This window comes from Streptomyces sp. BK239 (genome assembly GCF_004217285.1).
GTDB lineage: Bacteria > Actinomycetota > Actinomycetes > Streptomycetales > Streptomycetaceae > Streptomyces.
Genome location: NZ_SHKS01000010.1, coordinates 57,672 through 113,223, shown reverse-complemented (window position 1 = coordinate 113,223; position 55,552 = coordinate 57,672). Strand labels below are relative to the sequence as shown.

General features: G+C 72.9%; 54 protein-coding genes and 1 pseudogene (2 of these 55 only partly in view). 27 read left to right on the top strand and 28 right to left on the bottom strand.

Annotated elements, in window-relative coordinates; all coding sequences use genetic code 11:
• Positions 1–163, top strand: partial view of a DUF202 domain-containing protein gene (locus tag EV567_RS25715; protein ID WP_347400508.1) — the 3' portion only. Its footprint begins 248 nt before the window's first position; only the last 163 of its 411 coding nucleotides appear in the window; its start codon lies off the left edge, out of view; the stop codon is at positions 161–163.
• Positions 164–217: 54 nt separating this feature from the next.
• On the opposite strand, the gene EV567_RS25710 is transcribed toward EV567_RS25715, so the two are convergent.
• The gene (locus tag EV567_RS25710) at positions 218–1,153 is read right to left on the bottom strand and encodes an NADP-dependent oxidoreductase (RefSeq protein ID WP_130444135.1); all 936 of its coding nucleotides are present in this window, start codon (positions 1,151–1,153) and stop codon (positions 218–220) included.
• Between the two features lie 268 nt (positions 1,154–1,421).
• On the opposite strand from EV567_RS25710, the gene EV567_RS25705 reads away from it, so the two are divergent.
• Both EV567_RS25705 and EV567_RS25700 read left to right on the top strand, forming a co-directional pair.
• Positions 1,422–2,444 (top strand): phosphotransferase family protein, encoded by a 1,023-nt coding sequence (locus tag EV567_RS25705; protein WP_130444133.1) that lies wholly within the window; start codon positions 1,422–1,424, stop codon positions 2,442–2,444.
• Positions 2,445–2,449: 5 nt separating this feature from the next.
• Complete coding sequence (locus EV567_RS25700; protein WP_130444131.1) at positions 2,450–3,664, top strand: acyl-CoA dehydrogenase; 1,215 nt, start codon at positions 2,450–2,452, stop codon at positions 3,662–3,664.
• 63 nt (positions 3,665–3,727) lie between these two features.
• Here the strand turns inward: EV567_RS25700 and EV567_RS25695 are convergent, their stop codons facing one another.
• The 3 genes and pseudogenes from EV567_RS25695 to EV567_RS25690 all read right to left on the bottom strand — a co-directional run bounded on the left by EV567_RS25695 (position 3,728) and on the right by EV567_RS25690 (position 5,317).
• Positions 3,728–4,321 carry a TetR/AcrR family transcriptional regulator gene (locus EV567_RS25695; RefSeq protein ID WP_130444129.1) on the bottom strand — a complete coding sequence of 198 codons (594 nt, stop codon included), beginning with the start codon at positions 4,319–4,321 and terminating at the stop codon, positions 3,728–3,730.
• A 25-nt stretch (positions 4,322–4,346) separates the two neighbouring features.
• A pseudogene (locus EV567_RS28645) lies at positions 4,347–4,550 on the bottom strand (long-chain fatty acid--CoA ligase); the annotation flags it as partial.
• A gap of 2 nt (positions 4,551–4,552) precedes the next feature.
• Positions 4,553–5,317 (bottom strand): SDR family oxidoreductase, encoded by a 765-nt coding sequence (locus EV567_RS25690; RefSeq protein WP_130444319.1) that lies wholly within the window; start codon positions 5,315–5,317, stop codon positions 4,553–4,555.
• 172 nt (positions 5,318–5,489) lie between these two features.
• Here EV567_RS25690 and EV567_RS25685 point away from each other — a divergent pair, with 172 nt between their 5' ends.
• Complete coding sequence (locus tag EV567_RS25685) at positions 5,490–6,929, top strand: serine-threonine protein kinase (protein ID WP_242621001.1); 1,440 nt, start codon at positions 5,490–5,492, stop codon at positions 6,927–6,929.
• A 22-nt stretch (positions 6,930–6,951) separates the two neighbouring features.
• On the opposite strand, the gene EV567_RS25680 is transcribed toward EV567_RS25685, so the two are convergent.
• The gene (locus tag EV567_RS25680; RefSeq protein ID WP_130444127.1) at positions 6,952–9,750 is read right to left on the bottom strand and encodes a penicillin acylase family protein; all 2,799 of its coding nucleotides are present in this window, start codon (positions 9,748–9,750) and stop codon (positions 6,952–6,954) included.
• A 266-nt stretch (positions 9,751–10,016) separates the two neighbouring features.
• On the opposite strand from EV567_RS25680, the gene EV567_RS25675 reads away from it, so the two are divergent.
• Together EV567_RS25675 and EV567_RS25670 are read left to right on the top strand one after the other, a co-directional pair.
• Entirely contained in the window at positions 10,017–10,619 is a 603-nt protein-coding gene (locus tag EV567_RS25675; RefSeq protein ID WP_130444125.1) for a hypothetical protein, read from the top strand.
• Positions 10,620–10,839: 220 nt separating this feature from the next.
• Positions 10,840–11,916, top strand: coding sequence for an RNA ligase (ATP) (locus EV567_RS25670; RefSeq protein WP_130444123.1), 1,077 nt, complete (start codon positions 10,840–10,842; stop codon positions 11,914–11,916).
• Between the two features lie 215 nt (positions 11,917–12,131).
• Here EV567_RS25670 and soxR read toward each other — a convergent pair whose 3' ends face one another.
• Entirely contained in the window at positions 12,132–12,608 is a 477-nt protein-coding gene (gene soxR, locus EV567_RS25665; protein WP_130444121.1) for a redox-sensitive transcriptional activator SoxR, read from the bottom strand.
• Positions 12,609–12,724: 116 nt separating this feature from the next.
• On the opposite strand from soxR, the gene EV567_RS25660 reads away from it, so the two are divergent.
• On the top strand, positions 12,725–13,186 hold the full coding sequence (locus EV567_RS25660; RefSeq protein WP_130444119.1) for a MaoC family dehydratase: 462 nt from the start codon (positions 12,725–12,727) through the stop codon (positions 13,184–13,186).
• A gap of 24 nt (positions 13,187–13,210) precedes the next feature.
• Here EV567_RS25660 and EV567_RS25655 read toward each other — a convergent pair whose 3' ends face one another.
• From EV567_RS25655 to EV567_RS25645, 3 genes are all read right to left on the bottom strand, one after another.
• The gene (locus tag EV567_RS25655; RefSeq protein WP_130444117.1) at positions 13,211–13,837 is read right to left on the bottom strand and encodes a TetR/AcrR family transcriptional regulator; all 627 of its coding nucleotides are present in this window, start codon (positions 13,835–13,837) and stop codon (positions 13,211–13,213) included.
• A 121-nt stretch (positions 13,838–13,958) separates the two neighbouring features.
• A complete protein-coding gene (locus EV567_RS25650) occupies positions 13,959–14,246 on the bottom strand; it encodes a YiaA/YiaB family inner membrane protein (RefSeq protein WP_130444115.1) in 288 nt (95 codons plus the stop codon).
• A 59-nt stretch (positions 14,247–14,305) separates the two neighbouring features.
• Positions 14,306–15,457: an acyl-CoA dehydrogenase family protein gene (locus EV567_RS25645; protein ID WP_130444113.1), complete on the bottom strand. Its 1,152-nt coding sequence runs from the start codon at positions 15,455–15,457 to the stop codon at positions 14,306–14,308.
• 63 nt (positions 15,458–15,520) lie between these two features.
• On the opposite strand from EV567_RS25645, the gene EV567_RS25640 reads away from it, so the two are divergent.
• The 3 genes from EV567_RS25640 (at position 15,521) to EV567_RS25630 (ending at position 17,934) form a co-directional block, all read left to right on the top strand.
• Positions 15,521–16,162 carry a TetR/AcrR family transcriptional regulator gene (locus EV567_RS25640; RefSeq protein ID WP_130444111.1) on the top strand — a complete coding sequence of 214 codons (642 nt, stop codon included), beginning with the start codon at positions 15,521–15,523 and terminating at the stop codon, positions 16,160–16,162.
• Between the two features lie 59 nt (positions 16,163–16,221).
• Entirely contained in the window at positions 16,222–16,932 is a 711-nt protein-coding gene (locus tag EV567_RS25635; protein WP_130444109.1) for a helix-turn-helix transcriptional regulator, read from the top strand.
• Positions 16,933–16,998: 66 nt separating this feature from the next.
• Positions 16,999–17,934, top strand: a complete 936-nt coding sequence (locus EV567_RS25630) for a DMT family transporter (RefSeq protein WP_130444315.1) — start codon at positions 16,999–17,001, stop codon at positions 17,932–17,934.
• Here EV567_RS25630 and EV567_RS25625 read toward each other — a convergent pair.
• The 10 genes from EV567_RS25625 to EV567_RS25580 form a co-directional block, all read right to left on the bottom strand.
• On the bottom strand, positions 17,926–19,248 hold the full coding sequence (locus tag EV567_RS25625) for an MFS transporter (RefSeq protein ID WP_130444107.1): 1,323 nt from the start codon (positions 19,246–19,248) through the stop codon (positions 17,926–17,928). The two genes, EV567_RS25630 and EV567_RS25625, sit on opposite strands and share 9 nt — an antisense overlap.
• A gap of 125 nt (positions 19,249–19,373) precedes the next feature.
• Positions 19,374–20,453 (bottom strand): Zn-dependent alcohol dehydrogenase, encoded by a 1,080-nt coding sequence (locus EV567_RS25620; RefSeq protein WP_130444105.1) that lies wholly within the window; start codon positions 20,451–20,453, stop codon positions 19,374–19,376.
• Positions 20,454–20,464: 11 nt separating this feature from the next.
• Entirely contained in the window at positions 20,465–21,853 is a 1,389-nt protein-coding gene (locus EV567_RS25615) for an aldehyde dehydrogenase family protein (RefSeq protein ID WP_130444103.1), read from the bottom strand.
• Positions 21,854–22,074: 221 nt separating this feature from the next.
• Positions 22,075–22,740 (bottom strand): class F sortase, encoded by a 666-nt coding sequence (locus EV567_RS25610; protein WP_130444101.1) that lies wholly within the window; start codon positions 22,738–22,740, stop codon positions 22,075–22,077.
• Positions 22,727–23,470, bottom strand: coding sequence for a hypothetical protein (locus tag EV567_RS25605; RefSeq protein ID WP_130444099.1), 744 nt, complete (start codon positions 23,468–23,470; stop codon positions 22,727–22,729). The genes EV567_RS25610 and EV567_RS25605 overlap by 14 nt, the downstream gene beginning before the upstream one ends.
• 142 nt (positions 23,471–23,612) lie before the next feature.
• On the bottom strand, positions 23,613–24,854 hold the full coding sequence (locus EV567_RS25600; protein WP_130444097.1) for an MFS transporter: 1,242 nt from the start codon (positions 24,852–24,854) through the stop codon (positions 23,613–23,615).
• Between the two features lie 30 nt (positions 24,855–24,884).
• The gene (locus tag EV567_RS25595) at positions 24,885–26,345 is read right to left on the bottom strand and encodes a CitMHS family transporter (protein WP_130444095.1); all 1,461 of its coding nucleotides are present in this window, start codon (positions 26,343–26,345) and stop codon (positions 24,885–24,887) included.
• A 136-nt stretch (positions 26,346–26,481) separates the two neighbouring features.
• Entirely contained in the window at positions 26,482–28,734 is a 2,253-nt protein-coding gene (locus EV567_RS25590; protein WP_130444093.1) for a molybdopterin oxidoreductase family protein, read from the bottom strand.
• Between the two features lie 130 nt (positions 28,735–28,864).
• Positions 28,865–29,515, bottom strand: coding sequence for a TetR/AcrR family transcriptional regulator (locus tag EV567_RS25585; protein WP_130444091.1), 651 nt, complete (start codon positions 29,513–29,515; stop codon positions 28,865–28,867).
• 64 nt (positions 29,516–29,579) lie between these two features.
• Entirely contained in the window at positions 29,580–30,152 is a 573-nt protein-coding gene (locus EV567_RS25580) for a hypothetical protein (RefSeq protein ID WP_242621000.1), read from the bottom strand.
• A gap of 166 nt (positions 30,153–30,318) precedes the next feature.
• On the opposite strand from EV567_RS25580, the gene hmgA reads away from it, so the two are divergent.
• The 4 genes from hmgA to EV567_RS25560 all read left to right on the top strand — a co-directional run bounded on the left by hmgA (position 30,319) and on the right by EV567_RS25560 (position 34,881).
• Entirely contained in the window at positions 30,319–31,671 is a 1,353-nt protein-coding gene (hmgA, locus tag EV567_RS25575) for a homogentisate 1,2-dioxygenase (RefSeq protein WP_130444089.1), read from the top strand.
• A gap of 28 nt (positions 31,672–31,699) precedes the next feature.
• Positions 31,700–32,449, top strand: coding sequence for a GntR family transcriptional regulator (locus EV567_RS25570; protein WP_130444087.1), 750 nt, complete (start codon positions 31,700–31,702; stop codon positions 32,447–32,449).
• Between the two features lie 25 nt (positions 32,450–32,474).
• Entirely contained in the window at positions 32,475–33,614 is a 1,140-nt protein-coding gene (locus EV567_RS25565) for a type ISP restriction/modification enzyme (RefSeq protein WP_130444085.1), read from the top strand.
• 70 nt (positions 33,615–33,684) lie between these two features.
• A complete protein-coding gene (locus tag EV567_RS25560; RefSeq protein WP_130444083.1) occupies positions 33,685–34,881 on the top strand; it encodes a CaiB/BaiF CoA-transferase family protein in 1,197 nt (398 codons plus the stop codon).
• Between the two features lie 9 nt (positions 34,882–34,890).
• Here EV567_RS25560 and EV567_RS25555 read toward each other — a convergent pair whose 3' ends face one another.
• From EV567_RS25555 to EV567_RS25545, 3 genes are all read right to left on the bottom strand, one after another.
• On the bottom strand, positions 34,891–35,163 hold the full coding sequence (locus EV567_RS25555) for a hypothetical protein (RefSeq protein WP_130444081.1): 273 nt from the start codon (positions 35,161–35,163) through the stop codon (positions 34,891–34,893).
• A gap of 126 nt (positions 35,164–35,289) precedes the next feature.
• Complete coding sequence (locus tag EV567_RS25550) at positions 35,290–36,114, bottom strand: anti-sigma factor domain-containing protein (RefSeq protein ID WP_130444079.1); 825 nt, start codon at positions 36,112–36,114, stop codon at positions 35,290–35,292.
• A complete protein-coding gene (locus EV567_RS25545; protein WP_130444077.1) occupies positions 36,111–36,653 on the bottom strand; it encodes a sigma-70 family RNA polymerase sigma factor in 543 nt (180 codons plus the stop codon). The genes EV567_RS25550 and EV567_RS25545 overlap by 4 nt, the downstream gene beginning before the upstream one ends.
• A gap of 205 nt (positions 36,654–36,858) precedes the next feature.
• On the opposite strand from EV567_RS25545, the gene EV567_RS25540 reads away from it, so the two are divergent.
• The 4 genes from EV567_RS25540 (at position 36,859) to EV567_RS25525 (ending at position 43,505) form a co-directional block, all read left to right on the top strand.
• Positions 36,859–38,379 carry a DUF4331 domain-containing protein gene (locus tag EV567_RS25540; protein WP_130444075.1) on the top strand — a complete coding sequence of 507 codons (1,521 nt, stop codon included), beginning with the start codon at positions 36,859–36,861 and terminating at the stop codon, positions 38,377–38,379.
• Between the two features lie 156 nt (positions 38,380–38,535).
• Positions 38,536–40,104, top strand: a complete 1,569-nt coding sequence (locus EV567_RS25535) for a tetratricopeptide repeat protein (RefSeq protein WP_130444073.1) — start codon at positions 38,536–38,538, stop codon at positions 40,102–40,104.
• On the top strand, positions 40,101–41,816 hold the full coding sequence (locus tag EV567_RS25530) for a nickel transporter (RefSeq protein ID WP_130444071.1): 1,716 nt from the start codon (positions 40,101–40,103) through the stop codon (positions 41,814–41,816). Before EV567_RS25535 ends, EV567_RS25530 begins: the two co-directional genes overlap by 4 nt.
• Before the next feature lie 51 nt (positions 41,817–41,867).
• A complete protein-coding gene (locus EV567_RS25525; RefSeq protein ID WP_130444069.1) occupies positions 41,868–43,505 on the top strand; it encodes a serine/threonine-protein kinase in 1,638 nt (545 codons plus the stop codon).
• Between the two features lie 21 nt (positions 43,506–43,526).
• Here EV567_RS25525 and EV567_RS25520 read toward each other — a convergent pair whose 3' ends face one another.
• Positions 43,527–44,333 carry an SGNH/GDSL hydrolase family protein gene (locus tag EV567_RS25520; RefSeq protein ID WP_130444067.1) on the bottom strand — a complete coding sequence of 269 codons (807 nt, stop codon included), beginning with the start codon at positions 44,331–44,333 and terminating at the stop codon, positions 43,527–43,529.
• Positions 44,334–44,872: 539 nt separating this feature from the next.
• On the opposite strand from EV567_RS25520, the gene EV567_RS25515 reads away from it, so the two are divergent.
• From EV567_RS25515 to EV567_RS25495, 5 genes are all read left to right on the top strand, one after another.
• Positions 44,873–45,730 (top strand): glycosyltransferase family 2 protein, encoded by an 858-nt coding sequence (locus EV567_RS25515; protein WP_130444065.1) that lies wholly within the window; start codon positions 44,873–44,875, stop codon positions 45,728–45,730.
• Positions 45,727–46,839 (top strand): glycosyltransferase family 2 protein, encoded by a 1,113-nt coding sequence (locus EV567_RS25510; RefSeq protein WP_130444063.1) that lies wholly within the window; start codon positions 45,727–45,729, stop codon positions 46,837–46,839. Before EV567_RS25515 ends, EV567_RS25510 begins: the two co-directional genes overlap by 4 nt.
• Positions 46,836–47,636: a polysaccharide deacetylase family protein gene (locus EV567_RS25505; RefSeq protein WP_130444061.1), complete on the top strand. Its 801-nt coding sequence runs from the start codon at positions 46,836–46,838 to the stop codon at positions 47,634–47,636. The genes EV567_RS25510 and EV567_RS25505 overlap by 4 nt, the downstream gene beginning before the upstream one ends.
• Before the next feature lie 81 nt (positions 47,637–47,717).
• Positions 47,718–48,812 (top strand): DUF5925 domain-containing protein, encoded by a 1,095-nt coding sequence (locus EV567_RS25500; protein WP_130444059.1) that lies wholly within the window; start codon positions 47,718–47,720, stop codon positions 48,810–48,812.
• A gap of 36 nt (positions 48,813–48,848) precedes the next feature.
• Complete coding sequence (locus tag EV567_RS25495) at positions 48,849–49,625, top strand: DUF72 domain-containing protein (protein WP_130444057.1); 777 nt, start codon at positions 48,849–48,851, stop codon at positions 49,623–49,625.
• A gap of 41 nt (positions 49,626–49,666) precedes the next feature.
• Here EV567_RS25495 and EV567_RS25490 read toward each other — a convergent pair whose 3' ends face one another.
• Positions 49,667–50,035, bottom strand: a complete 369-nt coding sequence (locus EV567_RS25490; RefSeq protein ID WP_130444055.1) for a GntR family transcriptional regulator — start codon at positions 50,033–50,035, stop codon at positions 49,667–49,669.
• Positions 50,036–50,106: 71 nt separating this feature from the next.
• Between EV567_RS25490 and EV567_RS25485 the strand changes: the two genes are divergently transcribed.
• Together EV567_RS25485 and EV567_RS25480 are read left to right on the top strand one after the other, a co-directional pair.
• Positions 50,107–51,036 carry a GNAT family N-acetyltransferase gene (locus EV567_RS25485; RefSeq protein ID WP_130444053.1) on the top strand — a complete coding sequence of 310 codons (930 nt, stop codon included), beginning with the start codon at positions 50,107–50,109 and terminating at the stop codon, positions 51,034–51,036.
• Positions 51,017–51,541: a DUF402 domain-containing protein gene (locus tag EV567_RS25480; RefSeq protein WP_130444051.1), complete on the top strand. Its 525-nt coding sequence runs from the start codon at positions 51,017–51,019 to the stop codon at positions 51,539–51,541. Before EV567_RS25485 ends, EV567_RS25480 begins: the two co-directional genes overlap by 20 nt.
• 31 nt (positions 51,542–51,572) lie before the next feature.
• Here the strand turns inward: EV567_RS25480 and EV567_RS25475 are convergent, their stop codons facing one another.
• Complete coding sequence (locus EV567_RS25475; protein WP_130444049.1) at positions 51,573–52,190, bottom strand: class I SAM-dependent methyltransferase; 618 nt, start codon at positions 52,188–52,190, stop codon at positions 51,573–51,575.
• A 143-nt stretch (positions 52,191–52,333) separates the two neighbouring features.
• Here EV567_RS25475 and EV567_RS28435 point away from each other — a divergent pair, with 143 nt between their 5' ends.
• Positions 52,334–52,468 (top strand): hypothetical protein, encoded by a 135-nt coding sequence (locus EV567_RS28435; RefSeq protein WP_130444047.1) that lies wholly within the window; start codon positions 52,334–52,336, stop codon positions 52,466–52,468.
• A gap of 218 nt (positions 52,469–52,686) precedes the next feature.
• Here EV567_RS28435 and EV567_RS25465 read toward each other — a convergent pair whose 3' ends face one another.
• Both EV567_RS25465 and EV567_RS25460 read right to left on the bottom strand, forming a co-directional pair.
• Entirely contained in the window at positions 52,687–53,571 is an 885-nt protein-coding gene (locus EV567_RS25465) for a triacylglycerol lipase (protein ID WP_130444045.1), read from the bottom strand.
• 170 nt (positions 53,572–53,741) lie between these two features.
• Positions 53,742–54,188 carry a MarR family winged helix-turn-helix transcriptional regulator gene (locus EV567_RS25460; protein ID WP_130444043.1) on the bottom strand — a complete coding sequence of 149 codons (447 nt, stop codon included), beginning with the start codon at positions 54,186–54,188 and terminating at the stop codon, positions 53,742–53,744.
• 104 nt (positions 54,189–54,292) lie between these two features.
• On the opposite strand from EV567_RS25460, the gene EV567_RS25455 reads away from it, so the two are divergent.
• Positions 54,293–54,667, top strand: coding sequence for a cupin domain-containing protein (locus EV567_RS25455; protein ID WP_130444041.1), 375 nt, complete (start codon positions 54,293–54,295; stop codon positions 54,665–54,667).
• Between the two features lie 24 nt (positions 54,668–54,691).
• Here the strand turns inward: EV567_RS25455 and EV567_RS25450 are convergent, their stop codons facing one another.
• Positions 54,692–55,552, bottom strand: the 3' portion of a protein-coding gene (locus EV567_RS25450) for a DNA polymerase thumb domain-containing protein (RefSeq protein ID WP_130444039.1). It continues 108 nt past the right edge of the window; only the last 861 of its 969 coding nucleotides appear in the window; its start codon lies off the right edge, out of view; its stop codon occupies positions 54,692–54,694.

The following is a 55,552-nucleotide window of genomic DNA, read 5'->3' as shown; positions in this document are numbered from 1 at the left end:
ACCGGCCGCCGGGGGTGTCCGGGCCGGCCGGCCCCCGGAGGCCGACGGGCCCAGACAGACCACGACGGTCGCCGAGCCGCCGGCCCTGAGCCCCCGCCACGCCGCCCTGGCGGCGCTGTGCACGGTCGCGGTGGCCGTGTGCGGGGCGGTGCTGGTCCTCTGACGGCGGCCGCGCGTCGTGGCAGCCGTCGGGGCAGCCGTGTTGAGGACCCGCCCGCTACGACTCCCAGTCGACCGTGACGACGATCTTGCCCCGGGTGCGGCCCTCCTGGTTGCGCCGGTGGGCCTCCTCCGCGCGCTCCAGGGGGAACGTCTCCGACACGTGCACCGAGACCACGCCCTGCTCGGCCAGTTCCGCCAGGCGGGTGAGGTCCTCGGTGTCGGGGCGGACGAAGCAGTAGTGGCCGCCGTACTCGGCGACGTCGCCGTCGGCGATCGAGGCGAGGCGCCCGTCGGGGGCCAGCAGGTTGGCTGAGGTCTTCAGGGTGTCGCCGCCGATCGTGTCGAAGGCGGCGTCCACGCCCTCGGGCGCCAGCCCGCGCACCCGTTCGGCCATGCCCTCGCCGTAGCTCACGGGTTCGCCGCCCAGCGAGCGCACGAAGTCGTGGTTGGTCTCGCTCGCCGTGCCGATCACCCGCGCGCCGAGATGGCGCGCGATCTGCACGGCGACCGAGCCGACGCCGCCGGCCGCCGCGTGGACCAGCACGGTGTCGCCGCGCTTGACCTCCAGCGCCTTGGTCAGCACCTGGTAGGCCGTGAGCCCCACCAGCGGCAGGCCCGCCGCCTCCTCCCAGGTGAGGTTGCGCGGCTTGCGCGCGAGGGTGCGCACCGGAGCGGCCACGTACTCGGCGAAGGTCCCCCGGGAGAGGAAGTCCTCGCGGACGTAGCCGATGACCTCGTCGCCGACCGCGAACTCGGTGACGGCGGCGCCGGGCTGGACGACGACCCCGGCGACGTCCCAGCCGGGGACCACCGGGAAGACGGCGTCGAGGATGCCGTCGAGATAGCCCTCGCGGCACTTCCAGTCGACGGGGTTGACGGCCGCCGCCCGCACCTTGACCAGGACCGAGTCGGGGCCGACCTTGGGGTCGCGCACCTCCCCGTACTCCAGGACCTCGGGCCCGCCGTACCGGTTGTATGTGATGCCCTTCATGCCACCGACCCTCCGGGGTGCTCGATCGCCACGCAAGCCCGGATGCCCCGAGATGTGCCGTTCGCGTGGCGGCCTGTCCGTCGTCACCCCCGTACCCCGGAAGAGGTACGCCATGGCCGGCCTTCACCCGGAGCACACGGGTCACGCCCGCGCGCGGGCGGGGGCACTAGGGTGGCCCCGATCACGTTGGGCGTCGCCCCTGGACTACATACCGACCGGTCGGCATCATAGGGCGAGAGTCCTCGTTCGTCTGCCGTAGGAGTCCCGCATGAGCCCCGACCACCCGCCCGGCCTCGACCTGGACCGGCTGCGCACCCTGCTCGACCGTGAGCGGCCCGGTCTGGTCCACGGCCCGCTGACCGGCCGGCTGATCGAGGGCGGGCGCTCGAACCTCACCTACGCGGTCGCCGACGGCGAGTCGAAGTGGGTCGTCAGGCGGCCGCCGCTCGGTCATGTGCTGGCCACCGCCCACGACATGCGGCGCGAGCACAGGGTGATCAGCGCGCTGCACCCGACGGACGTGCCGGTGCCGCGCCCGGTGCTGCTGTGCGAGGACGAGGGCGTGCTCGGCGCTCCCTTCTACGTCATGGAGTTCGTCACGGGCACGCCGTACCGCACGGCGGAGCAGCTCGCGCCGCTCGGCCCCGAGCGCACCCGCAACGCGATGCTCTCGCTCGTGGACACGCTGGTCGACCTGCACGCGGTGGACCCCGCCGAGGTCGGGCTCGCCGACTTCGGCCGCCCGGAGGGCTTCCTGGACCGGCAGTTGCGCCGCTGGGGCAAGCAGCTGGACGCCTCCCGCAGCCGCGAGCTGGCGGGCGTCGACGAGCTGCACGCGGCCCTCGGGCGCAGTCTGCCCACGTCGCCCGCCCCGGCCGTCGTGCACGGCGACTACCGGCTCGACAACGTCCTGATCGGTGAGAACGACACGATCAGAGCGATCCTCGACTGGGAGATGTCGACCCTCGGCGACCCGTTGACCGACCTCGGCCTGCTGGTGATGTACAGCGTGCCGCTGGAGGTGGCGAACTCGCCGGTGTCCACCACCGCCACCGCCGCCGGGCACCCCTCGCCCGCCGAACTCGTCGAGCGGTACGCCGCCCGCTCGGGGCGGGACGTGTCGGCGGTCGCCTGGTACACGGCCTTCGCCTGGTTCAAGCTCGCCGTGATCCTCGAGGGCATCCACTACCGCTACACCCTGGGCCAGACGGTGGGCGGCGGCTTCGACCGCATCGGCGAGCTCGTCCCCGTCTTCATCGACCACGGACTGACCACTCTGCAGGAAGGCTGACGGCCATGGACTTCGCGTTCGACGCGCGCACCGAGGAACTGCGCGGCAAGCTGCTCGCCTTCATGGACGAGCACGTGTACCCGGCGGAGGCGGTCGCCGAGGAGCAGCGCGCGCTGCTGGCCTCGCCGTGGGACACGCCGGCGGTGGTCGAGGAGCTGAAGGCCGAGGCGCGCCGGCAGGGCCTGTGGAACCTGTTCCTGCCCGACTCCGAGTACGGCGCGGGTCTCACCAACCTCCAGTACGCGCCGCTGGCCGAGATCACCGGGCGCTCCCCGCAGCTGGCGCCGACCGCGCTGAACTGCGCCGCGCCGGACACCGGCAACATGGAGGTGCTCTCCCAGTTCGGCGACGAGCAGCAGAAGAAGCAGTGGCTGGAGCCGCTGCTCGCCGGTGAGATCCGCTCCGCGTTCGCGATGACCGAGCCGGAGGTGGCCTCCTCGGACGCCACGAACATCACCACGTACATCGAGCGGGACGGCGACGAGTACGTCGTCACCGGCCGCAAGTGGTACATCTCCGGGGCGATGAACCCGGACTGCAGGATCCTCATCGTGATGGGCAAGACCGACCCGGACGGCGACGACATCCGCCGCCAGCAGTCGATGGTGCTGGTTCCGGTCGACACCCCGGGTGTCACCGTGAAGCGGGCCATGCAGGTCTTCGGGTACGAGGACCACTACCACGGCGGCCACGCCGAGGTGATCTTCGATCACGCGCGCGTGCCGGTGTCCAACCTGATCGGCGAGGAGGGCGGCGGCTTCGCCATCGCGCAGGCCCGGCTCGGTCCGGGCCGTATCCACCACTGCATGCGGCTGATCGGCATGGCGGAGCGCGCGATCGAGCTGATGTGCCGCAGGGCCGTCTCCCGTACGGCCTTCGGCAAGGCGCTGGCGCAGCAGGGCGTGGTCCACAACTGGATCGCGGACGCGCGCGTGACGGTCGAGCAGCTGCGGCTGCTGGTGCTGAAGACGGCCTGGCTGATGGACACGGTCGGCAACCGGGGCGCGCACACCGAGATCCAGGCCATCAAGATCGCCACGCCCCGCGCGGTCGTCGACATCATCGACCGGGCGATCCAGCTGCACGGCGCGGGCGGGGTGAGCCAGGACTTCCCGCTGGCCGAGCTGTACGCGGGTGCGCGGACGCTGATGATCGCCGACGGCCCGGACGAGGTGCACCAGCGGTCGCTGGCGCGCCGGGAGCTGAAGAAGTACCTGTGAGGTGACGGGTGAGGGGCGGTCGCCATGGCGACCGCCCCTCACGCATGCCCTGTGAACGACGGCTCAGGGGCGCAGGGCCCGCAGCAGGAGGTCGGCGAGGTGGTCGGCGACCTCCTGGGAGGTCATCGGCCCGTCGGGGCGGTACCAGGTCGACAGGTGGTGGACCGAGCCGAAGTGGTAGTCGACGACCAGGTCCGCCGGGGTGGCGCTGGAGAAGACGCCGGTCCGCTGGCCCTCCTCCACGAGGGCGCGGAACCGCTCGTGGTAGCGCCGCCGCTCCGCCCGCACCTGCTTGTTCTTCTCCGGGCTCAGATGGTGCATCGACCGGAAGAAGATCATCGCGTCGTCGAGGTTCTCGATCGTCGTGACGACGACGTCCGCCGCCGCTCCCCGCAGCCGCTTCTCGATCGGCTCGTCGGCGTCCGCGAACGCGTCGAGGCGCTCCTGCTGGACGCGCAGCACACGCGCGTACACCTCGTGGAGCAGGTCGTCCTTGGAACCGAAGTAGTGATAGAGCGCCCCCTTGGTGACGCCGGCCGCCTCGACGATCTCCTGCACCGAGGTGCGGTCGTAGCCGCGCTCGGCGAAGAGCCGGGTGGCGGCGGCGAGGAGCCGCTGCGGCACGGGCGTCCCGGCGCCCTCCGTCGTTCTGGGCACTGCCGCCACCTGCCTTTCGTCTTCCTTACTGGCTGTCATGCGCGCGGGAACGCGGTTCCCGACGAAGGATCTTCCCACTCGCCGTCCTGGGCGAGCCGGGCAGGACCTCCACCTACCGCGGGTACGTGCAGGCGGCCAGTCTCTCCTTGCGGTGGACCGCCGGTTCATCCGGGTCCGTGTCGGCGCCGGGCGCAGGCGGCCGGCCCGTCCTTCCGCGGTGGCCTGACGGGGTCATCCGGCGGCCTCCCACTTCTGCTGGAGGTGGTTCATGTTGGCCAGCCAGCGGTCGGGGTCGGCGGCGCGCGCCTCGTAGTACCCGGAGACCTCAGGGTGGGGCAGGATGAGGAAGCGGTCCTCCTCGATGCCCTTGAACAGGGCGTCCGCGACGTCCTTCGGTTCGATCGCGGTCGGTTTGAGCACCAGGTCGCCGGCGGTGCCGGTGGACTCCAGCATGTCGGTGCGGACGCCCTGGGGGCAGATCGCGTGGACCTTGACGCCGCGGTGGCGGTAGGTCAGCGACAGCCATTCGGCGAAGGCGTACGCGCCGTGCTTGGTGACGCTGTAGGGGGCCGCGCCGATCATCGTGAGCAGGCCTGCTGCGGAGACCGTGGAGACGAACCGGCCCCGGCCGCGCTCCAGCCAGTGCGGGAGCAGGGCGTGCGCCGCGCGGACGTGCGCCATGACGTTGACGTCCCAGGCGAGGGCCCAGACGGCCTCCGCGGCGGCCTCGGACCCGCCCGAGGCTACGCCCGCGTTGGCGCAGTAGACGTCGACCGTGCCGCCGAGGGCGTCGCGTGCCTCGGCGACGATTTCGGAAGCGTCGCCCGGCACGGCGATGCCGCCGATCTCGTCGGCGACCGTCTTCGCCCGGTCCGCGTCGAGGTCGTTGACGACGACCCGGGCGCCCTCGGCAGCGAACCTCCGGGCGAGGGCGGCGCCTATGCCGCCTCCCGCGCCGGTGACGACGACTCCAGCACCCTGCACGGCTTCCACGATCGGTCTCCTTCGACACGGCTCCGGCTCCCCAGCGACTGCCAGACTAACCGGTCGGTATGTCGGGGAGAAGGGTGTTACGCCGTACGGGTGCCGCCGTGACATCTGGCCAACCGCCGCCGTTGGCAGGACGATGCGCTCACCTGGCGCACGCTGCGGGGCAAGGGGGCCTGTGATGGCGGATGCGGCGACCGGCGCGACGAGTTCGATGAGCGTGGCTCCCTACTGGGAGGTGACCTTCGACGCCGACGGGGACGTCGACGGCGGGCAGCGTGACCGGCTGCTGGCCGGGGTGGTCCGGCAGGGTGTGCGGGACCTGGTGGTCTTCGCGCACGGCTGGAACAACGACCGCTCGGGCGCGACCGCGCTCTACAGCCGCTTCTTCGCGCCGTTCCCCCGGCTCGCGCCGGCGGCGAGGCTCGGGTACGTGGGCGTGGTGTGGCCGTCGATGCGGTTCTCCGACGAGCCGATCCCCGATCTGCCGCGCTCCTCCGTCGCCGCCGGACCGGCGCGGCGGCCGGCGCTGGAGCAGGACACGCGGGACGCGCTGCTGGTGGCGTTCCCGGGCCGGGCGGCCGTGGTCGAGCGGATCGCGGGGCTGCTGGAGCTGCGGCCGCCGGGGGACGCCGGGCTGGAGGAGTACGGGCGTCTGGTGCGGCTGCTGGTGGCGGCCGCGCCGTCGGGGCCGCAGGAGTCGTGCGCGGCGGACGTCCTGAGCGGGGGCGCGCCACAGGACGCGCCGTTGATGCTGCACGCTCCGACGGCGGAGGTCTGCGAGGACTTCGCGCGGGCGCTGGCCCTGATGGAAAGCGGCTCGGGGGCGGCCGGGTTCTCGATGCCGAACCCGTGGGACGGCGCGCACGAACTGCTGCGGCAGGCCACCTACTACGCGATGAAGCGGCGGGCGGGCACCGTCGGCGAGCGGGGGCTCGGACCGCTCGTCGGACGGCTGGCCGGTGCGGCGCCGCAGTTGCGGGTGCACCTCGTGGGGCACAGCTTCGGCGGGCGGCTGGTGTCGTTCGCGCTGCGGGGGCTGCCCGAAGGGGTACGCGCGGTGAAGTCGGTGACGCTGCTCCAGGCGGCGTTCTCGCACTACGCGTTCGCCGCGCGGCTGCCGCACGACGCACGTGCGGGCGGTGCGCTGAACGGCCGGCAGAGCCGGGTGGACGGGCCGCTGGTGTGCTGTCACTCCCGCTACGACTCGGCGCTCGGCACGATCTACCCGCTGGCCTCCCGGATGGCGGGCGACGAACGCGGGGCGGCCGAGGAGTTCGGGGCGGCCGGCGAGCCGGGAGCGGCCGGTGAACCCGGAGCGGCCGGGACCGTCGCCGGAGTCGGGGCGGCCGGCGAGCTGGAGTTCGGCGGGGAGTTCGGGTTCGGCGGGGTGTCCGGGGCCAAGTGGGGCGCCATGGGATACGGGGGTGTGCGGGCGGTGCCGGGTACGCGCGCGTGCACGCTCGCGGAGGCGCTGGCCGGTCCGCTGCCGGCGTCGGGCTGCGTGAACGTGGACGTGGCGGAGGTGGTCCGCCGGGGCGGGCCGCCGTCCGGGGCGCACAGCGACATCGTGCATCCCGAACTGGCGCGACTGGTGCTGTCGGCGGGCCGCGTGCGTTGAGACACGGCCCGCCCCGGGTGGGTCAGCGGTGTGAGGTGAACTCCACCACCTGCTGGTAGGTGGGACGGTTCTGCCAGCTGATGTTGCCGTGCTTGATGCCGCCGAGGGTGCGCTGCACGATCGAGTCGGCGCACCACTGGTTTCCCGCCGCGCACAGGGCGTCGCCGGGGTAGACCTGGGCCGCCGTACGGCCCGCCGCTTCCTTCAGGGAGGTGAGGAGGATGTCGCGGCAGGCGCTCAGGCTGCCGCCGCCGCAGTACTTCTGCGCCAGCGGGCCCTTCACCGGCTCGCCGAGCACGGCCCGCAGGTCCTTGTCGACGTAGCTCCACCAGCCGTACTGGAAGGAGCTGCCGGCGTGGGCGCCGGTCGGCCCGTGTGCCGCCGAAGGGGGCTCGTCCACGGGCAGGTTGGCGGTGAACGCCGCGTACAGGCCGGCGCCGAGGCCGGGTTCGAACTGGGCCTTCACCAGCAGCGGCCACCAGGCGTCCAGGATGCGGACCGCGTCCGCGTTCGCGTACGTCTTCGAACCGGCCGTCGTCTCGGTGCGTTTGCCGCCGGCCGTCAGCCAGGCCTGGAGCTTGCCCACCGCCGCGGCGGCCGCCGTGTCGGTGACCGGCGAGCTGTTGATCACCTTCAGCAGGTCGGGCAGGACGTCCTCAGCGCGCAGGTCGGCCAGAGCCGCGTCCGCCATCGCCTTGACCAGTGAGGCGCGGGTGACGCCGCCGGCCTGGACGAGCTTCTTCACCCGGGTCTCCAGCAGGTTCCCGCGGTGCACGGAGCCGTCGCCCCAGGGCGCGGTCGTGTAGTCCTGGGCCTGCTTGTTGTTCCAGGAGACGTAGTAGTCCTGGTCGACGGAGTTGGGGTGCTGCGAGGGCGGGGTGTAGGAGGCGGTGTTGGTCGCCGGGTTCCAGCCGCGCCACTCGTACGCGGGCTGCGCCCACGCCGGGAACTCCGCGTCGACGCCGGCGGCGCGCACCGGGTTGTCACCGCTGTTGTAGTACGCGGTGTGCTCGGAGTCGGCGTAGAACCAGTTGAAGGTGTAGTTGATGTGCTGCGCCGCGCTCTGGAAGGACTCGGGTCCCGTCACGTAGTCGGGGTCGTTGAGCATCTGGAAGCCGATGATGGAGTCGGCCTCGTGGAAGTAGGACGAGCGCAGGGTGGTGTAGGCGACCTTCTTGCCGCCCACGGTCGCGCGGTGGGTGACGGGGCCGTACTTCGTGCGCCAGACGCGCATCGTGTACGAGCCGGCCGGGGAGTTGTCGGCCGTGGTGGGCTTCCAGGCGTTCTTCTGCTCGATCTTCTCCATCGCGGTGCAGGCGCCGCGGTAGAGGTAGTGGACATCGTCCTGGCACAGCTCGACGGCGTAGGTGTCGATGATGTCCTGGCCGGAGGTGGTGGCGCTCCAGGAGTAGTCCTGGCCGCGGCCGAGTTCGACGTACATGCTCAGGCCGGCGAAGGAGGCGCCGCGGGCGCTGATGCCGGGGCCCTGGAGCTCTTGCAGGAGCAGGAGCTGGGGGGCGAAGTAGCCGGTCTGGGGGCCGAAGACGGCGACGGGGTGGCCGCTGGCGGTGTGGTCGCCGCTGACGACGAGGGCGTTGGACATGCCGCGCCGGGCGGAGCTGAAGGCGGTGGCGGCGGCCGTGGCGGAGGCGGTCGCCGCGGTGGGCGCGGCGGCGGCGCCGGTGCGGTCGTACACGAGGGGTTCCTCGACGACGGAGCCGGCGTCGGGGAGGGCCAGGCCCTGGGGGTTCTCCGGCTTGGCCGCGTAGGGGAAGCTCTTGCCGTCGTGGACGGTCAGGACGGCTTCGGGGTCGTTGCGCTCGCGGAACGACTCCCAGACCCTGGTGCCCTGTTCGACGCCGTACTTCTGCTGCGCGGCGAGCAGGGAGATCGCGTTGTTGACCTCTCCGCCGCCGCCGGAGCCGAAGAGGGCGCCGATGACCGAGCCGAGGGCCACCAGGTCGGTGATCTTGAAGTGGGCGATGGAGCCCGCGTTGGTGATTGAGTCCTTGTGCCCGGTCAACACGTATTCACCGGGGAAGTAGCGGCCGCTGTCGGAGGCGTCGATATAGGCGTTGACGCCGTCGAGATAGGCGTTCGCGTCGGCGAGCGCCAGCTGTCCGCGGGCGCCGTTCACGGCGACCGCGTTGTCGATCTGGGCCTGGAGATCGGCCTCGGTGTACGGGGCGTTGCGCCAGAACTGCTGTTCAAGGCCCTGATTGTCGGCGGCGCCGCCGGCGAAGGAGGTGAGTTGACCGCGACCGACGTGCCGGAACACGTCCATGAGCCACAGCCGGTCCTCGGCGGCGGCATATCCGGCGCCGAACTCGGTGCCGTATCTGGTGGTGCCGGTGATGTGCGGTACGCCCGTCTTCTTGTCGCGGACGATGGTGACATCGCCGCGGCCGGCGGGTTTCACGCTGGAGGCGACCTGGTCGGCGGGGACCCCGAACGACGCGTCGTTGAAGAACGTGTTGATCGTCTGGTTGGTCAGCGCCGGATAACCCTTGGCCAGGTTGGCGTAGGGCCCGAGCTGGTCCTCGGCGTGCGCGGGCTGGGTGCCGAAGGCCTGGTTGAGCAGGATCTGGGCGAGGGTGGCGTTGCCGTTCTGCCCGGGCGGAAGGATGTCGGAGCACTGCGCGCCGCAGTGGTCGTTCACGGCCGTGAGCTCGGCCGCGGACGCCGTGCGCGCGGTTCCGACAGAAAATGGCGTCAAAAGACCGGCAATCAGGGCGCATACCGATGCGGTCTTCAGGAACCCGGGGAATCTGCCGGGAGTTCTCAGTCTGACGGGAGCGGTGCATGGGATTCGCCGTGGCATCGGCAACTCCTAGCGAGGGGATGGCCGGAAGGTTACCGCCGGTATCCCCGGTATTGAAGATGAACATGCGTCATGTTTCGAAGTCGCCTCATCAAGCGCATGGGCGGCATCGCGGATCGGATGGAACCGAAGGGAGCCGAATCGCTTGTCGATACGTCTATTCGGCGATGCCGCGCGAAGTCCTCGCGGACGGTGCGCGAAGTCCGAGCGCGACGAACGCCGAAGTGACCGAAGTGCAGGTGCAGATGTGACGGAGGTGCAAGGCGATGGCCGGTTTTCGGAGTCTGGCGAGACAGGTGCGTGACGCGCGGTGCGATCTGGCGCTGCGGCGTTACTCACTGCGTAAGTGCCTGGAGCGGTTCGCTCCTTACGGGCACAGGGCGACCTGGGACCATCTCTGCTCGCGGGCCGGGTTCGGCCCCGAGGACCGCTCCCCCGATCCTGCGCGGCTCGTGGCCGCGTTGGACGAGCTGGAGGAGGCGCGGGCGGTGTGGTTGGCCTACGAGGTCGAGTTCGCCGAGCGCCGCAGGAAGGAGAAGTACGACGGGCTGCGCCGCCCGGGCACCGTGGACGACTGGCACCGGCTGACCTGGGGCGGTTTCGGTGTGGCGTGGTGCGACGACCCGCGGGTGCATCCCCGTGAGCCGCTGGCCGAGGTGCTGCGCCGGCTGATCAACGCCCTGGAGCGCGAGCCGGGCTCGGCCTGTCCGGTGTGCGGCGGGACGCGGCTCCAGTGGAAGTACGACCTGGACCACGAACCGTCCTCCGGCCCGGTCTGCGCGGACTGCGGCATACTCGTCCCCCGCCCGGTCCTCACCGCCGAGGCGCTGGCGTACGCGAGGCGGGGACGGCTGCTGATGTCGGCGTGAGACCGGCCGCCGGCGTGAGCCGGGGGCCGTGCGGGAGCACGGCGCGTGTACGGCACGGGGTGCGCACCGAGAGCGTGGCGCACCCCTGTTCCGCCGTGGGCGGCGCGGGGCGATGCGACGGCGGGTGACGGTACCAGCCGCTAATCCGGTCGCTCCAGCGCTTTGTCATGAGGACAGTCGGGAGGGATGAGACCCGTCTGAGGCCCTGAAGGAGCCCCTCATGTCGACGCTGCGCGTCACCGCCGAAGTGCTGACCGTCCACGAACACCCCAACGCCGACGCCCTCGAACTGGCCCAGGTGGGCCTGTACCGCGCGGTCGTCGCCAAGGGGGCGTACCGCACCGGGGACGCCGCGCTCTACATCCCCGAGCAGGCGGTGCTGCCGGCCTCCCTGATCGAGGAGCTGGGGCTGACCGGGCGGCTGGCCGGGAGCAAGGCGGACCGGGTCAAGGCGGTCCGCCTGCGGGGCGAGCTGTCGCAGGGGATCGTGTGCCGGCCCGCGGCGCTGGCCGGCGTCGACCTGGTGCGGGCGGCCGGGGCGGGGACCGACTTCGCGGAGCGGCTGGGCATCACCAAGTGGGTGCCGCCGATCCCGCCGACGATGAGCGGCGAGGTCGAGGCCGCGTCCGAGCTGCTGCCCTGGGTCGACATCGAGAACATCCAGCGCTATCCGGACATCTTCGCTCCGGGTGAGCCGGTGGTCCTGACGGAGAAGCTGCACGGTTCGGCGTGCCTGCTGACGTATGTCGCGGACGAGGGGCGGGTGTACGTCTCCTCCAAGGGCTTCGGCGGGAAGTCGCTGGCGCTGAAGGAGGATCCGCGGAACCTGTACTGGCGTGCCGTACGGGGACACGGCGTGGTGGAGGCGGCGGCCCGGATCGCCGAGCGGCTCGGCGCGCGGCGGGTCGGGATCTTCGGCGAGGTGTACGGGGCGGGCGTGCAGGATCTGGCGTACGGCGCGGACGGGCGGCGGGAGAGTCTCGGGTACGCCGCGTTCGACGTCTCCGTGGAGGTCGGGGGCGCGGTGCGGTGGCTGGACCCGGGGGAGGTGGTGGAGCTGCTCGACGGTGAACTGCCTGTGGTGCCACGGCTGTTCGAGGGGCCGTACAACAGTGAGCGGGTGCTGGAGCTGGCGAGCGGGCGCGAGACGGTGTCCGGGCGGGAGCTGCACCTGCGGGAGGGTGTGGTGATCCGTCCCGCTGTCGAGCGGTACAGCACGGTGACCGGCGGCCGGGCGATCGCGAAGGCGGTGAGCGCGGCGTATCTGACGCGGAAGGGCGGGACGGAGTACGAGTAGGGGTGCCGGGGGTAGGTGACCGTGGGTCCGGGCCTGCGGGGGTGGGCCGCGGAGCGCGGCACTGCCGGGTGCCGCCGCGCCCACCCGTGCCGCCCCAGCGGCACGACTGCCCGCAGCTGGGGGACTGAAGGATCTGCGCGAGCGGCCCCACCCAGGGGCGCGGGGAACTGCGCGAACCGCCACAGACGAGCCGCACCCACCCCGCCGCTCGGTGGCTACCGCGCCCCTCCCGCCCCGGGTTTCTCCGCCAACAGCCGCGATCCAGCGGCTCGTTCGCCGAAGGCATCGTTCGGATTGGAGAGGACGCAGCTGTGGAGGGAGAGGCAGCCGCAGCCGATGCAGTCGGTGAGGTGGTCGCGCAGACGGTTCAGCTGCCGTATGCGTTCGTCGAGTTCGGCCCGCCAGGTCTGTGACAGGCGCGCCCAGTCCTCGCGGGTCGGCGTGCGCTCCTCGGGGAGTTCGGCGAGCGCCTCGCGGATCGTGGCCAGCGGGATGCCCACCCGCTGTGCGGCCCGCACGAAGGCCACACGCCGGAGCGTGTCGCGGTGGTAGCGGCGTTGGTTGCCCGGTGTGCGGCGACTGCTGATCAGCCCCTTGGCCTCGTAGAAGTGCAGCGCGGAGACGGCGGCGCCGCTGCGGGCGGCGAGCTGGCCGACCGTGAGCTCGTGGATCTTCTCGGGTATCTGGGGCACCCCTCAGAGACTACCGATCAGGCAGGCCGGTCGACCCGCCTCCTCGATCCGTTGACACCGACCTCGCCGCCGACCATGCTAAGCAGTCGCTTAGACGTCACACGAGAGGCCGGGACATGGCTGAGCCGAGGATCTTCACGTCCGTCGACGAGCTGAAGGCTGCGGTGGGCGAGCAGTTGGGGTACACGGACTGGGTGGAGGTCGACCAGAAGCGGATCGACCTTTTCGCCGAGGCCACCGGCGACCACCAGTGGATCCACGTGGACCCGGAGAAGGCCGCAGCCGGGCCGTTCGGGACCACGATCGCGCACGGTTACCTGACGCTGTCGCTGCTGCCGCTGTTCGGACCGCAGCTGATCTCCGTCGAGAACGTGAAGATGGGCGTCAACTACGGGACGAACAAGGTCCGTTTCCCCTCCCCCGTGCCGGTCGGCTCCCGGCTGCGCGCCACCGCGACGATCACCGCGGTGGACGAGGTGCCCGGCGGCGTCCAGCTCACCGTCGCCTTCTCCGTGGAGCGCGAGGGCGGGGACAAGCCGGCGTGCGTCGCGGAGTCGGTGTCCCGGTACTACCTCTAGAGCGGAACGGGCCGCAGCCCTCGGCTACTTGGCCGCGCCCACCATCCGCAGCACGAGGTCGGCGTACAGCGCGCCGACCTCGTCGGGCGTGCGCGGGCCGTCCACGTTGAACCAGCGGGCCACGTCGATGCACAGCGACAGCACGGCGAGGGTCGTGCCGTGCACGTCCAGCACGTCGAACTCGCCGGCCGCCACGCCGTCCTCGATGATCCCGCGCACCTGCGCGTCGACCTGCCGGCGCAGGTCGAGGATCTCGGCGCGGGCGTCGGGGCCGAGGGCGTCCAGTTCGTACTGCACGACCCGCGCGGTGGTGCGCCGCCCGGCGTGCCAGCGGACGAAGGAGCTCACGGCGTCCGCGAGCCGCCGCGTCGCGTCGCCGTCGCCGTTCGCGGCCGTGCGCAGGATGTCCAGCGCGCGGTCGTGACCGATGCGGCTGATGCGGTGCAGCAGCTCTTCCTTGGTCTTGTAGTGGATGTAGAGGGCGGCCGGGCTCATGCCCGCGCGGCCCGCGATGTCGCGGGTGGTGGTCGCGTGGTAGCCGCGCTCGGCGAAGGCCTCCACGGCGGCGACGAGCAGTCGCCGGGCCGCGTCAGGGGTGACCTCTTCCCACGGCTCGACGTCGCCGCCGGCCGTCTCCTCCGCCGTACTCATCGCTGGTTCGCCCCTCTCGCTACCGGAGCTACACCATACCGCTGAAGCTGAGCGGCCGCTTAGCGTCGCCGCTCAGAAGCCCTCAGGCGTAGGGGAATCCCTCGCGGGCCGAACGAGCCCCTCAGAGCTTCTCGAAGGGGTCGTGCTCCGCGAGCAGCTTCTCCAGTCGCGCCTGGTCGACCCGGCTCACGATCGCCCCCGCCTCCTGGCGGTCCCTGATCACCTTGGCCAGGGTGAAGGCGGAGGTGACCAGGTACAGCACGGCGATGGCCAGGAAGCCGCGCACCCAGGCGTCGGCGTTCAGCCGGAAGATGCCGATGGCCGTGGCCGCCATGGCGACGGCGAAGGACGCGACCGCCTGGCCGTAGAACGCGGCGGTGCTCTGCTGCTTGACCGGTGTGTCACTCATGGCCACAGCATCGGCCGGGCGTGGCGCGCGCCACATCCGCGCACGTACTCAGAACGTACTCAGAACGCCGAGACGCCGGTCAGCGCCCGCCCGATCAGGAGCTTCTGGATCTGGCTGGTGCCCTCGTAGAGGGTCATCACCCGCGCGTCGCGCAGCAGTTTGCCCGCCGGGTACTCGTCGACGTAGCCGTAGCCGCCGAAGACCTGGAGGGCGTTGTTGGCGGCGCGGACGGCGGCCTCCGAGGCGAACAGCTTGGCCTTGGAGGACTCCACGGCGAAGGGCCGCCCGCGGTCGATCAGGTCCGCGACCCGCCAGGTGAGGAGCCGGGCGGCGTCCACGTCGACCGCGATGTCACTGATCAGCTCCTGGACGAGCTGGTGGTGGGCGATGCTCTTTCCGAACTGCTCGCGCTCCCCCGCGTACCGCACGGCCGCGTCCAGCGCGGCCTGGGCGATGCCGACGCAGCCCGCCGCGACCGACATCCGCCCCTTGGCGAGGGCCGACATGGCGACGGAGAAGCCCTTGCCCTCCTCGCCGAGCAGCGCGGACGCCGGCACCCGGACGCCGTCCAGGACCAGTTCGGCGGTGGCCTGGCCGCGCAGGCCGAGCTTGCCGTGCAGGGTGCGGCGGGTCAGGCCGGGGGTGTCGGCGGGGACGAGGAACGCGGAGACGCCCTTGTGGCCTGGGGCGTCGGTGGAGCGCGCGAAGAGCAGCACGACGTCGGCCCAGGTGCCGTTGGTGATGAACATCTTCGTGCCGTCGATGACGTAGTGGTCGCCGTCGCGGACCGCGCGGGTGGTGAGGTTCCCGGCGTCCGAGCCGGTGCCGGGCTCGGTCAGGCCGAAGCAGCCGACGTACGCGCCCGAGGTCAGCCCCGGCAGCCAGCGCCGCTTGTGCTCCTCGCTCCCCCAGGCCGCGATCGTCTTGGCGACCAGGCCGAGGGAGACGGACACGATCCCGCGCACCGAGGAGTCACCGCGGCCGAGCTCCTCCGTGACCAGGCAGTACGCGAGGTGGTCGCCGCCCGAGCCGCCGTACTCCTCGTCGATCGTCAGCCCCAGGAAGCCGACCTCGCCGAGCTTCTTCACGATGCCCCGGTCGACCTCCTCGGCACGGTCCCAGGCTGCGGCGTGCGGGGCGATCTCGCGCTCCACGAAGTCCCGGGCGAGCCGACGGACGGCCTCCTGCTCCTCGCTGAGCCCCAGACGCATGACGCGACACCCACCCTTTAATTAGCACTGCTAGTTTCCTGTGTCCGCCCTACTATGTGCGCCATGGCCCGACCGCGCAAGCCCTTGCTGAGCACCGACCGCATCATCGTGACGGCCCGCGCGCTCGTGGACGCCGAGGGCCTGGCGGCCGTCTCCACCCGGCGGCTCGCCGCCGAGCTGGGCGTGAGCGGGCCCTCGCTCTACAACCACTTCCGCACCAAGGACGAGATCCTGGAGGCCGTCGCCGACTCGGTCAGCGCCCAGGTGGACCTGACGATGTTCGAGGACGGCCGGGAGTGGCGGACCGCCCTGCACGACTGGGCCGTCTCCTACCGGGCCGCCCTGCGCGACCACCCCAACATCGTCCCGGTCCTGGCCCGCGGCCCCGGCCGCCGTCCGGCCGCGCTGCGGCTCGCGGACGCGGTGTACGGCGCGATGGTCGACGCCGGCTGGCCGCCCGCGCAGGCCACCTCGATCGGCGCGCTGATGCGGTACTTCATCATGGGCTCCGCGCTCGGCTCCTTCGCGGGCGGCTTCGTCGGCGACGCCGGCGCGTACGACCCGGCCGACTACCCGCACCTCGGTCAGGCCCATCTGCTGGCCGACCAGCAGGAGAAGATCGACGAACGCGCCTTCGAGACGGGTCTCACCGCGCTGCTGGACGGGCTGGCCCAGCAGTACGAGCAGGTGCGGCGCGGCGCGTAGCCCCGGCCGCGCGCACACTTCGGCCGGCGCCGAAGCGTCCGTGTCGCATGCTGGAGGGCATGACCACCAGGGATGCGCGGGCTCCGTTGCTGGCCCGGCTGGCGGGGCTGCTCGCCGACGAGACACGGGCCGCGTGTCTGCTGGCGCTGCTCGACGGGCGGGCGTGGACCGCCGGTGAGCTGGCGCGGCACGCGGGGGTCGCCGCGTCGACGTTGAGCGAGCACCTGGGCAAGCTCGTCGCGGGCGGGTTGCTCGCCGAGGAGCGGCAAGGGCGGCACCGGTACGTGCGGCTGGCCGACGCCCGGGTCGCCCAGCTGGTGGAGGACCTGGCCGCGCAGGTCGCCCCCGACGCCGTCGCCGCACCCCGCAGTCTGCGGGAGTCGAGCGCGGGCTCGGCGCTGGCGCGCGGCCGCACCTGTTACGACCACCTCGCCGGGCGGCTCGGCATCGCGGTCACCGACGCGCTCACCGCGCGCGGGCTGCTGCTCCAGGAGACGGGGTTCGCGCTGACCCGGGCGGGGCTGCGGTGGTTCGACGGCGCGGGCATCGCCCTCGACCGCACGGGCCGGCGGCCGCTGGCGCGCGCCTGCCTCGACTGGACGGAGCGCCGGCCCCATCTCGCCGGGGTCGCGGGGGCCGCCCTGTGCCGGCACGCCTTCGACTCGGGGTGGTGCGAACGCATCGGCTCCGAGCGCGCGGTGCGGGTGACGGCGTCGGGAGAACGCGCGCTGAACGAACTGCTGGGCGTCGACCGGGCCGCGCTGAGGTAGCCGCCGTCGCCCGGTCCGAAATCCGCGAGACCTCTCCCCCTTCTCTTGCCTAGCCTCTGGAGCATGATGCACTCCCCACGTCGTACGGAACTGCTCGCGGCCGGTGCGGCCGCCGTCACCGTGGTGCTGTGGGCCTCGGCGTTCGTGTCGATCCGCAGCGCGGGCGACGCCTACTCGCCGGGCGCACTGGCCCTCGGCCGACTGCTGGCCGGGGCCCTGACACTGGGGGTGATCTGCCTCGTACGGCGGGAGGGGTGGCCGCCGCGATCGGCGTGGCGCGGGATCGGGACAGCGGGGGTGCTCTGGTTCGGCTTCTACATGGTGGTCCTGAACTGGGGCGAGCAGCAGGTCGACGCGGGAACGGCGGCCCTGGTGGTGAACATCGGGCCGATCCTGATCGCCCTGCTCGGCGCGCGCTTCCTGGGTGACGTGATGCCGCCGCGGCTGCTGGCCGGGATGGCGGTGTCGTTCGCCGGTGCGGTGACGGTGGGGTTGTCGATGTCGGGGGACGGCGGTTCCTCGGTGCTGGGGGTGGTGCTGTGTCTGCTGGCGGCGATCGCGTACGCCGCCGGAGTGGTGGCGCAGAAGCCGGCGCTGGGGCGGGCGAGCGCGCTGCAGGTCACGACCTTCGGATGTCTGGTCGGGGCGGTGCTCTGCCTGCCGTTCGCCGGGCAGCTGGTGAGCGAGGCGGCGAAGGCCCCGGTGTCGGCCACCCTGAACATGGTCTACCTGGGCGTCTTCCCGACCGCGCTCGCCTTCACCACCTGGGCGTACGCCCTCGCCCGTACGACCGCCAGCCGCATGGGCGCGACGACGTACGCGGTGCCCGCGCTGGTCGTCCTGATGTCATGGCTGGCCCTGGGTGAGGTGCCGGGGCCGCTCACGCTGACGGGCGGGGCGTTGTGCCTGGCCGGGGTCGCGGTGTCGCGGTCGCGGGCCCGGCGGGCGCCCGAGGCCGCGGCGGTGGAGCCGCGGCCGGAGCGACTGGAGGAGTCAGCGTGAACGGGCCCTGTCGGACAGGACCTTGATCGAGACGAGCGCGATCACCGAGAGGCCGACGATGTAGGCGGCGACCGACATCGACGTGCCCGTCGCCTCCAGGAGCAGGACCATGACGAACGGCGCGAGTCCGCCGCCGCCGACGGCGGCGATCTGGTAGCCGAGGGAGGCGCCGGTGTAGCGCATCTCGGGCGTGAACAGTTCGGCGAACAGGGCGGCCTGGGGGCCGTACATGATGCTCAGGAAGCAGCTCGCGACGAACGTGCCGACCGCGAGCCACAGCAGTGACCCGGTGTCGATCAGCAGGAACAGCGGTACGGCCCACACCGCGATGCCGACCGCGCCGAACGCGTAGATCTTGATGCGGCCGACGCGGTCGGACAGCGCGGCGGAGGCCGGGATCAGCACCAGCTGGGTGAGGCTGACGCAGAGCGAGACGGTGAGGACGGCGCCGCGGTTCATGCCCAGTTCGCGGGTGGTGTAGTCGAGGACGCCGGTGATGAGGATGTAGAAGGTCGCGGTGTTCACGGCGAAGGATCCGCCGGCCAGGAGGACCGTGCCGAGGTGGTCGCGCAGGACCGTGCGCAGGGGCGAGCCGCGCTCCGACTTCTCCTTCTCGGCGAGCGCCCGCTCCGCCTCCCGGAAGGCGGGCGTCTCCTCGACGCGGGTGTGGATGTAGTAGGCGAGCACGAGGACGAACAGGCCGACGAGGAAGGGCATCCGCCAGCCCCAGGCGGCGAAGGCGCTGTCGGTGGTGAAGGCGCCGGCCAGCAGGAACACGCTGTTGGCGGTCACCACGCCGATGGGGACGCCGAGCTGGACGACGCTGCCGTAGACACCGCGCTTGCCCTCGGGGGCGTACTCGGTGGCCAGGAGCATCGCGCCGCCCCACTGGGCGCCGACCGCGAGCCCCTGGACGACGCGCAGGGCGACCAGCAGGACCGGGGCGGCGACGCCGATCGTTTCGTACGTCGGCAGCAGGCCGATGCCCGTGGTGGCCAGGCCCATGAGCGTGAGCGCGAGGACGAGCATCGGCTTGCGGCCGCGCTTGTCGCCGAGGTGTCCGGCGACGATGCCGCCGAGCGGGCGGGCGAGGAAGCCGACGGCGAAGGTGGCGAAGGAGGCGAGGACCCCGGCGGTGGGGCTGCCCGCCGGGAAGTAGAGGTCGCCGAGGACGAGGGCGGCGGCGATGCCGAAGACGAAGTAGTCGTACCACTCGACGGCGGAGGCGAGGGCGGCGGCGGTGGCCACACGGCGGCGATGGGGGGTCGACGCGGCGGTCACGGTGGCGGGTCGGTCGGTGGGGAACGTGTCCATGCGTGCACACTCCGATGGGTGCGGTGGGGACGTTCCCGGGAACATACTGACCGGACGGTATGGGGTCAACGGTCGGGTACGAAGGTTGCCCGGAGCACCCGTGGGGCACTCCGGGCAACTCGGGATCAGAAGGTCACCAGCGCCCTGCCGCCCTTGCCCGCGAGCATGTTGGCGAAGGCCGCCGGAATCCCCTCGAGCGCGATGCGTTCGGTGACCAGTGCGCCCAGGTCCAGGCGGCCCGCCCGGACGTGCTCGGCCAGCACCGGCAGGTCCCGCGCCGGGTCCGAGTTGCCGTAGACACAGCCGGAGAGGGTCCTGCCCCAGTGGAAGATCTCCAGGGCGTTGAAGGTGACCTGCTGGTCCTTGCCGCCGATGCCGACGACCGTGGTACGCCCGCCGCGCCGGGTGGAGTCCCAGGCCGCGCGGATGGTGCTCGCCCGGCCCACGCACTCGACGGCCACGTCCACGCCCTGCTTGCCGGTGAGCGCGCGGATCTCGCGGGCGGTGTCGGCGGAGGCGACGACGAAGTCGGTGGCTCCGGCGGCGCGGGCGAGGTCCTCCTTCTCCGGGGAGACGTCCACGGCGACGACCGTCGAGGCGCCGGCGATCCGGGCCGCCTGGAGGGTCGCGAGGCCCACTCCCCCGGCGCCGAACACGGCGACCGTCTCACCGGCCCGCACGCGCGCGCTGTGGTGGACGGCGCCGTAGCCGGTGAGGACCGCGCAGCCGAGGAGCGCGGCGTCGGCGAGCGGGACGCCGTCGGGCAGGGGCAGGACGCAGGAGGCGGCGACGACCGTCTCCTCGGCGAACGCGGCGACGTTGAGGCCGGGGTGGAGGTCGACGCCGGCGGCGGTGCGGGCGTACACGTCGGCGGATCCGCTCAGCGCGTCGACGCACAGCCAGACCTCGCCGAGCGAGCAGGCGTGACAGCTGCCGCAGGAGGGGGCCCAGTTGAGGACGACGTCGTCTCCGGGCGCGAGGTGCGCGACCCCTTCGCCGACGGCGAGGACCGTGCCCGAGCCTTCGTGGCCGAGGACGGCCGGGACGGGGACGCGCATGGTGCCGTTGGACAGGGAGAGGTCGGAGTGGCAGACGCCGGCGGCGGCGAGCCGCACGCGGACCTGTCCGGGGCCGGGGTCCGGAAGGTCGATCTCGGTGATCTCCAGGGGTGCGCCCACGGCGGGCAGAACGGCTGCTCGGACCATGTGAGGGCTCCTCAGAACTGGAGGGACTTGGTCTGGAGGTACTCGGTGAGGCCGTGCGCGCCGAGTTCCCGGCCGACGCCGGACTGCTTGTAACCGCCGAAGGGCGCGAGCGGGTTGAAGCGGCCGCCGTTGATGTCGACCTGCCCGGTGTCCATCCGGCGGGCGAAGGCGACCGCCTCCGCCTCGTCGCCGGCCCAGACCGCTCCGGCGAGGCCGTAGACCGTGCCGTTGGCGATGCGCAGGGCGTCCTCCTCGTCGTCGTAGGGAAGGATCGACAGGACCGGGCCGAAGATCTCCTCCTGCGCGACGGTCATCTCGGGCGTGACGTCGGCGAGGACGGTGGGGCTGACGAAGTAGCCCCGCTCGCGCGGGGACTCGGTTCCGCCGGCGACCAGCCTGGCCCCTTCGGCGACGCCCTGCTCGATGTAGCCGACCACGCGTTCGCGCTGCTTGGCGTTGACGAGCGGCCCGATGCGGTCGCCGTACTTGGCGGCGGCGGCCGCGGCCAGCTCGACCGCCTCGTCGTAGTGGTCGCGGTGGACGAGCATCCGGGTCCAGGCGCTGCACGTCTGGCCGGAGTTGGACATGACGTTGGCGACGCCGACGTTGACGGCCTTCGCCAGGTCGGCGCTCGGGAGGATGACGTTGGCGGACTTGCCGCCGAGTTCGAGGGCGACCTTCTTGATCGCCGCGCCGGCCGTGGCGGCGATCCGGCGGCCGACGGCGGTGGATCCGGTGAAGGAGACCAGGTCGACGCCCGGGTGTTCGGCGAGGGCCTGCCCGGCCACCGGGCCGAGGCCGGTGACGAGGTTGAACACACCGGCGGGGACGCCGGCGTCGTCGACGGCCTCGGCGAAGAGCTGGGCGGTGAGCGGGGTGTCCTCGGCCGGCTTCAGGACGACGGTGCAGCCCGCCGCCAGGGCGGGGGCGACCTTGGCGACGATCTGGTGGAGCGGGTAGTTCCAGGGGGTGATGGCGCCTACCACGCCGACCGGCTCGTGGAAGACGGTCGAGTTGCCGACCTTCTCCTCGAAGGGGTGGGTGGCGGCCAGTTCGGCGTAGGAGCCGGCGACCGCGATCGGCAGGCCCGCGTGGACGGCCTGGGAGAAGGCCGGCGGGGAGCCGAGTTCGGCGGTGACGGTCTCGGCGATCTCGTCCTTGCGGGCGGTCAGCGCGTCCCGCAGGGCGGCGAGACGCGCTGCCCGCTCGGCCGGCGGGGTCGCGGCCCAGGCCGGGAGGGCGGCGCGCGCGGCCCGCACGGCGGCGTCGACGTCCTCGGCGGTGCCCGCCGGGACCGTGGCGATCACCCGCTCGTCGGCCGGGTCGACGACCTCGATCACGTCCTGGCCTGCGGCGGGGCGCCAGGCGCCGTCGAGGTAGATGCCGTCGTGTGCCTTCATCGTGCTTCCCTCCGGGGCGGTCCTCGGTCGTCCGCGCCCTAAACTAGCGTCGATAGTTTTTGGGCGCCAGAGGCGTCCGGGTGCGACGCCTCACGGTGACACGAGCGGGACACCAAGGGGGCACGAGTGGGGCTCGGGAAGGAGAAGGGACAGGGCACGGGACAGAGGCGGCGCGGGGGACAGCCGGCCGGGGAGGTGGGACGGCGGACCGGTGGGGACGATCAGCGGGTGGCCGTCAGGTGGGCGAAGACGACGACGTTGCTGGAGTAGCCGGTCTTGCGGTCGAAGAGGCCGCCGCAGGTGAGCAGCCGCAGCTCGGGACGCTTGCGGGGGCCGTAGACCTCCTTGTCGGGGAAGCGGGCCTTGTCGAAGATCCTGACCCGGTCGACGGTGTACACGGCGGTACGGCCGTCGGCGCGCCGGGCCTCGATGCGCCCGCCGGCCTTGACGCGGTGCAGGGCGGCGAAGACGGCTGCGCCGGTCTTGGTGTCCCGGTGGCCGACGACGACGGCGGTGCCCCGCTCTCCGGGGCCGGGACCGTCCGCGTACCAGCCGACGACCTTGGGCTTGTCGAGCGGCGGGGTCCCCAGTTCCCGGCCGGGACCGAGCCGCAGGGGGACGACCGGGGCGTCGATTCCGAGGGAGGGCACACGCAGGGTGGTGGCCCTGGACCTGGGGAGCGGGCGGGGCGGGGGCGTCGAGGCGTCCGCCCCGGACCCGCCGGCCTCGGGGCGCGCGTCGGCCCCCGCTGCCGGGGTGGCCGGCTGGGAGGGGCCGCCGCACCGGACCCCCGCCGTCACCAGGACGGCCGCGATGACGGCCGTCCTGGTGAGGCGGTAGAGACGGGTTCGGTACCAGGGCCTGCGTCGGCGCCTACGCGGCACCATGCGAGCGACGGCGGGACATCCGGACGTACGCGGCGCCGCCGACGACGACCGCGCCCACGGCGGCGGCCGCGCTCAGCGGGGTGTACGCCTCCATGGTGTCGAAGAGACCGCCGCCGCCGGCGTGGACGCCGCCCTTGGGACCGCCGGAGGAGTGTCCGCCCTGGCCGCTGTCCGAGATCGGGCTGCCGGGGTCCTCGCCCCGGCCGCCGCCGTTGCCGCCGCCGTTGCCGTTGCCGTTGCCGCCGCCGTTGCCGTTGTTGCCCTGCGGACCGTTGCCCTGGCCGCCGTTGGCCCCGTTCTGGCGATTGTCGTCACAGTCGACCCGGAAGACCTTCTCGCGCGGGCCGCTGCCGCCCACGACGGTCCAGGTGAGCCGGTACTGGCCGTCGGCCAGGCCCAGCGTGTCGGTGTGACCGGCTCCGCCGGCGAGGGTGATGCTGCCGGTGACCGTGGCGGCGGTGGGCAGCGGGGGCTGCGCCTCGATGGTGTAGGCGACGGTCGTCAGCTCGCCGAAGTTCGCGGCGTCGAGGTAGAAGCGGCAGACGACGGGGTCGTCCTTCGACACTCCGAAGGGCACGCGCTCGTTGTGGATCCGGATGTCGGCGCCGTCTCCGGGCGCGGCGGCGGCGGTGGGGGCCGCGAGCCAGGTGGCCCCGGCGGCGCCGAGCACCGCGAGGGCCGTGACGCCGAGCCGGGTGCCGGCCGCGGACGGGAGCATCATGCTGGACATGGACGTTCCTCCGAGTCAGACGATTTTCATACAAATCGCGCTTTCATCTGACTCTCTTTCACACCTGGGTCCCGCCGCCCCCCGACTTCGCCCGACACACCGTCACATTTCCCTCGCCCGGCCCAATCGGGAACGGCTTCCCTCAACGCCGCGCGGCGCGTCCGTCCTCCGCCGCGCGGGCCGCTCCGGCCGCCTCCCCGTCCCCTGCCGGAGCCTCGGCCGCGGCCGACCGCAGGGCGACCCCCGAGGACAGCAGCAGCAACCCGCCGAGCATCACGAACGGCGCGGCGACCCCCGCGGCGCCCGCGATCAGTCCGGCGCCGGCCGGCGCGGCCACCTGACCCAGGCGGTTCCCGGTCAACCGCAGCGCCAGCGCCGTGGAGCGCGCCCCCTCCGGCGCGGCCTGCACCACCGTCGTCATCGACAACGGCTGCCCCACCCCGAGACAGAACCCCAGCACCGCGAGCATCACGGCCAGCACCCACACCGGCGTCGGCAGCGCGACCCCCGCGCACAGCAGCGCCGCCAGCAGACAGGTCACCATGAGCAGCGCACGCCGCCCGAGCAGCCGCAGCAGCGGGGTGAGCACCAGCCGGCAGGCGATGCTCGCCGCGGCGCGCAGACTGAGCAGCAGGCCGACGACGGTCGGCGTGATACCGCGCTGCTCGCCGACCACCGGCAGGTAGGCGGTGAGGATGTCCGTCGCCGACAGCACCGACAGGCTGACGAGGATGCCCCCGGGCACCCCCCGGGCGCGCAGGATCCGGCCCACCGGCACCCGGTCCCCGCGCTCGGCGCGGGAGGTGGCCGCGGTGTCGCGCCGCTCGATGCGCCACAGCGAGGTGAACGCGACGGCGGCTCCCGCGCCCGCGATCAGCAGGGCGAGCGCGCTGGTGCGGGCCATGTCGTGGCCGCCGATCAGGGCGCCCGCCGCGATCGGTCCGACCAGCTGGCCGAGGGACGCCCCGATGGTGAAGTGGCCGAAGTTGCGGTCCTGTTCGTGCGGGGCGGACTGGCGGGCGACCAGCGACTGCGAGCCGATGACGAAGCACAGGTGCCCGAGGCCCATCACCCCGCTCCACAGAGCCATCGTCGCCAGTGAGCCGGCGACGCCGCTCAGCGCGCAGCCGCCGGAGATGAGGACCACGCCGACCGGCAGCAGGGGCGCGCACCGGCCGTGGTCGGTGCGGCGCCCCAGCGGGACCGCGAAGAACAGCGGAAGCAGCGCGTAGACGCCGGCGATGAGGCCGACCGCACGCTCGTCCGCGCCCAGCGCGAGGGCCCGGTAGGAGACGGCGGGCCGGGCCATCGACACCGCCCCCTGCGCGAAGCCGAAGGCGATGACGAGGCGGAGCAGCCAGCCGCGGTTCCCACCGGGCCCCATGGTTCTTCCTCCGAAGAGAGCCGACGTGGATCAGATGATGCCGAACAGCATTCCGGCGCCCAGGATCACCAGGCAGGTGAGGGCCGCCCACTTGACCACGAAGCGGGTGTGGTCGCCGAACTCGACCTTGGCCATGCCGACCAGGACGTAGACGGCCGGGACGAGCGGGCTGGACATGTGCAGCGGCTGGCCGACGAGGGAGGCGCGGGCCATCTCCAGCGGGGTGACGCCGTGCGCCGCGCCCGCCTCGGCGAGAACCGGCAGGACGCCGAAGTAGAAGCCGTCGTTGGACATGAAGTAGGTGAGCGGCAGGCTCAGCACACCGGTGACCAGGGCCATGTGCGGGCCCATCGCGTCGGGGATGACGCCCACCATCCACTTGGCCATGTGGTCGACCATGCCGGTGCCCTGGAGGACGCCGGTGAAGACGGCGGCGGCGAAGACCATGCCGGAGACGTTGAGGACGTTGTCGGCGTGGGCGGCGAGCCGGGCCTTCTGGTCGGGGATGTGGGGGAAGTTGACGGTGAGCGCGAGCGCCGCGCCGAGCAGGAACAGCACCGGGATCGGCAGCCACTCCATGATCATGGCGGTGAGCAGCACGACGGTGAGCAGCGCGTTGAACCAGTACAGCTTGGGGCGCAGGGTGGGGCGTGCGGGGTCGAGGGCCGCGAAGGTCTCCTGCGGCCGGTCGTCGTCCGCGTCGGCGTCCGTGCCGGAGCCCGAACCGCCGCTGCGGGCGGGGGCCTTGGCGTCGGCGGAGCCGCCCGCGCCGGCGCCGACGAGGACCGCCTCGGTCTCCTTCTCCTCGGCCTTGGCCGCGGCCTGGTCCTTGACGAAGCCGGGCTTGTCCTCGACCAGGACGTCGTCCAGGGTCAGCACGCCGAGCCGCTTGCGCTCGCGGCGGCCGAGGACGTACGAGAGCGCGACGACGAACAGCAGGCCCACGGCGAGCGCCGGGATCATCGGCACGAAGATGTCGCTGGCGTCGAGCTTGAGGGCGGTGGCGGCGCGGGCCGTCGGTCCGCCCCAGGGCAGCGTGTTCATCACACCGTTGGCCATCGCGGCGACACCGGTCATCACGACCAGGCTCATCTTCAGGCGCTTGTACAGCGGGTACATCGCCGAGACGGTGATCATGAAGGTGGTGGAGCCGTCGCCGTCCAGGGAGACGATCGCGGCGAGCAGCGCCGTGCCGACGACGACGCGGAGCGGGTCCGCCTTGCAGAACTTCAGGATGGCCCGCACGATCGGGTCGAAGAGGCCGACGTCGATCATCACACCGAAGTAGACGATCGCGAACATGAGCATCGCCGCGGTGGGGGCGAGGCTGGTGACGCCGTCGATGACGTAGTCACCGAGCTTGGCGCCCTTCCCGACGAAGACGCAGAAGAGCGCCGGGATCAGAACGAGCGCCGCGATCGGCGACATCTTCTTCATCATGATCAGGACCAGGAAGGTCGCGATCATGGCGAAGCCGAGGATGGTCAGCATGAGTGGATACCTAACGTTCGCCCTTGAACATCCCACCTGGGGGTCGGCGGTGCGTCGACGTTAGGACCGTTCAACCGGTGTTAACAAGACGTTGATGTGCGAGCAATAAGCGCAGAAGTCCTGGTCACAGCTTTGCTCAGGTCAGCGGCATGACTTTTTCGGTCACCGGGGCGACCTCGACGGGGACGCCGTTGAGGACCGCGTTGCCCGACAGGGGGTCCAGGAGGCTGCCGTCGAGGAGCTGGTTGACGTTGACGCCGGGGTCGGTGGAGGCGTGGCTCAGCCGGGTGCCGGGGCGGTCGTGCCCCCAGCCGTGCGGGAGGCTGACGACGCCGGTGCGCACGGCGTCGGTGACCTCGGCCGGGGCGGTCACCTCTCCCCCGGCGCCCTTGACGCGCACCGGGTCGCCGTCGCGGACGCCCAGGCGTTCGGCGTCCTCAGGGTGCAGGTGCAGGGTGCAGCGATTGGTGCCGCCGGTGAGGGCGGGGACGTTGTGCATCCAGCTGTTGTTGGACCGCAGGTGGCGGCGTCCGACGAGGAGGAGTCCGGTGGGGCGCTCCGCCGCCGCGGCGCGCAGCCGGGGCAGGTCGCCGGCGATGGGCGCGGGCAGCAGTTCGATCCGTCCGCCGGCGGTCTTCAGCGGCTGGGGCAGGCGGGGCCGGAGCGGTCCGAGGTCGATGCCGTGGGGGTGGTCCAGCAGCCTGGCCAGGCTCAGCCCGTCGGGGCGGGCGCCGAAGCCGTCGCCGTAGGGGCCGAGGCGCAGCATCATGTCGAGCCGGCGTTCGGGGCCGCTCTCGCCGGTGAGCTGTGCCGCGAGGTCGTGCGGGTCGCGGCCGTGCACGGGTGAGTGCGCTTCGGTGACCGCCTTGCCGAGGGTCTGGCCGATGACCAGGTCGTCGACGGCGGACGGCTCGGCGCCGTGCATGCCGGTCGCGGCGAGGACGAGGCGGGCGAGGATCTCGCTCTCGGCCATGCGGCCGGTCTCCAGCGGGACGGCAGGGCGGCTGTAGCGGACCTGGTTGCGGACGGCGAGGGTGTTGAAGGCGAAGTCGTGGTGCGGGCTCTGGGAGGGCGGGGGCGGCGGCAGGACGACGTGGGCGTGGCGCGAGGTCTCGTTGAGGTAGGGGTCGACGCTGACCATGAAGTCGAGGGAGCCGAGCGCCTTGTCGAGGCGGTCGCCGTCGGGTGCGGACAGCACCGGGTTGGCGGCCACGGCGATCAGCGCCCGGATCGGGGTGCCGTCCTCGGTGGCGGTGTCCATCTCCTCGGCGAGTGCGGAGAGCGGCAGTTCGCCCTTGGCCTCGGGGTGCCGGCTGACGCGGGAGTGCCAGCGGCCGAGGGCGAAACCGCGGCCGGGTCCGGCGGGCCGGGGGGTCTTGTCGGTGGCGGCCTGCGGGAAGAGGGCGCCGCCGGGCCGGTCGAGGTTGCCGGTGAGGATGTTGAGAACGTCGACGAGCCAGCTGGCGAGGGTGCCGTGGGGCACGGTGCAGCTGCCGATGCGGGCGTACACGGCGGCGGTGGGCGCGGCGGCGAGTTCGCGGGCGAGGGCGCGGATGGCGCCGGCGTCCACGTCGCAGGCGTCGGCGACGGCTTCGGGGGTGAAGTCGGCGAGGGCGTCGCGAAGTTCGTCGAGGCCCTGGAGGTGCGGGGTCAACTCGCCGGGCTGGGTGAGGTCTTCCGCGAAGAGGGTGTGGGCCATGGCGGCGAGCAGCAGGGCGTCGGTGCCGGGCCGGACGGCGATGTGCCGGTCGGCGAGGCGCGCGGTGCGGGTGCGGCGCGGGTCGATCACGGTGAGGGTGCCGCCGCGGGCCTTGAGGGCCTTGAGTTTGCCGGGGAAGTCGGGCGCGGTGCACAGACTGCCGTTGGATTCGAGGGGGTTGGCGCCGATGAGCAGCAGGTGGTCGGTGTGGTCGAGGTCCGGCACGGGGATGGCGTTCGCGTCGCCGAAGAGCAGCCCGCTGGAGACGTGCTTGGGCATCTGGTCGACCGTGGAGGCGGTGAACACGCTGCGGGTGCCGAGCCCGGCGAGGAGGACCGGCGGGTAGAGCGCGCCGGCGACGGTGTGCACGTTGGGGTTGCCGAGGACGACGCCGACGGCGTTCGGTCCGTGGGCGTCGACCACCGGGCGGATGCCGGCGGCGACGGCGTCGAAGGCCTCCTGCCAGGTGGCCTCGCGCAGTTCGCCGTCGCGGCGGACGAGCGGGGTGCGCAGCCGGTCGGGGTCGCCGTCGACGGCCGCGAAGGCGGCGCCCTTGGGGCAGATGAATCCCTTGCTGAACACGTCGTCGCGGTCCCCTCGGGCGCCGGTGACCCGGGGTCCGTCGAGGGTGAGCGTCAGCCCGCAGGTGGCCTCGCACAGTGGACAGATTCGCAGGGCGGTGCGGGACACAGGTCCTCCCGGGGGCAGCGGTGCCGTTTCCGCGTGAGCATACCGACCGGTATGGACGGTGGGGAGGCCCTGGTGCCGGCCGCTCGCCACCGTCCGCGCGTCACGTCCACGCGGCGGGCGGGCCCGCCCGTCAGTCCAGCGCCCGCGCCAGATAGGCCCGCAGCAGCTCGCGGGCCTCCTCGATGATCTTCTCGTCCCCTTCAGGGGCCATGCGGAAGGCCAGGTGGACGAGGGTGTCCGCGGTCTCCACGGCGATCAGGAAGATGCGCCGAAGATCGTCGTCGGGCTCACGGCCGAGGTAGTCGGAGAGCAGGTCGGTGAGGCGGTCGGCGACGCGGTGGTTGGGTTCGGCGCGGGAGCCGACGGGAATCTGGTTGCCGAAGTCGACGAGGGAGAAGCCGGGCGCGGTGCGCTTCATGGCCAGGTACTCGTCGAGCACGGCGTCCATGGCAGCCCGCCAGTCCCCCCTGCTCCCGGCCGCGCCCGCGCGGGGGTCGCCGCCTCGCCGGGCGTCCTTGAGGCGCTCGGTGACGCGTACGGCGTAGCGCTCCAGATTGCGCAGGGCGAGGGCGTCGGCCATCTGCCGCTTGTTCCCGAAGAAGCGGTAGACGGAGCCGATGGGGACGCCGGCGCGCTGGGCGACGGCGCGGGTGCTCAGGGCGTCGTAGCCGACCTCGTCGAGGAGGTCGGCGCAGGCGTCGAGGATTCTGGTCAGGCGTTCGGCACTGCGCCGCTGCACGGGCGCACGGCGTAGCGATGTCGCATGGGGCACGGGCTTCATGATGCCTTTCCGCCGCGGAACGGTGAACCTCGCCCCCGGATACGAAGAAAGGTGCCCGATGCACTCAACGCGGCGTCGCGGTGGCGGGCGAGACCGCGGGGACCTGTGGGGCGGGCTGCGGCGGTGAGGCGGTGATGTCCGCCGTGCTCTCGACCGGTTCGCCGTCGACCGCCCACACCGTGCCGTCGTCGGCGCACAGGCGGGCGGTGACGTGGTGGGTGCCGTGCGGGAGCAGGCCGGCCGGGATGCGGTAGCCGGCTGAGCGCAGCTCGGCGACCGGACGGTCGTCCACGAGGAGGCGGGCGGTGCCTCGGCCGGGCACGGCCCGCCTCCCGGCCCCGGCGGGCGAGAAGCGGAAGCGGCTCACCTCCAGGCGGACGTCCCAGCTGCCGTCGGCGTCGGGCTCGACCTCGACCCTGACCGCCGGCGCCGCCTCCTCGTCCACCTCGCGGTAGTGACGTCCATCGGAGCCGGTGTCCCCCAGGGCCTCGCCGGCGGGCGCCGGCGCGGGCGTGGCGCCCTCGCTGCGGTCGCCTCCGGCCCCCTGTTCCGCCGCTCCGCTGGTGCCGCAGCCCGCGAGCCCGGTCAGCAGGACACAGACCGCGAGCACGGCGGTTGTTGCGCGCTTCCACGACATGGCGGGGAGCGTAGAACAAGGGCGCGGGGGCGTGGATCCCCCTGGAGTCGGGTTCCGCGGGCCCGTGATCGTCCTGAGGGGGGACGACCCGGGCCGGCCTCTTGCGCCCGGGAAACCGCAATCCTACGGTGATGCACAGGATTCGGCGGCGCGAGGGAGCACACGCATGAGCAGCGGGGACGCACGCAAGACGGCCGAGGGGCTGACGTACCTCTCGGGCTTCGGCAACGAGCACGCGTCGGAGGCCGTCCCGGGGGCCCTGCCCGAGGGCCGCAACTCGCCGCAGCGCGCCCCGCTCGGCCTGTACGCGGAGCAGCTCAGCGGCACGGCGTTCACCGAGCCCCGCGCCCACAACCGCCGCTCGTGGCTGTACCGGATCCGCCCGTCCGCCGCGCACCCGGCGTTCACCCGCGTGGACGCCGGCGACCTGCGCACCGGCCCGTTCAGCGAGACCGTCCCCGACCCCAACCGGCTGCGCTGGGACCCGCTGCCGGAGCCCGCGCCGGGCACCGACTTCCTGGCCGGACTGTGGACGCTCGGCGGCAACGGCGACGCCGCCCAGCGCACCGGCATGGCCGTGCACCTGTACCACGCCGACACCTCGATGGACCGCGTCTTCAGCAGCGCCGACGGCGAGTTGCTGATCGTCCCCGAACAGGGCGGGCTGCTGCTGCGCACGGAGTTCGGGCTGCTGAGCGCCGAGCCCGGCGAGATGGCGCTGATCCCGCGCGGCGTGCGCTTCCGCGTCGAACTCCTGGACACCGCCGCCGACGACGGAAGCAGGCCGACCGCCCGGGGCTACGTCTGCGAGAACTACGGCGCGCCCTTCCGGCTCCCCGACCTCGGCCCGATCGGCGCCAACGGCCTGGCCAACCCCCGCGACTTCCGCGCGCCGGTCGCCGCCTACGAGGACGTGGAGGGCGAGGTGGAGGTGGTCAACAAGTACTGCGGCCACCTGTGGAGCGCGACCTACGGCCACTCCCCGCTCGACGTCGTCGCCTGGCACGGCAACCACGTCCCCTACGTCTACGACCTGCGCCGCTTCAACGTCATCGGCACGATCTCCTACGACCATCCGGACCCGTCGATCTTCACGGTGCTGACATCGCCGTCCGACACCCCGGGGCTGGCCGGCGTGGACTTCGTGGTCTTCGCGCCGCGCTGGCTGGTGGGCGAGGACACCTTCCGGCCGCCGTACTTCCACCGGAACGTGATGAGCGAGTACATGGGCCTGATCGAGGGCGCCTACGACGCGAAGACCGCCGGGAAGGGGGGCTTCGTGCCGGGCGGCGGCTCGCTGCACAACACGATGTCGGCGCACGGCCCGGACCGGGAGACGTTCGACCGGGCGAGCACCGCCGAGCTGGGGCCGCAGAAGGTGGACGACGGGCTGGCGTTCATGTTCGAGACGCGCTGGCCCATCGCCCTCACCCCGGGCGCGGCCGGCGCGGACCATCTCCAGCAGCGCTACGACGACGTGTGGTCGGGCCTGGAACGGCACTTCCGCCCGTTGCACTGACCGTCGCCCGACCGGTACGGATAGCCCCGTGACCTCCTTCGCCCCGGACTCGATCGTCCTGAACCGGAAACTGCCGCTGTGGTACCAGGTGTCGCAGTCGCTGCGCGCCTCGATACTGGGCCGCTCGCCCCGGGAGCCGCTGCGGCTGCCCACCGAGGAGCAGCTGGCGGGGCACTACGGGGTGAGTGTGCTGACCATGCGGCAGGCGCTGAAGGAGCTGGAGGACGAGGGGCTGATCACCCGGCACCGCCGGCGCGGCACCTTCATCGAGCCCGGCGTGCGACGCGGCGCGCCGGTGCGGCTGCTGGGCTCGGTCGACGCGATCGTGGCCCAGCAGTCCGGCATGGCGACGCGGCTGCTGGACCACGGGACGACGCCGCCTCCGGCTGAACTCGCCGAGCACTTCCCGGAGTTGCCGGAGGTGGCGACGTACCACCGGCTGCGCAGCGACGAGAAGACGGGCGAGCCCACCAACCACGCGCGCAACTACGTCCGTCCGGAGCTCGCCGCCCGGATCGACCCGGCCGACCTGGTGCGCTGGCCGATGACGAAGGTGCTGCGGGACGTGGTGGGAGCGGACATCGGCAGCATCACGGACACGGTTCAGGCCCGGCTCGCCGACCCGGAGACGGCCCGGCTGCTCCAAGTGCCGCTGCTGAGCCCGATCCTGCACTACACGGGCGTCACCCGCGACCCCGACGGCCGGCCCCTGGACGTGGCCGTCATCCACTACCGCGGCGACCGCTTCTCCTTCACGGTGACCCTGGACGCCACCTGATCCGCCGCCGGCGGGCCGTCGTACGATGCCCGGCGTGACGCACGACGACGCTCCGCGACTGGCGGACCTCATGCCGTGGTCCGTCGCACCGCCGCGGCTCGGCCGGGCGTGGCCGGCGGCGCCCGACCCGGCGTCCCTGAAGGCCCGTTGGGCCGCGCTGACGAAGGCCGAGGGCCCGGACCGCGAGGCCCTGTTCCAGCCGACGCGCGCCCGCACCCCGCACACGGCGGTCGGGCAGTTGCCCGGACACGGCGGCGCCACGGGCCGGCTGCGCCACGCCCCGGGCCCGTGCCCGGAACCGGTGCGCATCCTCGCCGCCCCGTTCGACGAGCAGTGGCTGATCCCGGACCACCGGCTGATCGACACGGCCCGCCCTGAACTGTGGCGGGTGGCGGACGAGCACCAGGTGTTCGTGGTGGAGGCCCCGGGCCCCCCGTTCCTGCTGGCGACGTCGCTGTTCCCGGCGCTGCGCGCGGGCCGGGTCCGTCCCCTGTACCGCCGCCCGGGCGGCGGGGAGCCCAATCTGGCCCCGGGCCTGCTGGCGCACCTCGGCCACCGCGCCGGCCCGCTGGACTTCCTGGCCTGGACGCTGGCCGCCGTGCGGGCCGACCTCACCGTGCCGCTCCCCCGGGATCCCGAACTGTGGTCGCGGGGCGTCGAACGGGGTCACCGGATGCTGTGGCTGCTGCGCCGCGACGGTGAGCGCCCCAAACTCCCCGGCGGGCGCCGCCCCTACGTCCGCGCGCCGCTGCCCGCCTTCCCGCTCACCCTGCGCTACGACCGCGAGGAGGAGACGCTCCATCTGGACGAGGGCCGGATCGCGCCGGTTCCGCCGGAGGCGTGGGACTTCGCAGCGGGCGACACCCGGGTCCTTCAGCAGTGGTTCGCGCGGCGGACGGAGCCGGCCGAGCCGGGCACGCTCGCCGCGATCCGCCCGGCCGTCTGGCCACAGACGTGGACGTCGGAGCTGCTGGAGCTGATCACCGTGCTGGCCCTGCTGGCGGAGCTCGCGCCGCTGCGGGAGGAGCCGGCGCCGGCGGAGACGGTCACGGCGGCGGACCTGCGCGCGGCGGGCGTCCTCCCGGTCCCGGAGCGGGCCCGGCGTCCGGCGTCGGTCCTGGGCCACGGGGAAGAGGGCCCGGAAGGACAGCTGGCGCTGCTCTGAGCCGACCCGGCGGCGCCCGACGGGCCGGCGTGCATGACAAACCCGCGGGGCTGCCGTCATGATCCACCCCATGGACCAGCTCCCCGCGCCCCTGGAGGGCATCACCGTCGTCGCCGTCGAGCAGGCCGTCGCCGCCCCGTTCGCCACCCGGCAGCTGGCCGACCTCGGCGCCCGGGTGATCAAGGTGGAGCGGGTCGACGGCGGTGACTTCGCGCGTGGCTACGACACCGCCGCCCGCGGTCTCGCCTCGCACTTCGTGTGGTGCAACCGGGGCAAGGAGTCGGTCGCGCTGGACCTGAAGGACCCGCGCGGGCTGGACGTCGTACGGCGGCTGGTGGCCGGCGCGGACGTGTTCGTGCAGAACCTCGCGCAGGGGGCGGCGGCCCGGCTCGGCCTGGACGCGGCCGCCCTGTGCGCGCGGCATCCGCGGCTGGTCGCCGTGGACATCTCCGGTTACGGGGCGAGCGGCCCGTACGCGGACAAGCGGGCGTACGACATGCTCGTGCAGTGCGAGGCGGGGCTGGTGTCGGTGACGGGGACGCCGGAGCGGCCGGTGAAGGCGGGGATCCCGGCGGCCGACATCGCCGCGGGCATGTACGCGTTCTCGGGGGTGCTGGCGGCGCTGGTGCGGCGGGGTGTCACCGGGCGGGGCGGTCCGGTGGAGGTGTCGATGCTGGAGGCGCTGGCGGAGTGGATGGGCCATCCCCTGCATCACTCGATGCACGGCGGCGACGTCCCGGCCCGCACGGGTCTGGCGCACGCCGTGATCGCTCCCTACGACGCGTATCCGACGGCGGACGGCGGACGGGTGCTGCTGTCGGTGCAGAACGACCGCGAGTGGCGGCGGCTGGCCGAACAGGTCATCGGACGGCCGGAGTTGGGTTCGGATCCGCGGTACGCGACGAACGCGGAGCGGGTCGCCCGCCGGGAGCGCACGGACGCGCTGGTGGCGGGGGCGCTGGGCGTGCTGGACACCGACGAGGCGCTGGCCCGGCTGGAGGGCGCGGGCATCGCCTGCGCGCGTCTGCGGGACGTGCGTGAGCTGGCGGAGCATCCGCAGCTGGCGGCCCGCGAGCGGTGGCGGGAGGTGGACTCTCCGGCCGGACCGCTGCGGGCGCTGCTTCCTCCGATCACACTGCCGGGTGGGGCGGAGGCGCGGATGGGGGCCGTGCCCGCGCTCGGGGAGCACACCTCGGCGGTGCTGCGTGCCGTGGGGATGACGGACGAGGAGATCGCAGCGTTGCGCCGGGAGGGTGTGGCCGCCTGAGCGCGGGCCTCAGTGCTTGTTGCCGCCGAACAGCGAACGGCGCAGGCGGCGCAGCGGCGCGAAGAGCAGGACGCGGCTCACCCGGGCGCCCCGGGGGCTGCGCCGGGCCGGCTCACGGGCCGTCAGTTCGCGCATGAGCGAGGTCGCCTCGGCCGTCTCACGCTGCGGTATCGCGGGACCTCCCAGCACCGAGAGATGGCGGTCGAGCCGCGAACTGGTCGCGCTGCTCCCGCAGGTGACGGCAGGGACCCTCGCCCTGCTGCGCATCGTTATCTGTTCCATGTCACTCCCCACCCGTACGAGTCCACCCGGCCCGGGCAGGGTAACCCTATCGTCCCGGCGGGGCACACGTGTATCGCGGTCCCATGATTCACCTTCCCCGTAAGGGGGTTGACGATGCCTTTTCTGTCACTCTCCGAATCCGACCGATTTCAGGGTGAGTTGGACAACCGGCTGCGTGGTGGGCTGGGGCGATCCACCGTCCGGCTCGACGGTCACAGCGAGTGACGCCGAGGACGGGTCGAGGCCGGTGGCGACGAGGGGCGTGTCACCCTTGAAGAGGCCGAGGGAGCGCGGTTGCGCATGGGGGCGCATGACCCACAGCTGGTGCACCTGTCCGGTGGGAAGGCTTCCGTATCCGCTCAGCGTGACGATCGCCTCGCCGGTCGACGCGGAGGCGACCACCGCGATGGCGCCGCCCCGGGAGTCCTTGCCGCTGTTCGTCCGGGCGTCCGGGGCTGCGAGAACGTGGGCGATGTCACGCGCCTGGGTCCGTTCGGCGGTCAGCTGGTCCTGGGCGCGGTTCGCCTCGAAGGCGAAGAACGTGGCGGCCGCGACGGCGGCGACCGCGGTCACCGCGGCGAACGGCGCGAACACCGGCCGGCGCGCGCGGGGCGCACGGGTGCGCGGAGGCAGCGGCTGCGTGCCCCAGACGTGCGGTGGCAACTGCCCGGGCAGGCGCTGCTCGCGCACGGCGGCCGGTGCGGGATCCTGCGGGGTCGTCCGTACGGCGGCCAGCACCCGGTCGCGCATCGCGAGCGGCGGCGGAGCGGCGGCCGACCAGGCCAGCCGGACGGCGTCCTCGGCCAGTTCGCGCACCTCGGCGGTGCAGCGGTCACAGGTCTTCAGATGCTTCTCGAACCGGCGGCGCTCGTCGGGTTCCAGCGCGTCCAGGGCGTAGGGGGCGGCCAGCGAGTGCGGGTCGTCCCGGCGGAAGAGTCCGAGGAAACTCATGCGGCCCCTCCCAGGCAGTCGCGCAGCCGCGTGAGTCCGTCGCGCATACGGGTCTTGACGGTGCCGAGCGGCAGCGAGAGCCGTTCGGCGACCTCGCGGTAGGTGTAGCCGTCGTAGTAGGCGAGGGTGACGGACTGGCGCTGAAGGGCCGTCAGCCGGTTCAGGCAGCGGCGCACCCACTCGCGCTCCAGGCCCGCCTCCACCTCCTCGGTGACCTGGTCGAAGGCGGGATGGTGAGCCCGCTGGGCCTCGCGCTGCTCGCGTTCGCCGGCCGCGCGGGCGCTGCGCACCCGGTCGACGGCGCGCCGGTGGGCCAGGGTGAGGATCCACGACAGGGCGCTGCCCCGCCCGGGATCGAACCGCGCGGCGGACCGCCAGAGTTCCAGCAGCACTTCCTGACTCACCTCCTCCGACTGCGCCGGGTCCCGCACCACTCGCCGCACCAGACCGAACACCGGTCCGGACACCAGGGTGTAGAGCTGTTCGAATGCGTTCTGGTCGCCTCGCGCGACGAGCAGCAGCAGCTCGTCCGCCTCCATCCGGTCCCCCTCCCCGCGGCCACACCCGGACCGTCCCGTCATACCAGGCATTCGCAACGCACACACCTCCGGAGGAGGTACGTACGCGGAGCCCGAAAACGCGGGTGAGCAGGAAAGAAAAAGTTTTTCGGCTTCGACCAATCCGATCGGGCCCTCCGCTCCGTATAGCTCTCCGTCAGGCAAGTTGGGACAGAGGACGGACGGCATGACAGGTAACTCCAGGAGCGGCTCCGGACGCAGGGGCGTCGCGACCCTCATATGCGGTGCTCTCGCCGCCGGAGGGCTCACGGCCGCCGGCGTGGCCGCGCTCGCGCCGGGGGAGGCCGCCGCCTCCAGCCACCGGGAGGCGCCGCTCATCTCCAGCACCCCGCAGTACGACAACACCGACGTGTACGCGTTCGTCAGCCCGGACCACCCGGACACGACGACGATCGTCGCGAACTGGGTCCCGTTCGAGGAGCCCGCCGGCGGCCCGAACTTCTTCCCGTTCGCCGAGGACGCCCAGTACGACCTCCGCATCGACAGCGACGGCGATGCGCGTGAGGACCTGGTGTTCCGGTACACCTTCAAGACGCATGTGAAGAACAAGAAGACGTTCCTGTACAACACGGGCACGGTCGAGAGCCTCAACGACCCGGACCTGAACGTCACCCAGTCGTACGACCTCGAGCTGATCAAGCTCAAGAAGGGCAAGGTCCAGCACAAGACCAAGCTCGCGGACGACGTGCCGGTCGCGCCGTCGAACGTCGGCAAGGCGTCGATGCCGAACTACGCCAAGCTGCGCGAGCAGGCGGTGTACAAGCTCCACAACGGCGCGAAGACGTTCGCCGGCCAGGCCGACGACCCGTTCTTCCTGGACCTGCGCGTCTTCGACCTGCTGTACGGCGGGAACCTCTCCGAGGTCGGCAACGACACGCTCAAGGGCTACAACGTCAACTCCATCGCCCTCCAGGTCCCGAACGACCTGATCACCGAGGCCAAGCACCAGCCGATCGTGGGCATCTGGTCGACCACGCAGCGCGAGAACGCCGAGGGCTACTACTCCCAGGTGTCCCGCCTGGGCATGCCGCTGGTGAACGAGGTCGTCAACCCCATCAAGGACAAGGACAAGTTCAACGCGTCCGTGCCGAAGGACGACGGCCAGTTCCTGAAGAACGTCACCAACCCCGAGCTGCCCAAGCTCATCGAGGCGATCTACAAGATCAAGGCGCCGGCCGAGCCGCGCAACGACCTCGTCGACGTGTTCCTCAAGGGCGTCAAGGGCCTCAACCAGCCTCCGTACGTGACGCCTTCGGAGCAGCTGCGGCTCAACACCTCGATCAAGCCGACCGCCAGCCCCAAGCGGCTGGGCGTGCTCGACGGTGACAACGCGGGCTTCCCGAACGGGCGCCGGCTCACCGACGACGTGATCGACGCGGCGCTGCAGGTCGTCGAGGGCGAGCTGCTGGGCGCGAAGAACGACCTCGGTGACGCGGTCGACAAGAACGACAAGTCGTTCGAGAAGGCCTTCCCCTACGTCGCGCTGCCGACCGAGGGTTCGCGCGGCGCGGTCGCCAAGGGCACCGGCAACGACGTCCGCAACCAGCTCGGCGACGCCCTCACGGGCACCTCGGACAGCGACACCGGCATGATCGCCCTCTCCGCGGGCGCCGGAGCGATCGGTGTCCTGCTCATCGGCGGCGGCCTGATGTGGTGGCGCCGGCCGCGGGGCCGTCGCGCCTACTGAGCCCTGACGGGCCAGGTCCCTTCTGACCGGGCCGGGGAGAAACCTGCGCTCCCCGGCCCCACCCCCCACCGACTGGTGCGGCCCGCGTACTCATCCCCCACGGCGCGGGCCGCGCCACCAGCAGGCTGTTCCACCCCAGGCGACCTAGGAGAGGGCATGTCCCCGCGTACCAACGACGGCGAACCGGAGCGCGAGCTAGCGCGTACCGGCCAGGACCACGACTCCGAGGCCGCCTCCACGACTTCGCAGGGGACGCCCGCCCCGGAGGGGACGACTCCTGAGCCTGCCGCCGAGGCGGCGCGGGCGGCGGCTCCCCCGGTGGCTGAGGACGGCGTCGCCGCCGAGGCCGACGGGGACGTCGACGTGCGGGTCGCCGCCGTTCGCCGGGTGGCCGCCGCCGGGCGGCGGTGGCGGTCGGTGCAGCTGGGGGCGTGCGCCGCGATGCTGGCCGTCGCGATGACCGCCGGCGCGATCGCCTTCGGGGCCGCGCGGGACCGCGACAGCGTGCCGGTCGTCGCGGCCGCCGCCGTCTCGCCGGGACTGCTCGCCGGCGGGGACATCGACGCCGGCATCACCGCGCTTCAGGCTCACCTGCGCGCCCAGCCGAAGGACTTCGGCAGCTGGGCCACCCTCGGGCTGGCCTACGTCGAGCAGGCCCGCACCAAGGGCGACCCCTCCCGCTACCCGCAGGCCGAGAAGGCCCTCGACCGCTCCCTGGAGCTGCGGTCCGACAACGACCAGGCCCTCGCCGGCCGGGCCGCCCTCGCCGCCGCCCGCCATGACTTCCCCGGCGCGCTGAAGTACGCCGACCAGGCGCTGGAGCACAACCCCTACAACGAACGCGCCCTGTGCTCCCGTGTCGACGCGCTCGTCGAGCTCGGCCGGTACGAGGAGGCCGGGAAGGCCGCCGTGACCGCCGACGGACGGCGCCCGGGCATACCGGTGTTCACCCGCTACGCCTACGTCCACGAGCTGCGCGGCGACGTCGCCACCGCGCGCCGGGTCCTGGAGCGCGCGCTGAAGGCGGCGAGCTCGCCCGGCGACATCGCCTACGTCTCCGCCCAGCTCGGCCAACTCGTATGGAACCAGGGCGACTACGACGGCGCCCTCGCCTACTACGCCCGCGCCCTCGCAGCCGACGAGAACTACCTCCCGGCGCTGGAGGGCCGGGCCCGCGCCCAGGCGGCGAGCGGCCGGCCGGCCGAGGCGGTCAAGGGCCTGGAGCAGGTCGTCGCCCGCTTCCCGCTGCCCGGCCCGCTCGTCGAACTGGGCGAGCTGTACGAGACCCGGGGCGACGCGGCGAAGGCCGAGGACCAGTTCACCCTCGTCGACGCCTGGACCGCCCTCGCCCGCGCCAACGGCGTCAACGCCGACCTGGACACCGCGCTCGCCGCCGCCGACCACGGCGACAAGGCGGCGGCGCTGCGCGCGGCCCGGGCGGAGTGGGACCGCCGCCGCACGGTGCACACCGCGGACGCCCTCGCCTGGGCGCTGCACGTCAACGGCAAGGACGCCGAGGCCCTGCCCTACGCCCGGCAGGCCACGGCCACCGGCTACCGCAACGCGGCCTTCCTGTACCACCGGGGCATGATCGAGCGCGCCACGGGCCACGCCGCGGACGCCCGCGCCCACCTCTCGGCGGCGCTGAAGCTCAACCCGGGATTCTCCGCCGAGGGCGCCCGCGAGGCGCGTGCGGCACTGAAGACGCTGGAGGCGGACAAGTGAAAACCCGTCGTCCGTTCGCCTCCTGCGCAGCCGTCCTGACGGCCGGCTGCGCGCTCGCGCTGCTCCCTTCCGGCAGCGCGAGCGCCCACCCCCTGGGCAACTTCACCGTCAACCGCTACGACGGTCTCGTCGTCGCCCCGGGCGAGCTCCGCGTCGACCACGTCGAGGACCTCGCCGAGATCCCCGCGACCCAGGCGAAGCCGGACGTCGAGCGGCTCGGCATGACCGAGTGGGCCAGGCAGCGCTGCGCGACCGCCGCCAAGGACAGCGGACTCACCGTCGACGGCCGTGCGGTCCCCCTCACGGCCGGCGCCGCCAAGGCGGTCGCACGGCCGGGTCAGGCCGGGCTGGACACCCTCCGCGTGCAGTGCCGGCTGACGGCCCCGCTGCCCGAGGACGCGACGGTCTCCCTCGCCTTCCACGGCGCGGGCGGCTCCACCGGCCCCGGCTGGCGCGAGATCACCGCGCGCGGCGACCGTATGACGCTCACCGGCTCCGATGTGCCGGCCGAGTCGAACTCGAAGGAACTCACCGAGTACCCGCAGGAGTTGCTCTCCTCGCCCGCCGACACCGCGACCGCGTCCCTGCGGGTGCGGCCCGGCGGCGCCGCCCTCGCCGCCGCCGAGGACCGTGACGCGCCCGCCGCGTCCGTCCTGCCGCGCGGCGCCGACCGCTGGACCCGGGCCCTGGACGACCTGGTGGCCCGACAGGACCTGACCGTCGGCTTCGCCGCGCTCGCCCTGCTCCTCGCGATCGTCCTCGGCGCGATGCACGCGGTGGCCCCGGGCCACGGCAAGACCATCATGGCCGCGACCGCGGCCGCCCGGGGTGGCAAGGCCCGGATGAAGGACGTCCTGCCCCTGGCCGCTTCGGTGACGGTCACCCACACCCTGGGCGTGGTCGCCCTCGGCGTCCTGGTGACGGCCGGGTCGGCCGCCGCGCCGTCGGTGATCGCCTGGCTCGGCCTGGCGAGCGGCGCGCTCGTGTTGTTCGCGGGCGGCACCCTCGTACGCCGTGCCTGGCACAACCGCCGCCACGGCGGCGGGCACTCCCACTCCCACGGCGGCCACGGGCACACGCACGACCACGGGCACGGGCATTCCCACGGGCACGACCACGCGCACGGGCACAGTCACTCGCACGAGCCCGCCGAGGCGCCCGCGCGGCAGCTCGCCCTGGTCGGCTCCACCACCGACGGGACCTCCACCGAGGGGACGACCGCCGGGCACAGCCACCACGAGCACGACCACGGTCATGACCACACTCACGACCACGACCACACTCATGACCACGACCACAGTCATGGTCACAGCCACCGGACGCACACCCACACCCACGGCGGTTTCACGCACTCCCACGACATCGCGCCCACCCTGCGCGGCACGATCCTCCTCGGCTTCGCCGGGGGGCTCGTGCCCAGCCCGTCCGCCGTCGTCGTGCTGGTCGGCGCCGCGGCGCTCGGGCACGCCTGGTTCGGGCTGCTGCTCGTCGTCGCCTACGGCGTCGGCCTCGCGCTGACCCTCACCGCCGCCGGGTTCGCCGTCGTCAGGATGGGCTCGGGCGCGGCCCGGTTGCTGGACCGCAGCCCGCGCTGGATGACGCACCCCGTCGCGGCGCTGGTCCGCCGCAACATGCCGCTGTGGTCCGCGCTGGTCGTCGTCGCCCTCGGGATCGGACTCGTGCTCAAGGGGGCCGCATCCGTCGTCGCCTGAGCTAGTTTGTGGAGGTGGCGGAGGTTTCGGCCGTGATGCGAAGGGGGCGCGGTGTCCGAAGAGCCGGGCGGTGAACGGCTGATCGCGGGCCGGTACCGGTTGCTGTCGCCGCTCGGCGAGGGCGGCATGGGCACGGTGTGGCGGGCGCGGGACGAGGTGCTGCACCGCGAGGTCGCGGTCAAGGAGGTGCGCGCGCCCGCCGGGCTCGCCGGCTCCGACGTGGAGCGGATGTACGCCCGGCTGGAGCGCGAGGCCTGGGCCGCGGCCCGGGTCGCGAACCGGAACGTGGTGACGGTGTACGACGTGGCCACGCAGGACGGCCGGCCGTGGATCGTCATGGAGCTGGTGCGAGGCATCTCGCTGGCCGAACTGCTGGACGCCGAAGGGCCGTTGGAGCCCGCGCGGGTCGCGCACATCGGGGCCGAGGTGCTGGCCGCGCTGCGGGCGGCGCACGAGGCGGGAGTGCTGCACCGGGACGTGAAGCCGGCCAACGTGCTGATGTCGAACGACGGCCGGGTGGTGCTCACCGACTTCGGCATCGCCTCGGTCGAGGGCACCTCGGCGATCACGATGACGGGCGAGGTCATCGGCTCCCCCGAGTTCCTCGCGCCGGAGCGCGCGCTGGGGCGTACGCCGGGGCCCGAGTCGGACCTGTGGTCGCTGGGCGTGCTGATGTACGCGGCGGTGGAGGGGAACTCCCCGTTCCGTCAGAACACCCCGCTGAGCACGCTGCGCGCGATCGTCGACGAGGAGCTGCCGCCGCCGCACCGGGCGGGCCCGCTCGCCCCGGTGATCGAGGGGCTGTTGCGCAAGGACCCGGGAGAGCGGCTGCCGGCCGCCGACGCCGAGCGGGAGCTGCGGGTCGTCGCCGCGGGCGGCGCGCCCCGGCCGGGCGCCCGCCCGACGACGGCCGCCGGGCCGCTCGCATCGGGGCGCACGGAGTCCTTCGCGCAGTCGCAGTCGCCGTCGCCCGCGGACCGTTTCCCGCCGTCGCGGCCGACCCCGCCGTGGACGGGTTCCGACACGACCTCGCAGACCGACCCGGAACGCGGCCGGCGTGCCGCCTTCGTGCTCGTCGCGGGGGTCGCGGCGCTGGCGCTGGGGGTCGGCGGTCTGACGTACGCGCTGCTGAACAAGGACGGCGACGGCGACGGCACCGGCGGGGACGTCACGGTCAGTCAGTCGCAGGGGGTTTCCCCGACGCCCGAGAAGAGCGCGACGGGGAGCGGCGCGAAGCCCTCGCCGAGCCCCAGTCCGAGCGCGAGCGAGACGGAGAGCGAGAGCTCCCCGAGCGCGGAGCCGGCGCAGTCCGTCACGGTGAACGTGACCGGCGCGCACACGGAGTACACCGGCTCCTGCCCGCCGCCGGACGACTCCGCCCCGGCCTTCACGGCCACGTTCAAGGTCGGGCGGCTGCCGGCGACGGTGTCGTACCGCTGGGTGTCGAAGGAGGGCGAACTGTCCGGTCAGACCTGGAAGACGCTCGACTTCCCGTCGGGGGGCGGGAAGTCGAAGCAGGACAAGGTGGTCGTGTCGACGTCCGTGCGGAGCGGGACGCGGCAGAACGCGATCGGCGTGGAGGTGCGCGACCCGGTCGCCGTCACCTCCGACTACGTGCCGTTCTCGGTGACCTGCGAGACGGAGGCCCCGCCGTCCGGGACCTCCCCCTCGCCCTCGTCCACCGAGTAGCACCGGGCGGCGCCGAGCGGGTCAGGCGGCGCCGCCGAGAGCCGGCAGGTAGCCGCCCGACTGACCGGACGCGGTCGGGTGGTAGGACTCGCCGATGTTGAGCCAGTTGACGCTGTGCAGCCAGGAGCCGCCGGAGCAGATCTCATGGCCGGCGAACGACGTGCGGACGTCGCCGAAGACGAAGCCGTGGGCGGCGGCGCGCCGGGCGATCGCGGCGTCCAGGTGGTCGGCGGCCTTGTTGATGGCGGCGCGCTTGGTCTCCGACAGGCCGAGGCAGGCGGTGCCGAGCCTGTAGAAGCGGGGGTAACCGAGCACGACGACGCGTGCGTTGGGGGCCTTGGAGCGGATGGCCGAGTAGACGCTGTCGAGTTTGCCGGGGAGCGTTGCGTCGACGTACGCCCGCGCGGTGTCGATCCGGGCGACGCAGGTGCTGTCGGAGCTGGTCACACACGTCGTCATGACGTCGGCGAATCCGGCGTCGTTGCCGCCGACGGTGACGGAGACCAGCCCGGTCGAGGCGTTGAGCGGACCGAGCTGCCCGGCGAGAACATCACCCGTTCGAGCGCCCGAGCAGGCGGTGAAGGCGAACGACGAGGGTGAGTGGGCGGCGTTCCACAGGTACGGGAACGCCTTGCTGCTGCGCTTGCAGGAGCCGCTGGAGCTGACGTAGGACCCGGCGCCGACGCCGGAGGAGTAGGAGTCGCCGAGCGCCACATAGCCGCCGTTCGGGGCGAGTCGGGACGCGTGCGCCGCGGTGGCCCCGGTGAGGGCGGTGACGGCGGCGAGGAGGAGTGAGCTCGCGAATACGACAAGTCGGGAACGTCTCATGGAACCTCCCTTTAGCAGGATCTCTGCCACAACCGTCGTACCAACTGCGCGTGTTGACGGGAAGTGTCCATGCCAATCCAGTCGGCGGCCCCGGGGGCGGCCAAAGGAACAAAAAGGTGAGTCTCCTCCCAGGTCTTGCCATACAGGCGCAATCGTCAATACCGTCAGACATCTCACCCGCATCGGACCGTCAGCAAGCGGCTCTGGGGCGCGTTCGCCACACGCCCCATGGGGAGGGCTCAAGGAACGCGGTGGTGTGTCCGGCGCGGGGCGCGGCAGGGGGGTGCCGTGCTCGGTGAGCGCACTTGTCATCGGGCCGTGCCGCGCAGGTCGGTTCGCCGTTCTCCGGAGCCGGCCGGCAATGCCAGCTCACCCGGCGTGCGCGGGGAAGTCCCCCGCCACGGAGCGCCGTGGGGCGGCGGAGAGGTCTTCCGTCCTGCCGTGCGGCCGCGGGTGGGAACCAACCCCCCTTTCGAACCGGACGTGAATCCGGGCCGCCCGGGGGAGGGCGGCCCACCGGACGAGAGGGACCTCAAGTCATGAGTTCCGTTCTGCAGCCGGCGACACCGGGCCAGGATCACGAGGCCCCGCCCGCCGCCGGCGTCTACCGGCCCGTCTCCTCTCACCTGGCCATCGCGCCGCCGGTGAGCGTGGTCATCCCCGCGATGAACGAGGCCGAGAACCTCCCGTACGTCTTCAAGACGCTGCCCGGCTGGGTCCACGAAGTGGTCCTCGTCGACGGCAACTCCACCGACGACACCATCGCCGTCGCCCGCGCTCTGTGGCCCGGCGTCAAGGTCGTGGAGCAGCGGGGCCGGGGCAAGGGCGACGCCCTGATCACCGGCTTCGGGGCGTGCACCGGCGACATCATCGTGATGGTCGACGCGGACGGCTCCGCCGACGGCAACGAGATCGTCTCCTACGTCTGCGCGCTGGTCTCCGGCGCGGACTTCGCCAAGGGCTCCCGCTTCGCCAACGGCGGCGGGACCGACGACATGACCTTCGTGCGCCGGCTCGGCAACCGGGCGTTGTGCGCCGTCGTCAACCGCAAGTTCGGGGCCCGGTACACCGACCTGTGCTACGGCTACAACGCCTTCTGGCGGCATTGCCTGGACCGCATCGACCTCGACTGCACCGGCTTCGAGGTGGAGACCCTGATGAACATCCGGGTCGTCAAGGCGGGACTGAGGGTGCAGGAGATACCCAGCCACGAGTACCTGCGCATCCACGGCGTCAGCAACCTGCGGGCCGTGCGCGACGGACTTCGGGTGCTGCGGGTGATCCTCCGGGAGCGGTCCAACCGGCGGGCGCTGCGCCGCAGAGGCCGCCACCGGTCGCCGATGCTCGACTCGGTGCTCGACCCGGTGCTCGACCCGCTCGCGGGAGAGATCTCTTGAGCGGGCCCGGCGTCTCCGTGGTCGTCTGCGCGTACACCGAGGACCGCTGGGACGACATCCTCGCGGCGGTCGCCTCGGTACGCGCGCAGAGCCGGCCGGCGCTGGAGACCGTGCTGGTCGTCGACCACAACCAGGCGCTGACGGACCGCCTGACCGAGGAGTTCGCGAGCGCCGGGTCCCGGGCGGCGGACGGCGAGGTGCGGGTACTGTCCAACTCCGGCCCGCGCGGCCTGTCGGCCGGCCGCAACACCGGCGTCGCGGCCGCGCGCGGCGACGTCATCGCCTTCCTCGACGACGACGCCGTCGCCGAACGCGACTGGCTGCGCTGGTTCGCCGCCGGCTACGACGATCCGCGTGTGATGGCCGTGGGCGGGCTGACGCTGCCCGTGTGGGCCTCCGGGCGACGGCCCGTCTGGTTCCCCGAGGAGTTCGACTGGGTGGTGGGCTGCTCCTACCGGGGCCTGCCGCCCGGCCGGGTCCGGGTGCGCAACGTCCTCGGCGGCAACGCCTCGTTCCGGCGTACGGCGTTCGACCTGGCGGGCGGCTTCGCGACCGGCATCGGACGCGACGGGGACAGGCGCCCGCTGGGCGGGGAGGAGACGGAGCTGTGCATCCGGCTCAGCCGCGCCCGGCCGGACGCGATCCTGCTGGTGGACGACCGCGCGGTCATCCACCACAAGGTGCCCGAGGCCCGCGAGCGCTTCGCCTACTTCCGATCCCGGACCTACGCCGAGGGTCTGTCCAAAGCCCTCGTCGCCCGCAGCGTGGGCGCGGCCAAGGGGCTGGAGTCTGAACGCCGGTACACCACCCGCGTACTCCCGTCCGGCGTGGCCCGTGGGCTGCGCGACGCCGCTCTGGCCCGCCGAGGCGGCGCCCGCAGGGCAGCAGCCATCATCACCGGCACCCTGATAGCAGCAGCGGGCTACGCAGCGGGCACAACCCATCTGGCCGCGGGCAGTCGTGCGGCTGCGGCGATGGGGGTCCCCCCGCTCGAGCGCAGCCGGGAGTGGGGGAGGGTGGGCGCAGCGGCACCCGCGCAAGCCGCGGAAGGTTCCCGCCCCGCTCGCACCGGCACCGGCACCGGCACCGGACAGGAGGCCGCCGGATGACCGCACCCGGGGTACCCGTCCTCATGTACCACTCGGTCTCAGCCGACCCGACCGACGCCACCCGCACCCTCTCCGTCTCGCCGAAAGCCTTCACCGAGCACCTCACCCTGATCGCGGAGCGAGGCCTCACCCCCATGACCACCGCCGACCTCGCCACCCGCTGGCGCACCGCCCGCCCCCTCCCCCACCGCCCCGTACTCCTCACCTTCGACGACGGCTACGAGGGCGTGCACCGCCACGCCCTCCCCGCCCTGGCGGAACACGGCTTCCCCGCCACCCTGTTCGTGTCCACCGGCTGGCTCCGCGGCGACCACGACACCGGCGCCGGGCCGGACACCATGCTCGACTGGCCGCAGGTGCGCGAACTGGCCGCCGCAGGCGTCGAGATCGGCGGCCACAGTCACACCCACCCGCAGCTCGACCAGCTCGACGACACCGCGCTGCACACGGAACTGACCCGCTGCCGGGACCTCGTCGCCGACGAGCTGGGCGTCCCGCCGGTGTCGTTCGCCTACCCCTACGGCTACTCCAGCCGCCGGGTGCGCACCGCCGTGCGGCAGCACGGGTTCGCCCAGGCGCTCGCCGTGGGCAACTCCCTCGCCCGCCGCGCGCAGGGCCCCTACGCCCTGCGCCGGGTGACGGTACGGCGGGACACGGACGCCGGGGAGTTCGTACGGCTCCTCGACGGCCGGGCCGTCGCCCGCGTCTTCGCCCGGGACCGCGCGCTCACCAAGGGTTACGCGATGGTGCGCGGCGCCCGCCGGATGTGCCGCAGGGCGGCGGGCGTCCTCGGGTGAGCGGCCGGACGAATCCGACACACCGGCGCGCAGCACGGAAACCGGGTGCACACGGGCCCGGTGTGCCGGATCATGGCGTCCATGTCCGCGCACCCACACGACGCTCTGCCGATCCGGCTCACCGTCGACGACTCCGACTCCCCGTCCGACGTCGTCGACGCGCTGTTCCTCGGCCGCTTCGCGACGGGCGAGCAGCCTTACTCGCACGCGGCGAACATCGACCGCGTGCGCTCCGGCGCGAACCTGATCCCGTCGGACGCGCGCGTGCTGCGCGTGGCCCGCGACGACGACCGCAGCGCGACCCTCGCCGAGGGCGAGGGCTGGACGCTGCTGGTGTCCCGCTGGAACCGGGGCGCCGACGTCACGGTCACCGCGACCAGCCCCGAACTGGCCGCCAGGGTGCTCAGCGAGGCCACGGACGGCGCGGCCGACGAGCCCGAGCCGCAGCCCGAGAACGTGACGATGGGCTTCTGGTACGTGTCCCCGCGGCGCGGCCCGCACCGGACGACGCGTCAGATCTCCGCCGGCACCTGGGAGGAGGTCCGGCACAACTACACCGCCCCGGTCGCGGACGCGATGGACCGTCTGATGACGACGACCCCGCAGGACATCGCCGGCCGGCTGCTGCTCCTGCACGGCCCGCCCGGCACGGGCAAGACCTCCGCGCTGCGCACCCTGGCCCGTTCCTGGCGGGAGTGGTGCCAGGTGGACTGCGTGCTCGACCCGGAGCGGCTGTTCTCCGACGTCGGCTATCTGATGGACATCGCGATCGGCGAGGAGGACGGCCCCGGCAAGGGCCGCTGGCGGCTGCTCCTGCTGGAGGACTGCGACGAACTGATCCGCGGCGAGGCCAAGCACACCGCCGGCCAGGCGCTGTCCCGGCTGCTGAACCTGACCGACGGTCTGCTGGGCCAGGGGCGCAACGTCCTGGTCGGCGTCACCACCAACGAGGACCTGGAGCGTCTGCACCCGGCCGTCGTCCGCCCCGGCCGCTGCCTGGCCCGGATCGAGGTCGGTCCGCTGACCCGCCCGGAGGCGGTGGCGTGGCTGGGCTCCGAGGAGGGCGTCGGCCGTGAGGGCGCGACCCTGGCGGAGCTGTACGCGCTGCGCCGGGGCACGTCCCCGACGTCGCTTCCGGAGCCGCGCGGCGGGGCGGACGCGGGGCTGTACCTGTGAGTGCTGCGACCGGCCCCGTGATGCTTTGATGGGGTTATGACCCTGTTCGTCGGCACGTCGGGCTGGCAGTACAAGGACTGGCGGGGCGTCCTGTACCCGCCCGACGTGCCCGTGCGGCTCTGGCTGGAGGAGTACGCGGCGCGGTTCGCCACCGTGGAGATCAACAACGCGTTCTACCGGCTGCCGTCACGGGAGACCTTCGCGTCCTGGTCCGAGCGCGTCCCGCCGGACTTCACCGTCGCGGTCAAGGCCAGCCGGTATCTCACCCACGTCAAGCGGCTGAAGGACCCCGAGGAGCCGGTGCACCGGCTGATGAGCCACGCGGCCGGGCTGGGGGCGCGCCTCGGCCCGGTGCTGCTCCAGCTCCCGCCGACCCTGCGCTGCGACCCGGGACTGCTGGACGCCTGCCTGGCCTGCTTCCCGTCCGGCACGCGCGTGGCGGTCGAGCCCCGGCACGACTCCTGGTGGACGCCGGCGGTCCGCGAGGTCCTCCGCTCCCGGGGCGCGGCGCTGTGCTGGGCCGACGTCCTCGCCCGCCCCGTCGCCCCGCTGTGGCGGACGGCGGACTGGGGGTACGTGCGCTTCCACCAGGGCCGGGCCCGCCCCTGGCCGCGGTACGGCCGCCGGTGCTTGGAGACGTGGCTCGACCGCCTCGCGACGACCTGGCCGGCCGACGCGGAGGTGTACGCCTACTTCAACAACGATCCCGGCGGTGCGGCGGTGCGCGACGCGGTCACCTTCGCGAGGGCGGCGGAGCGGGCGGGCCTGCGGCCGACCCGCGTCCCCGCCCGGGGGTCCCTCGCCGGGCGCTGAGCGCGCCGCATCACCGGCGCGTCACGGGTGTTCGCGTCCGCTCACTCCCCGTGGGCCGCCCGCAGGGCGTCGCGCACCGCCGCCACCGCGTCGTCCTGTGCGACCCCCAGCCGGCGTGCCCGCTCGGCGTACGCCTGTGCGGCGGCGGCCAGTTCACGCGCCGCCGCCGAACCCGCGGCGGCGACGAACGTGCCGTTGCGGCCCCGGGTCTCGATCACCCCGTCCGCCTCAAGGGCCCGGTACGCCTTGGCGACGGTGTTCGCCGCCAGCCCCAGCGACTCGGCGAGCCCCCGCACGGTCGGCAGCCGGTGGCCGACCGGCAGCGCACCGGACCGCGCCTGCTCGGCGATCTGCGCCCGCACCTGCTCATAGGGAGCGGCGCCCTCAACGATGTGGATCTTCAAGGTCACGGGGCCGATTCTCCCGTACCGGCGGGAAAATGGGAGGCATGCCCGAGCGGCGTCCGCATAGCGTGCGGCCCATGACCGTCATCGTGCGTGATCTGCGTCCCGAGGCGCCCGGGGAGGTCGAGGCCTTCGTCCGGGTGCGGCGGCTCGCCCTCCCGTTCATGGTGTCCACCACCCGCTCCGTGGTCCACGACCTCGCCCACGCCCGTCCGGAGGCCCGGTACCGGCAGCTCGTCGCGGAGGAGGACGGCGAGATCGTCGGCACCGCGCAGGTCGGCGCCGCCCATGAGAGCCCGCGGCCCGGCCTGGGCTTCGCCAACGTGTACGTGCACCCGGAGCGGACCCGCCGGAGCGCCGGCTCGCTGCTCCTCCGCGCCGCCGAGGAGCACCTGGCCGCGCACGGCACGACCAGGGTGTACTCCTGGGTCCTGGACGGCCCGGGCAACATCGCCTTCGCCGAGCGGCACGGCTACCGGGCGAGCCGCTCCGCGCACTTCCTCCGCCTCGACCTGGCGGACGGGACGCTGCCGCCGCTCCAGGCTCCGCCGCCCGGCGTCGAACTGCGCACCGCCGCCGACTTCGCCGACGACCCCCGCCCGCTGTTCGTGCTGGACGCGGAGGCGACCGCCGACGAACCGAGCGACGTCGGCGCGGAGTTCACCGACTACGAGGCCTGGCTGGAGGAGACCTGGCGGCATCCGCTGCTCGACGCCGAGTTGACCACGGTCGCCGTGGTCGACGGCCGCCCCGCCGCGTTCACGGCGGCTCACACCGACGGCGCGACCCGCTACGCCTCCGGCATGACCGGCACCGCCCGCGCCTTCCGCGGCCGGGGCCTGGCCAAGCTGGCGAAGAACGCCTCGCTGCACCGCGCCCGCGCGGCGGGCTACCGGGAGGCGTTCACCGGGAACGACACCGGCAACGGGCCGATGCTCGCGATCAACAAGTGGTTCGGCTACGAGATCTGTGCGACGGAGGTGCGCCATGTCCGCGAACTCGGATGACGGCTCGGTCCGGGCTGACGCCGTGGAGGTCGCCGTGGAGGTCGTCCTCGTCAAGGCCGGCCGGACGAAGATCCGCTACCCGGCCGAGCTGCTGTCCGACGACGGCGCCCGGATCGCCGTGCGCGCCTCCTGGGCGGGCGAGGGCGTACGCGACTTCGGCTTCGTACGCTTCGAACCGGGTGACGTCTTCACCGAGTACTACTGGCGCGACCGCTGGTACTCCGTGAAGGAGGTCCGCGCCGCGTCCGGCGCCCTCAAGGGCTGGTACTGCGACATCACCCGCCCGGCGAGGCTCAGCGGCGCGGAACTGGAGGTCGAGGACCTCGACCTGGACCTGTGGCGCTCCGCCGACGGCGCCGACGTACGGCGGCTGGACGAGGACGAGTTCGCGGAGAGCGGCCTGGCCGACCGCGACCCCGAGGCGGCGGCACAGGCGCTGAGGGCCCTGGACGCCCTGGAGACCCTCGCCACCACAGGGAACGGCCTCGAACGGCTGCTCGCCTGACTCCTCTGTGCGTCCGCCGGGTCGACCGCCGTCAGGCCACAGAGGCGACCACCGCGTACCGCTCGTCCTCCACGGCTCTCCCCCACAGCTCCGCGTCCCCGGACAGGCGCTCCACGCGGGCGTGGGCGGTGAGCGGGGTGAGCAGGCCGGTGAGCCGGTCCACCGGTATGCCGACCGGGGTCACCGTCCCCCACACCCCCTCGACCAGCACGAGCCGGCCTCCGGGCCGCAGCAGGTCACGCCAGTGCCGCAGGGCGCGCGCGGGATCGGGCAGCGCCCACAGCACATGCCGTACGAGGACGACGTCGAAGCGCCGCTCCCCGACCGGGGGCGTCGCCGCGTCGCCGAGGAGGAACACGGCGTCACGGCCGGCGAGTTTCTCGCGCGCCCGGCCGAGCATCGCCGCAGAGAGGTCGACGCCGGTGACGCGGTGGCCCCGCTCGGCCGCGAGGAGCGACAGGCTGCCGGTGCCGCAGCCGAGGTCGAGCAGATCGCCGGGGCGCTCCGGCAGCCAGTCCAGCAGCCTGCGGGCCCAGGCGGCCCGGACGGCGGGGTCGCGCAGCCCGTGGTCCGGCTCGTCGTCGAAGCCGGCCGCCTCCGCGTCCCAGTCGACACGCTCCCCAGCGTTCACATCACGTCGGTCGGTCATGCGCCAAGAGTGACACCCGCCACTGACAATCCCCTCGTGGTGTGACAGCCGCCACTGACAGAACAGGCGGCGATGAGGAACTCTCGCGAAAAGGGTCTACCTCCGTGAAATCGCGGAACCCGGTAGCTCTGAAGGAGGCAGCCATGCGCCGTACGACCGTGCAGAAGCCCCTGAAGAAGACGGACTCCCGCCGGCTCCGCGAAGAGGTGGACGAACGCCCCGCCGGGCGCCCCGAGGTGCGCAAGGACATCGCCCGCACCTGGTGGCCGGACGGCTGACCGCGCCCGCGTCACCGTCGACCGATCTCTCACGCCCTTCCTTCCCGCCGGACGCCCCTGCCTGAGCCCAGGCTCAGCGGTTCCTTAAGGCGGTCCTAAAGATCGCCGGAACCCTTCGCCTGCGGGCGTGTCCGCGGTTTCTTGGTACTCGGCACGTTTCCCCATCCGGGTCCTGACCGGCGGCTCAGGCCGGTCAGGTCCCGGCGGAGCGGCCCGTGTCAGCTCAGGACGGACGCACAGGTCGAGGGCGTGGCGTGGGCGGGGTCGAGCGCGTTGGCCACCTCGTGGAAGGCGATCCGGTCGGTCAGCCCGAGCAGCGCGTGCTCGGACAGGTCGAGCGCGCAGCGGTCCTGGATGAGGACGTTGCTGACGTTCGCGCCACTCAGGAACTGCGTCCGGTACGGCGTGACGACCTCGTCGTACCGGGTGGCGATGACGGTGTAGCGGACGCCGGGGACGGTGTCGCCGCCGGCGTTGAGCTTCGCCATGAACTCGGAGCCGGCGATCTGCTGGGCGAGGGCGGGGGTGGCGGCGGTGAGGAGGTCCTCGGCGCCGGGGAAGTACGGCAGCAGGTGGGTGAGCCCGGCCAGGGTGGTGCCGTGGTTGTTGGGTGCGATGCCGACGAGGGCGTTCACCTTGGCGGCACCGCCGAGGAACTTGAGGTAGTAGCGGGGCATCATGCCGCCCTGGGAGTGACCGACGATGTCGGCCTCGGCGGCGCCGGTCGCGGCGAGCACCCGGTCGACGTAGGCGGAGAGCTGCCCGGCGGACTCGTCGATGGGGCCGAGGGCGTGGAAGAAGGGGACGCCGGGCAGTTGGCCGTAGTCGAGGGAGAAGACGCAGTAGCCCCGGTGCGTGAGGTACGGCGCGAGGGAGAGCCAGTTGTCGACGGAGTTGGCGAAGGTTCCGTGGACCAGGACGACGGGGCGGGGGTGGGCTGCGGAGGGCCGGCAGTCGTAGTCGTTCCAGCCGCCCTGCGACGACGCGGAGGTCGCGGCGGACGACGACTCGGCCGAGGCGGGGGCGGTGGCGGTGGCGCTGAGGGCCGCGGTGGCCAGCAGCAGGGCGGCCAGGGGTCTGGCCAGGCGCTTCCAGGGCAGCATCGCGTGATCTCCTTGCGGCTCAAGGGGGATTCGACGGCCTTACGCCTGTGATCCGGATCACGAGGATGCTGTTCACTTGTCAAGTTACGGGCGAGTAGGTGAAGTGAGAAGTTACGGACCGGTAAAAACTTCCGGCAACCGTCGACGCATGTGCTACCCCTGACGTCCCGTCACCAGGCGGGCCTGATCGGACCGTAGGGCGCGATACGCCCCAAACAGTCCCGCAACACGCTCATTTCACCCTCCCCGAGCACATCTCCCCACCCTCGCACCGCCTCCACCGCGACCTCCTCGGCCACCCTGGTGCACGCCCAGCCCCGCTCGGTCAGGACGACCAGCCGGGCGCGCGCGTCAACGGGGTGCGGCCCCCGCTCGACGTACCCCTTGCGCACCAGCTCGTCGACGAGCTGACTCGCCGCCTGCTTGGTGACACCCAGATGCGCGGCCAACTCGGTGACCGTCGCACCGTCCGGGGCGAGCCGGGCGAAGGCGAAGCCGTGAGCGGGCCGCACGTCGGAGAACCCACGTACCCGTACCCCCTCGTCGATGCGTCGCGTGAGGTCGCCGGCGGCGGCGAGCAGGGCGGCGGTCAGGGCGAGGGCATCGGAGTTCTGCACCTCCGCATTGAAACACCCTTGACGATTTGGTCAACCTGCTTGACCATGAGTCCCGTCAAGTGGTCAAGCAGCTTGACCATTCTCCGCCGAGCCAGGAGCCGTCCATGCCTGTCGTCCGTTCCGCCGACGCCGTCACCCACGAGATCCACGGCGCCCGCTTCGTCTCGCACGCCACCCCGCTCACCGGCAGCAGGGAACTCGCCGCCTGGCGCGGGGAGATCCCGCCGGGCACGAAGGCGCCGGCGCACACCGTCAGCCGGGAGGAGGTCTTCCATCTGCTCGTCGGAGAACTGGACGTCACGCTCGACGGGCGCACCGAGCGGATCACGGCGGGTGACACGCTGATCGTCAACGCCGGCTCCACCCTGAGGGTGGAGAACCCGACCGGTCACACCGCCCTCACCTGGGTCACCACCAGTCTGGGGCTGGAGGCGGTGTTGGCCGACGGCAGCCGGATCGCGCCTCCGTGGGCCAACTGAGCCGTCCGCTGGGCGGAGTCGTGTTCAGGCCGCCAAGCCGCCGGGCATCACCGCTCGCGGGCCGAACTTCGCCCGCGCGCGGTCGGCCACCTCCTCGATACGGCGGGCCTTCTCGTCGGCGGGGTCGAAGGTGAGCTGGTGGGAGGCCCGGTCGGCGGGGCCGAGGCCCTCGGCGCGCAGGGCGATCGCGCGGACCCGGGCGCGTTGCAGACCGAGCGCCTCATACAGGGAGTACGCCGTCCGCGTCAGGTCCGCCGAATGCGCGGTCGGCTCCCCGAGGGTGCGGCCCCGGGTGGTGGAGGAGCGGTCGGCGTAGCGGACGGTGAGGGTCAGGGTGCGGCAGACCTTCTCCACGGCGCGCAGCCGGGCGCCCAGTTCCTCACCGGCCGACAGAAGCGCCCTGCGATGCCGGACCGGGTCCAACTCATCGCGCGGGAAGCGCCGTTCGGCGGCAAGTGATCGGGAGACCGCGTTCGGGACGACCCGGCCGCGGTCGACCCCGTTCGCCTTCTCGTGCAGCTCCCGGCCGGCCTTCGCGCCGACCAGGCGCTGGAGCGTGGACAGGGGCGCGGCGGCGACCCGGCCGAGGGTGTCGAGGCCGTACTCGCACAGGGTGCGGGCGGTGGCGGCGCCGACGCCGGGCAGGGCGGCGACGGGTTTCCCGGCGAGGAAGTCACGGGCCTCGCCCGCGGAGACCGCGCAGGTCACCCCGGGCCGGGCGGCTCGCTGCGCCACACGGGCCAGCATCGGGCCCGGTCCGGCGCCGATCACGCAGTCGACGCCGTGCAGCGCGAGGGCGCGGACCCTGATCACCGAGGCCAGTTCGACCGCGCCGCGCCCGAAGTAGCGCTCGGCGCCCCGCAGATCGGCCAGCGCCCCGTCCGG

Bases quoted from the DNA above. Each gene is read 5' to 3' on its own strand.
- EV567_RS25710 (WP_130444135.1), bottom strand. From the start codon at position 1,153: ATGAAGGGCATCACATACAACCGGTACGGCGGGCCCGAGGTCCTGGAG.
- EV567_RS25705 (WP_130444133.1), top strand. From the start codon at position 1,422: ATGAGCCCCGACCACCCGCCCGGCCTCGACCTGGACCGGCTGCGCACC.
- EV567_RS25700 (WP_130444131.1), top strand. From the start codon at position 2,450: ATGGACTTCGCGTTCGACGCGCGCACCGAGGAACTGCGCGGCAAGCTG.
- EV567_RS25685 (WP_242621001.1), top strand. From the start codon at position 5,490: ATGGCGGATGCGGCGACCGGCGCGACGAGTTCGATGAGCGTGGCTCCC.
- EV567_RS25680 (WP_130444127.1), bottom strand. From the start codon at position 9,750: ATGCCACGGCGAATCCCATGCACCGCTCCCGTCAGACTGAGAACTCCC.
- EV567_RS25675 (WP_130444125.1), top strand. From the start codon at position 10,017: ATGGCCGGTTTTCGGAGTCTGGCGAGACAGGTGCGTGACGCGCGGTGC.
- EV567_RS25670 (WP_130444123.1), top strand. From the start codon at position 10,840: ATGTCGACGCTGCGCGTCACCGCCGAAGTGCTGACCGTCCACGAACAC.
- EV567_RS25660 (WP_130444119.1), top strand. From the start codon at position 12,725: ATGGCTGAGCCGAGGATCTTCACGTCCGTCGACGAGCTGAAGGCTGCG.
- EV567_RS25655 (WP_130444117.1), bottom strand. From the start codon at position 13,837: ATGAGTACGGCGGAGGAGACGGCCGGCGGCGACGTCGAGCCGTGGGAA.
- EV567_RS25650 (WP_130444115.1), bottom strand. From the start codon at position 14,246: ATGAGTGACACACCGGTCAAGCAGCAGAGCACCGCCGCGTTCTACGGC.
- EV567_RS25645 (WP_130444113.1), bottom strand. From the start codon at position 15,457: ATGCGTCTGGGGCTCAGCGAGGAGCAGGAGGCCGTCCGTCGGCTCGCC.
- EV567_RS25640 (WP_130444111.1), top strand. From the start codon at position 15,521: ATGGCCCGACCGCGCAAGCCCTTGCTGAGCACCGACCGCATCATCGTG.
- EV567_RS25635 (WP_130444109.1), top strand. From the start codon at position 16,222: ATGACCACCAGGGATGCGCGGGCTCCGTTGCTGGCCCGGCTGGCGGGG.
- EV567_RS25630 (WP_130444315.1), top strand. From the start codon at position 16,999: ATGCACTCCCCACGTCGTACGGAACTGCTCGCGGCCGGTGCGGCCGCC.
- EV567_RS25625 (WP_130444107.1), bottom strand. From the start codon at position 19,248: ATGGACACGTTCCCCACCGACCGACCCGCCACCGTGACCGCCGCGTCG.
- EV567_RS25620 (WP_130444105.1), bottom strand. From the start codon at position 20,453: ATGGTCCGAGCAGCCGTTCTGCCCGCCGTGGGCGCACCCCTGGAGATC.
- EV567_RS25615 (WP_130444103.1), bottom strand. From the start codon at position 21,853: ATGAAGGCACACGACGGCATCTACCTCGACGGCGCCTGGCGCCCCGCC.
- EV567_RS25610 (WP_130444101.1), bottom strand. From the start codon at position 22,740: ATGGTGCCGCGTAGGCGCCGACGCAGGCCCTGGTACCGAACCCGTCTC.
- EV567_RS25605 (WP_130444099.1), bottom strand. From the start codon at position 23,470: ATGTCCAGCATGATGCTCCCGTCCGCGGCCGGCACCCGGCTCGGCGTC.
- EV567_RS25600 (WP_130444097.1), bottom strand. From the start codon at position 24,854: ATGGGGCCCGGTGGGAACCGCGGCTGGCTGCTCCGCCTCGTCATCGCC.
- EV567_RS25595 (WP_130444095.1), bottom strand. From the start codon at position 26,345: ATGCTGACCATCCTCGGCTTCGCCATGATCGCGACCTTCCTGGTCCTG.
- EV567_RS25585 (WP_130444091.1), bottom strand. From the start codon at position 29,515: ATGAAGCCCGTGCCCCATGCGACATCGCTACGCCGTGCGCCCGTGCAG.
- EV567_RS25580 (WP_242621000.1), bottom strand. From the start codon at position 30,152: ATGTCGTGGAAGCGCGCAACAACCGCCGTGCTCGCGGTCTGTGTCCTG.
- hmgA (WP_130444089.1), top strand. From the start codon at position 30,319: ATGAGCAGCGGGGACGCACGCAAGACGGCCGAGGGGCTGACGTACCTC.
- EV567_RS25565 (WP_130444085.1), top strand. From the start codon at position 32,475: ATGCCCGGCGTGACGCACGACGACGCTCCGCGACTGGCGGACCTCATG.
- EV567_RS25560 (WP_130444083.1), top strand. From the start codon at position 33,685: ATGGACCAGCTCCCCGCGCCCCTGGAGGGCATCACCGTCGTCGCCGTC.
- EV567_RS25555 (WP_130444081.1), bottom strand. From the start codon at position 35,163: ATGGAACAGATAACGATGCGCAGCAGGGCGAGGGTCCCTGCCGTCACC.
- EV567_RS25550 (WP_130444079.1), bottom strand. From the start codon at position 36,114: ATGAGTTTCCTCGGACTCTTCCGCCGGGACGACCCGCACTCGCTGGCC.
- EV567_RS25545 (WP_130444077.1), bottom strand. From the start codon at position 36,653: ATGGAGGCGGACGAGCTGCTGCTGCTCGTCGCGCGAGGCGACCAGAAC.
- EV567_RS25540 (WP_130444075.1), top strand. From the start codon at position 36,859: ATGACAGGTAACTCCAGGAGCGGCTCCGGACGCAGGGGCGTCGCGACC.
- EV567_RS25535 (WP_130444073.1), top strand. From the start codon at position 38,536: ATGTCCCCGCGTACCAACGACGGCGAACCGGAGCGCGAGCTAGCGCGT.
- EV567_RS25520 (WP_130444067.1), bottom strand. From the start codon at position 44,333: ATGAGACGTTCCCGACTTGTCGTATTCGCGAGCTCACTCCTCCTCGCC.
- EV567_RS25515 (WP_130444065.1), top strand. From the start codon at position 44,873: ATGAGTTCCGTTCTGCAGCCGGCGACACCGGGCCAGGATCACGAGGCC.
- EV567_RS25505 (WP_130444061.1), top strand. From the start codon at position 46,836: ATGACCGCACCCGGGGTACCCGTCCTCATGTACCACTCGGTCTCAGCC.
- EV567_RS25500 (WP_130444059.1), top strand. From the start codon at position 47,718: ATGTCCGCGCACCCACACGACGCTCTGCCGATCCGGCTCACCGTCGAC.
- EV567_RS25495 (WP_130444057.1), top strand. From the start codon at position 48,849: ATGACCCTGTTCGTCGGCACGTCGGGCTGGCAGTACAAGGACTGGCGG.
- EV567_RS25485 (WP_130444053.1), top strand. From the start codon at position 50,107: ATGACCGTCATCGTGCGTGATCTGCGTCCCGAGGCGCCCGGGGAGGTC.
- EV567_RS25480 (WP_130444051.1), top strand. From the start codon at position 51,017: ATGTCCGCGAACTCGGATGACGGCTCGGTCCGGGCTGACGCCGTGGAG.
- EV567_RS25475 (WP_130444049.1), bottom strand. From the start codon at position 52,190: ATGACCGACCGACGTGATGTGAACGCTGGGGAGCGTGTCGACTGGGAC.
- EV567_RS28435 (WP_130444047.1), top strand. From the start codon at position 52,334: ATGCGCCGTACGACCGTGCAGAAGCCCCTGAAGAAGACGGACTCCCGC.
- EV567_RS25465 (WP_130444045.1), bottom strand. From the start codon at position 53,571: ATGCTGCCCTGGAAGCGCCTGGCCAGACCCCTGGCCGCCCTGCTGCTG.
- EV567_RS25455 (WP_130444041.1), top strand. From the start codon at position 54,293: ATGCCTGTCGTCCGTTCCGCCGACGCCGTCACCCACGAGATCCACGGC.